At 71.0% G+C, this 47,175-nt stretch carries 46 protein-coding genes (1 of these 46 cut by a window edge); 27 read left to right on the top strand and 19 right to left on the bottom strand.

The annotated features are described in order from the left end of the window. Nucleotides 1-402: the beginning of an aminotransferase-like domain-containing protein gene (locus KXC43_RS18055; protein ID WP_221377235.1), read on the bottom strand. 675 nt of this gene lie to the left of the window's left edge; the window shows 402 of its 1,077 coding nt (coding positions 1-402); it begins with the start codon at nt 400-402; the stop codon falls past the left edge of the window. 24 nt (nt 403-426) lie between these two features. On the opposite strand from KXC43_RS18055, the gene KXC43_RS18060 reads away from it, so the two are divergent. Both KXC43_RS18060 and KXC43_RS18065 read left to right on the top strand, forming a co-directional pair. Then, complete coding sequence (locus KXC43_RS18060; RefSeq protein ID WP_221377236.1) at nt 427-1,368, top strand: phosphoglycerate dehydrogenase; 942 nt, start codon at nt 427-429, stop codon at nt 1,366-1,368. A 9-nt stretch (nt 1,369-1,377) separates the two neighbouring features. Then, nucleotides 1,378-1,992, top strand: coding sequence for an MSMEG_1061 family FMN-dependent PPOX-type flavoprotein (locus tag KXC43_RS18065; protein WP_221377237.1), 615 nt, complete (start codon nt 1,378-1,380; stop codon nt 1,990-1,992). Between the two features lie 130 nt (nt 1,993-2,122). Here the strand turns inward: KXC43_RS18065 and KXC43_RS18070 are convergent, their stop codons facing one another. Further along, the gene (locus tag KXC43_RS18070; protein WP_221377238.1) at nt 2,123-5,506 is read right to left on the bottom strand and encodes a bifunctional proline dehydrogenase/L-glutamate gamma-semialdehyde dehydrogenase; all 3,384 of its coding nucleotides are present in this window, start codon (nt 5,504-5,506) and stop codon (nt 2,123-2,125) included. Between the two features lie 92 nt (nt 5,507-5,598). On the opposite strand from KXC43_RS18070, the gene KXC43_RS18075 reads away from it, so the two are divergent. Further along, entirely contained in the window at nt 5,599-6,489 is an 891-nt protein-coding gene (locus tag KXC43_RS18075) for a LysR family transcriptional regulator (protein WP_221377239.1), read from the top strand. On the opposite strand, the gene KXC43_RS18080 is transcribed toward KXC43_RS18075, so the two are convergent. The 3 genes from KXC43_RS18080 to KXC43_RS18090 all read right to left on the bottom strand — a co-directional run bounded on the left by KXC43_RS18080 (nt 6,486) and on the right by KXC43_RS18090 (nt 8,196). Beyond that, complete coding sequence (locus KXC43_RS18080; protein WP_221377240.1) at nt 6,486-6,908, bottom strand: RDD family protein; 423 nt, start codon at nt 6,906-6,908, stop codon at nt 6,486-6,488. The genes KXC43_RS18075 and KXC43_RS18080 overlap by 4 nt on opposite strands. Beyond that, a complete protein-coding gene (locus KXC43_RS18085) occupies nt 6,905-7,486 on the bottom strand; it encodes a hypothetical protein (protein WP_221377241.1) in 582 nt (193 codons plus the stop codon). The genes KXC43_RS18080 and KXC43_RS18085 overlap by 4 nt, the downstream gene beginning before the upstream one ends. Before the next feature lie 332 nt (nt 7,487-7,818). Then, the gene (locus KXC43_RS18090; RefSeq protein WP_221377242.1) at nt 7,819-8,196 is read right to left on the bottom strand and encodes a hypothetical protein; all 378 of its coding nucleotides are present in this window, start codon (nt 8,194-8,196) and stop codon (nt 7,819-7,821) included. A 137-nt stretch (nt 8,197-8,333) separates the two neighbouring features. Here KXC43_RS18090 and KXC43_RS18095 point away from each other — a divergent pair, with 137 nt between their 5' ends. The 4 genes from KXC43_RS18095 to KXC43_RS18110 all read left to right on the top strand — a co-directional run bounded on the left by KXC43_RS18095 (nt 8,334) and on the right by KXC43_RS18110 (nt 11,598). Then, nucleotides 8,334-9,281 (top strand): aliphatic sulfonate ABC transporter substrate-binding protein, encoded by a 948-nt coding sequence (locus KXC43_RS18095; RefSeq protein WP_221377243.1) that lies wholly within the window; start codon nt 8,334-8,336, stop codon nt 9,279-9,281. Beyond that, a complete protein-coding gene (locus KXC43_RS18100; protein ID WP_221377244.1) occupies nt 9,278-10,099 on the top strand; it encodes an ABC transporter permease in 822 nt (273 codons plus the stop codon). Before KXC43_RS18095 ends, KXC43_RS18100 begins: the two co-directional genes overlap by 4 nt. Then, nucleotides 10,072-10,779 carry an ABC transporter ATP-binding protein gene (locus KXC43_RS18105; RefSeq protein ID WP_221377245.1) on the top strand — a complete coding sequence of 236 codons (708 nt, stop codon included), beginning with the start codon at nt 10,072-10,074 and terminating at the stop codon, nt 10,777-10,779. Before KXC43_RS18100 ends, KXC43_RS18105 begins: the two co-directional genes overlap by 28 nt. 69 nt (nt 10,780-10,848) lie before the next feature. Then, the gene (locus KXC43_RS18110; protein WP_221377246.1) at nt 10,849-11,598 is read left to right on the top strand and encodes a hypothetical protein; all 750 of its coding nucleotides are present in this window, start codon (nt 10,849-10,851) and stop codon (nt 11,596-11,598) included. A 6-nt stretch (nt 11,599-11,604) separates the two neighbouring features. Here KXC43_RS18110 and KXC43_RS18115 read toward each other — a convergent pair whose 3' ends face one another. After that, nucleotides 11,605-12,252 (bottom strand): potassium channel family protein, encoded by a 648-nt coding sequence (locus KXC43_RS18115; protein WP_221377247.1) that lies wholly within the window; start codon nt 12,250-12,252, stop codon nt 11,605-11,607. A 116-nt stretch (nt 12,253-12,368) separates the two neighbouring features. Next, on the bottom strand, nt 12,369-13,745 hold the full coding sequence (locus tag KXC43_RS18120) for an FAD-binding oxidoreductase (RefSeq protein WP_221377248.1): 1,377 nt from the start codon (nt 13,743-13,745) through the stop codon (nt 12,369-12,371). A gap of 182 nt (nt 13,746-13,927) precedes the next feature. On the opposite strand from KXC43_RS18120, the gene KXC43_RS18125 reads away from it, so the two are divergent. From KXC43_RS18125 to KXC43_RS18135, 3 genes are all read left to right on the top strand, one after another. Next, on the top strand, nt 13,928-14,266 hold the full coding sequence (locus KXC43_RS18125) for a YciI family protein (protein WP_221377249.1): 339 nt from the start codon (nt 13,928-13,930) through the stop codon (nt 14,264-14,266). After that, nucleotides 14,263-15,429, top strand: a complete 1,167-nt coding sequence (locus KXC43_RS18130; protein WP_221377250.1) for an RNA polymerase sigma factor — start codon at nt 14,263-14,265, stop codon at nt 15,427-15,429. The genes KXC43_RS18125 and KXC43_RS18130 overlap by 4 nt, the downstream gene beginning before the upstream one ends. Nucleotides 15,430-15,630: 201 nt before the next feature. Further along, nucleotides 15,631-17,523 carry a pectate lyase-like domain-containing protein gene (locus KXC43_RS18135; protein ID WP_221377251.1) on the top strand — a complete coding sequence of 631 codons (1,893 nt, stop codon included), beginning with the start codon at nt 15,631-15,633 and terminating at the stop codon, nt 17,521-17,523. A gap of 160 nt (nt 17,524-17,683) precedes the next feature. On the opposite strand, the gene KXC43_RS18140 is transcribed toward KXC43_RS18135, so the two are convergent. Beyond that, nucleotides 17,684-18,439, bottom strand: a complete 756-nt coding sequence (locus KXC43_RS18140) for a serine hydrolase (RefSeq protein ID WP_255644281.1) — start codon at nt 18,437-18,439, stop codon at nt 17,684-17,686. 12 nt (nt 18,440-18,451) lie between these two features. Between KXC43_RS18140 and KXC43_RS52365 the strand changes: the two genes are divergently transcribed. Then, complete coding sequence (locus KXC43_RS52365) at nt 18,452-19,135, top strand: nucleotidyltransferase domain-containing protein (RefSeq protein WP_308129135.1); 684 nt, start codon at nt 18,452-18,454, stop codon at nt 19,133-19,135. Here the strand turns inward: KXC43_RS52365 and KXC43_RS18150 are convergent. Then, complete coding sequence (locus KXC43_RS18150) at nt 19,113-19,346, bottom strand: hypothetical protein (protein WP_221377253.1); 234 nt, start codon at nt 19,344-19,346, stop codon at nt 19,113-19,115. The two genes, KXC43_RS52365 and KXC43_RS18150, sit on opposite strands and share 23 nt — an antisense overlap. 119 nt (nt 19,347-19,465) lie before the next feature. Between KXC43_RS18150 and KXC43_RS18155 the strand changes: the two genes are divergently transcribed. Together KXC43_RS18155 and KXC43_RS18160 are read left to right on the top strand one after the other, a co-directional pair. Continuing rightward, nucleotides 19,466-19,996: an RNA polymerase sigma factor gene (locus KXC43_RS18155; protein WP_221377254.1), complete on the top strand. Its 531-nt coding sequence runs from the start codon at nt 19,466-19,468 to the stop codon at nt 19,994-19,996. Next, nucleotides 19,993-20,754: a hypothetical protein gene (locus KXC43_RS18160; protein WP_221377255.1), complete on the top strand. Its 762-nt coding sequence runs from the start codon at nt 19,993-19,995 to the stop codon at nt 20,752-20,754. The genes KXC43_RS18155 and KXC43_RS18160 overlap by 4 nt, the downstream gene beginning before the upstream one ends. Nucleotides 20,755-20,757: 3 nt before the next feature. Here the strand turns inward: KXC43_RS18160 and rho are convergent, their stop codons facing one another. Next, entirely contained in the window at nt 20,758-21,873 is a 1,116-nt protein-coding gene (gene rho, locus KXC43_RS18165; RefSeq protein ID WP_221377256.1) for a transcription termination factor Rho, read from the bottom strand. 224 nt (nt 21,874-22,097) lie between these two features. Between rho and KXC43_RS18170 the strand changes: the two genes are divergently transcribed. The 3 genes from KXC43_RS18170 to mraY all read left to right on the top strand — a co-directional run bounded on the left by KXC43_RS18170 (nt 22,098) and on the right by mraY (nt 25,604). After that, complete coding sequence (locus KXC43_RS18170) at nt 22,098-22,961, top strand: hypothetical protein (protein ID WP_221377257.1); 864 nt, start codon at nt 22,098-22,100, stop codon at nt 22,959-22,961. After that, the gene (locus tag KXC43_RS18175) at nt 22,958-24,403 is read left to right on the top strand and encodes a class I SAM-dependent methyltransferase (protein ID WP_221377258.1); all 1,446 of its coding nucleotides are present in this window, start codon (nt 22,958-22,960) and stop codon (nt 24,401-24,403) included. Before KXC43_RS18170 ends, KXC43_RS18175 begins: the two co-directional genes overlap by 4 nt. 97 nt (nt 24,404-24,500) lie before the next feature. Continuing rightward, entirely contained in the window at nt 24,501-25,604 is a 1,104-nt protein-coding gene (gene mraY, locus KXC43_RS18180; RefSeq protein WP_221377259.1) for a phospho-N-acetylmuramoyl-pentapeptide-transferase, read from the top strand. 5 nt (nt 25,605-25,609) lie between these two features. Here mraY and KXC43_RS18185 read toward each other — a convergent pair whose 3' ends face one another. The 3 genes from KXC43_RS18185 to KXC43_RS18195 all read right to left on the bottom strand — a co-directional run bounded on the left by KXC43_RS18185 (nt 25,610) and on the right by KXC43_RS18195 (nt 28,155). Beyond that, nucleotides 25,610-26,056: a hypothetical protein gene (locus KXC43_RS18185; protein ID WP_221377260.1), complete on the bottom strand. Its 447-nt coding sequence runs from the start codon at nt 26,054-26,056 to the stop codon at nt 25,610-25,612. 76 nt (nt 26,057-26,132) lie between these two features. After that, nucleotides 26,133-27,230: a glycosyltransferase gene (locus KXC43_RS18190; RefSeq protein WP_221377261.1), complete on the bottom strand. Its 1,098-nt coding sequence runs from the start codon at nt 27,228-27,230 to the stop codon at nt 26,133-26,135. After that, nucleotides 27,223-28,155, bottom strand: coding sequence for a glycosyltransferase family 2 protein (locus KXC43_RS18195; RefSeq protein ID WP_221377262.1), 933 nt, complete (start codon nt 28,153-28,155; stop codon nt 27,223-27,225). Before KXC43_RS18195 ends, KXC43_RS18190 begins: the two co-directional genes overlap by 8 nt. 299 nt (nt 28,156-28,454) lie before the next feature. Here KXC43_RS18195 and KXC43_RS18200 point away from each other — a divergent pair, with 299 nt between their 5' ends. Further along, on the top strand, nt 28,455-29,330 hold the full coding sequence (locus tag KXC43_RS18200) for an MEDS domain-containing protein (protein WP_221377263.1): 876 nt from the start codon (nt 28,455-28,457) through the stop codon (nt 29,328-29,330). Here the strand turns inward: KXC43_RS18200 and KXC43_RS18205 are convergent. Both KXC43_RS18205 and ybiA read right to left on the bottom strand, forming a co-directional pair. Next, nucleotides 29,303-29,644 carry a cupin domain-containing protein gene (locus tag KXC43_RS18205; RefSeq protein ID WP_221377264.1) on the bottom strand — a complete coding sequence of 114 codons (342 nt, stop codon included), beginning with the start codon at nt 29,642-29,644 and terminating at the stop codon, nt 29,303-29,305. The genes KXC43_RS18200 and KXC43_RS18205 overlap by 28 nt on opposite strands. Continuing rightward, complete coding sequence (gene ybiA / locus KXC43_RS18210) at nt 29,637-30,200, bottom strand: riboflavin biosynthesis intermediates N-glycosidase (RefSeq protein WP_221377265.1); 564 nt, start codon at nt 30,198-30,200, stop codon at nt 29,637-29,639. The genes KXC43_RS18205 and ybiA overlap by 8 nt, the downstream gene beginning before the upstream one ends. Before the next feature lie 433 nt (nt 30,201-30,633). On the opposite strand from ybiA, the gene KXC43_RS18215 reads away from it, so the two are divergent. Beyond that, complete coding sequence (locus KXC43_RS18215; protein WP_221377287.1) at nt 30,634-31,086, top strand: hypothetical protein; 453 nt, start codon at nt 30,634-30,636, stop codon at nt 31,084-31,086. Nucleotides 31,087-31,188: 102 nt separating this feature from the next. On the opposite strand, the gene KXC43_RS18220 is transcribed toward KXC43_RS18215, so the two are convergent. Next, complete coding sequence (locus tag KXC43_RS18220) at nt 31,189-32,061, bottom strand: hypothetical protein (protein WP_221377266.1); 873 nt, start codon at nt 32,059-32,061, stop codon at nt 31,189-31,191. Between the two features lie 314 nt (nt 32,062-32,375). On the opposite strand from KXC43_RS18220, the gene KXC43_RS52760 reads away from it, so the two are divergent. Together KXC43_RS52760 and KXC43_RS18230 are read left to right on the top strand one after the other, a co-directional pair. Then, complete coding sequence (locus KXC43_RS52760) at nt 32,376-34,148, top strand: sensor histidine kinase (protein ID WP_221377267.1); 1,773 nt, start codon at nt 32,376-32,378, stop codon at nt 34,146-34,148. Then, nucleotides 34,145-34,816, top strand: coding sequence for a response regulator transcription factor (locus KXC43_RS18230; protein WP_221377268.1), 672 nt, complete (start codon nt 34,145-34,147; stop codon nt 34,814-34,816). Before KXC43_RS52760 ends, KXC43_RS18230 begins: the two co-directional genes overlap by 4 nt. 485 nt (nt 34,817-35,301) lie before the next feature. Here the strand turns inward: KXC43_RS18230 and KXC43_RS18235 are convergent, their stop codons facing one another. Next, nucleotides 35,302-35,703, bottom strand: coding sequence for a GNAT family N-acetyltransferase (locus KXC43_RS18235; RefSeq protein ID WP_221377269.1), 402 nt, complete (start codon nt 35,701-35,703; stop codon nt 35,302-35,304). A 309-nt stretch (nt 35,704-36,012) separates the two neighbouring features. Between KXC43_RS18235 and chvE the strand changes: the two genes are divergently transcribed. The 3 genes from chvE to mmsB are packed head-to-tail and all read left to right on the top strand — an operon-like array spanning nt 36,013 to nt 39,916. Beyond that, a complete protein-coding gene (gene chvE / locus KXC43_RS18240) occupies nt 36,013-37,140 on the top strand; it encodes a multiple monosaccharide ABC transporter substrate-binding protein (protein WP_221377270.1) in 1,128 nt (375 codons plus the stop codon). Continuing rightward, nucleotides 37,140-38,672: a multiple monosaccharide ABC transporter ATP-binding protein gene (gene mmsA / locus KXC43_RS18245; RefSeq protein WP_221377271.1), complete on the top strand. Its 1,533-nt coding sequence runs from the start codon at nt 37,140-37,142 to the stop codon at nt 38,670-38,672. The genes chvE and mmsA overlap by 1 nt, the downstream gene beginning before the upstream one ends. Further along, the gene (mmsB, locus tag KXC43_RS18250) at nt 38,669-39,916 is read left to right on the top strand and encodes a multiple monosaccharide ABC transporter permease (protein WP_221377272.1); all 1,248 of its coding nucleotides are present in this window, start codon (nt 38,669-38,671) and stop codon (nt 39,914-39,916) included. The genes mmsA and mmsB overlap by 4 nt, the downstream gene beginning before the upstream one ends. On the opposite strand, the gene KXC43_RS18255 is transcribed toward mmsB, so the two are convergent. Further along, nucleotides 39,843-40,580, bottom strand: a complete 738-nt coding sequence (locus KXC43_RS18255; protein WP_255644283.1) for an alpha/beta fold hydrolase — start codon at nt 40,578-40,580, stop codon at nt 39,843-39,845. The genes mmsB and KXC43_RS18255 overlap by 74 nt on opposite strands. 234 nt (nt 40,581-40,814) lie before the next feature. Here KXC43_RS18255 and KXC43_RS18260 point away from each other — a divergent pair, with 234 nt between their 5' ends. Both KXC43_RS18260 and KXC43_RS18265 read left to right on the top strand, forming a co-directional pair. Then, complete coding sequence (locus KXC43_RS18260) at nt 40,815-41,429, top strand: DinB family protein (protein WP_221377273.1); 615 nt, start codon at nt 40,815-40,817, stop codon at nt 41,427-41,429. Nucleotides 41,430-41,533: 104 nt separating this feature from the next. Continuing rightward, nucleotides 41,534-42,031 (top strand): HIT family protein, encoded by a 498-nt coding sequence (locus tag KXC43_RS18265; protein WP_221377274.1) that lies wholly within the window; start codon nt 41,534-41,536, stop codon nt 42,029-42,031. 388 nt (nt 42,032-42,419) lie between these two features. Here the strand turns inward: KXC43_RS18265 and KXC43_RS18270 are convergent, their stop codons facing one another. Beyond that, the gene (locus KXC43_RS18270; RefSeq protein WP_221377275.1) at nt 42,420-43,142 is read right to left on the bottom strand and encodes a TetR/AcrR family transcriptional regulator; all 723 of its coding nucleotides are present in this window, start codon (nt 43,140-43,142) and stop codon (nt 42,420-42,422) included. Between the two features lie 83 nt (nt 43,143-43,225). On the opposite strand from KXC43_RS18270, the gene KXC43_RS18275 reads away from it, so the two are divergent. Then, a complete protein-coding gene (locus tag KXC43_RS18275; protein ID WP_221377276.1) occupies nt 43,226-44,080 on the top strand; it encodes an NmrA family NAD(P)-binding protein in 855 nt (284 codons plus the stop codon). A 301-nt stretch (nt 44,081-44,381) separates the two neighbouring features. Continuing rightward, nucleotides 44,382-46,052, top strand: coding sequence for an alpha-amylase family glycosyl hydrolase (locus tag KXC43_RS18280; protein ID WP_221377277.1), 1,671 nt, complete (start codon nt 44,382-44,384; stop codon nt 46,050-46,052). Nucleotides 46,053-47,175 lie beyond the last annotated feature (1,123 nt).

The following is a 47,175-nucleotide window of genomic DNA, read 5'->3' on the forward strand; positions in this document are numbered from 1 at the left end:
GGCCGTCTCGGCGGGCAGCAGGCCGTGCTCGTCCGCTGGCGCCGGCACGAGCCGCACGCCGTGGTCGGTGAAGATCTTGAACGCCAGGTGGTAGGTGGGCGAGTCGACCAGCACGGTGTCGCCCGGCTCGGCCAGCAGCTGGGTGAGCAGGGCGAGCCCGTGCGAGGCGCCGGCCGTCACGAACGTCTGGTCGGCGGTGGCGTCGCCGACGTGTGCGCAGAGCCAGTCGATCAGGGGCGCCGGGCCGGGCGCGTGGCCGTAGGTGAGGGCCTGCCAGCCGTACGCCGCAATGCTCTGTGCCCCGGCCTGTGACCACTCGGCGAGGGGCAGCAGAGCCGGGCGCGGGTGCCCCCAGCCGAGGTCGAGGATCCCGGGCCGGTGCTCGAACTGGACGATCGTCACCGTCCCGAATCTAGTCTGGGCACCATGAAGATTCTGTTGCCGGACAGCGCGCACCTCGACCCGCAGTTGCCGGAGGGGGTCACCGCCGTCCGTTATGCGCATGCCCGGCCGATTCCCGAGGAGCACGCCGACGCCGAGGTGCTCGTCGTCTGGAACAACCCGGGCGACCAGCTGCGGGACGCGGCCGGGCGGCTCAAGCAGCTGCGCTGGGTGCAGACCCTGGCCGCCGGGCCCGACGCGGTGCTCGCGGCCGGCTTCGGGCCCGACGTCGTGGTCACCTCGGGGCGCGGCCTGCACGACGAGACGGTCGCCGAGCACACCCTGGCGCTGACGCTGGCCGCCGTACGCCATCTGCACGTGCTCCTGCGGGCCCAGGCTGCCCACCACTGGGCCGACGAGATGCGCGAGCTTCAGGCCGCCCCGGCCACTCAGGGCTTCTACACGCTGCGCGACGCCACCGTGGTGATCTGGGGGTTCGGCAGCATCGCGGCCGTCCTGGCGCCGCACCTGAAGGCACTGGGCGCCAAGGTGACCGGCGTGGCCCGCACCGCCGGCACGCGCGCGGGCTTCGACGTCGTCACCGAGGCCGACCTCCCGCGGCTGCTGCCCGCCACGGACGTGCTGATCGGCATCCTGCCCGCCTCGGAGTCGACCACCCACGCCCTCGGCGCGGAGGTGTTCGATCTGCTGCCCGAGCACGCCTGGGTGGTCAACGTGGGCCGGGGCGTCACCCTCGACGAGGACGCGCTGCTCGACGCGCTCGGGGACGGGCGCATCGGTGGGGCGGCGCTCGACGTGTTCGAGACCGAGCCGCTGCCCGAGTCGTCCGGCCTGTGGAACGAGCCCAACGTGATCGTCACGCCGCACGTCGCCGGCGGCCGGCCCATCGGGGCCGACGCGTTGGTCAGCGAGAACTTGGTCGCATTCCAGGAGGGACGCTCGCTCCGCAACGTCGTGCAAAGTTAGCCTCGCCTGATGACGAGGGTGATCGAGACCGAGGCCGAGCTTCGCGAATACGTGGCCCCGCCGCCGCGTTTCATCGCGGAGAAGGGCATCGACCACATCGACCCCGAGTCGCGCCGGTTCATCGAGATGAGCCCGTTCTTCCTGCTGGCCACCACGGCCGAGGACGGCACCTGCGACGTATCGCCGCGGGGTGACCCGGCGGGCAGTGTGCTGGTGCTCGACGACCGGACGCTGGCGTTCGCCGACCGCAAGGGCAACGGGCGCCTGGACAGCCTGGTGAACGTGCTGCAGCGGCCCCGGGTGGGGATGGTCTTCATGGTGCCGGGCTCGGGCGACACCGTACGGGTCAACGGCCGCGCCCGGATCGTCGCCGAGGCGCCCTACCTCGACCGGATGGCGATGAAGGGCGTGACGCCCGACCTGGCCGTCGAGGTCGTCGTCGAGGAGTTGTTCCTGCACTGTGCGCGGGCCTTCACGCGCTCGCGCCTGTGGGACACGTCCACCTGGCCGGTGAAGGGCGACGTCCCCAGCGCGGGCCAGATCGCCAAGAGCATCTCGGGCACCGAGGTCGAGGCCAAGGTCATCGACGACGCCCTCGACCTGGCCGCGGCCGACCCCTACTAGCCCCGCCTGAAAGTGCACGGCGCAAAGTGGGCAATCCGAGTTGTCCACAGGGTTGCCGGTCGTGATTTGCCGAACAGCTGGAGACGGCCGCGCGGTGGTACGGCCGCGCGGCCGTTGGTCAACCAGGCGCCTACAGGACTGACTGGGCCAGCTTGTCGGGGTTGCCGAAGCGGTGGGCCGTGATGCTGACCGCCTGCTCGTGCAGGAACGGCAGCATCTCGACGCGGCCCGCCTCGGTCACGGGGTGCGACCAGACCGCCAGGTCGGGGCGTCCGCCGGTGGCCCGGGCCAATGCTTCGGCGGAACCGCCGACCAGCCGTACGCGGTTGACGCCCCGCAGACCGGCCGCGAACGTCTCGTCATCCTCGATCCGTACGTCGACCGGCAGGTCAACCGGCAAGGAGGAGGCGGTCGAGACCCGGAACGGCGCGCCCGCGCGCAGACCCGCGGCGACGACCCGCAGCAGCTCGGCGATCGAACCGCCGGGAGCCAGCCGCACCTCGACCGGCACCGGCAGGTAGCGCAGCACGTTGCGCTCGGCCCAAAGCCCCGACACGTCCGCTGTCGTACCGAAAGATGACGCCCACGCCGCGGCGTCGCTGCGGGCCGCGCGCTCGAGCATCGGGTCGTTGCCGGCCGCCGTGAGCAGCGCCCGCACCGCACCGTTGTCGATCTTGGCAGAGGAGGACGACGAGGCCGACTGCCAGCCGGTCAGGCCGACCAGGTAGTTCGGGCCACCCGCCTTGGTGCCGGGGCCGACGGCCGAGCGCTTCCAGCCACCGAACGGCTGGCGGCGCACGATGGCGCCGGTGATGCCGCGGTTCACGTACAGGTTGCCCGCCTGCACCCGGTCGAGCCAGAGCGCCAGCTCGTCCGGGTCGAGGGAGTGCAGACCCGAGGTGAGGCCGAAGTCGACGTCGTTGACCAGGTCGATCGCCTCGTCGAGGGTCTCGGCGGTCATGACGCCGAGGATGGGCCCGAAGTACTCGGTGCGGTGGTAGTCCGACCCGCGGGTCACGCCGTCGCGGATGCCCGGGCTCCACAGCCGGCCGGTGTCGTCCAGCGACTTCGGCTCGAGCAGCCACGACTCGCCCGGGCCGAGCTTGGTCAGGCCGTCCAGCAGCTTGCCCGCGGCCGGCTCGATCACCGGGCCGACCTGGCTGCGCGGGTCCGACGGCCGGCCCACGGTCAGCGACCGGGCGGCGTCGAGCAGCTGGTGACGGAACCGCTCGGAGCGGGCCACCGAGCCGACCAGGATGACCAGCGAGGCGGCCGAGCACTTCTGCCCGGCATGCCCGAAGGCGGAGCTGATCACGTCCTTGACGGCAAGGTCGAGGTCGGCGCTGGGGGTCACGATGATGGCGTTCTTGCCGCTGGTCTCGGCCAGCAGCGGCAGGTCGGTGCGGAACGAGCGGAACAGCTCGGCCGTCTCGTAGGCCCCGGTCAGGATGACCCGGTCGACCAGGGCGTGGCTGATCAGCTGCTTGCCCAGGGCCCGCTCCTCGACCTGGACCAGGGTGAGCAGGTCGGCGTCGGGCAGCACCGGCTTGATGATCTCGGCCAGTACGGCGCCGCAGCGCTCGGCGGGGCCGGCCGGCTTGAGCGCCACCCCGGAACCGGCGGCCAGCGCGGCCAGCACCGAGCCGGCCGGGATGGCCACCGGGAAGTTCCACGGCGGCGTGACCAGAGTGAGCTTCTCGGGGACGGCCACCGCGCCGTCGACCGAGTCGAGTTCGGCGGCCAGGTCGCCGTAGTAGTGCGCGAAGTCGATGGCTTCGGAGATCTCGGGGTCGGCCTGGTCGGCCGTCTTGCCCGCCTCGGACGCCATGACCTCGAGCAGGTCGAGGCGGTGGGTCTCCAGGGCCTCGCCGATCCGGTGCAGCACGGCACCGCGTGATGTGCCCGTCATCGCGCCCCAGGCGGTGGCGGCAGCGGCGGCCGCGCCGAGGCGGTCGTCGAGGCGGCGCTCGTCGGTCACCCGGGCGGCGTTGATTGCTTCCACCCCGATCGTCGAGGTGGGCACGCGCTTCAAGATCTCGCGGACCTGGGACCGGTTGGCGGCGACGGCAGGATCGGTGTCGGGGGTGTTGGCGAACCGCCCGGGCTCGATCGGCGGCCGCACGGCGATGCGGCGCGGAGCCGGCACCTCGTCGTCCAGCTGCTCCAGCGAGGCCAGGAAGCGGTCGCGCTCGCGGGCGAAGAGGGCCGAGTCGCTGTCCAGCTCGAACACCGCCGACATGAAGTTGTCGCTGCTCGCGCCCTCTTCGAGGCGGCGGATGAGGTAGGCGATGGCGACGTCGAACTGCTCCGGCCGTACGACCGGGGTGTAGAGCAGCAGCCCGCCGACCTCACGCCGGACCACCTCGGCCTGGCCCTCGGCCATGCCGAGCAGCATCTCGAACTCGATGCCCGCGCGCACCCCGCGCCGACCGGCCAGCAGCCACGCGTACGCGATGTCGAAGAGATTGTGACCGGCCACGCCCAGCCGCACGTTGCCGATGCGGTCCGGGTGCAGCGCGTAGTCGAGCACCCGCTTGTAGTTGGTGTCGGTCCCCTGCTTGCTGCCCCAGGTGGCCAGCGGCCAGCCGTGCACGGTCGCCTCGACCTGCTCCATCGGCAGGTTGGCCCCCTTGACCAGGCGCACCTTGATGCCCGCGCCCCCGTCGGCCCGGCGCTTGGCCGACCACTCCTGCAGGCGGATCATCGCGGCGAGCGCGTCCGGCAGGTAGGCCTGCAGCACGATGCCGGCCTCGAGGTCGCGCAGCTCGGGCTGGTCGAGCAGGCGGGTGAAGACCGCGATCGTGAGGTCGAGGTCCTTGTACTCCTCCATGTCGAGGTTGACGAACTTGCGCGTACGGGCGGTGGCAGCCAGCGTGAACAGCGGGGTGAGCTGCTCGACGATCTCGGTGACGGCCTCGTCGAACGCCCACGGGTTGTGCGGGGCGACGGTCGACGACACCTTGATCGACACGTAGTCGACGTCGTCGCGGCCGAGCAGCCGCTCGGTCTCGCGCAGCCGCCGGGTCGCCTCGCCCCGGCCGAGCACGGCCTCGCCCAGCAGGTTGACGTTCAGGCGTACGTCGCGGCGCTTGATCTTCGCGATGGCCCGGCCCAGCTTGGCGTCGGTGGCGTCGACGACGAGGTGGCCGACCATGCGGCGCAGCACGCGGCGGGCGATCGGCACGACCACGCCCGGCATGACCGGGGCGAGCACGCCGCCGAGCCGCACCGCGCCGCGCAGGGGAGCGGGCAGGAAGCGGGGAACGTCGGGCGCCAGCGCGTGCAGGGCGCGGGCGCTGACCCGCACGTCCTCGGGGCGCACGACGCCGTCGACGAAGCCGACCGCGAAGGCGAGGCCCTTCGGGTCGCGCAGCAGGCCGGCCAGCTGCGCCGCCGAGGCGGTGGGCTTGATGGTGGAAGCCTCGTGCAGCCAGCGCCGGACCAGGGCGATGGCCTCATCAGCGAGTTCGGCGTGCTCGACCTTCTCGGCCGGCGACTGGGCGACATCAGACATGCCGAAAGTGTCCTTCCGGGTTTCGTTCAGGAAAAGCGACGGTTTTCGACGAGTACTCTTCAGTTCTGCTTAATGTTTCCGCGGAGGTCGACGTGCTGGAGATCCGCCGCCTGGTGCTGCTGCGCGAACTGGCCGTCCGGGGCACGATCGCGGCCGTCGCCGAGGCCCTCAACTTCTCGCCGTCGGCGGTGTCGCAACAGCTCAGCCAGCTCGAGAAGGAAGCCGGCATGCCGCTGCTGCGCAAGTCCGGCCGGGGTGTGCAGCTGACGCCGCAGGCCGAGGTGCTGGTCGACTCGGTGGGGGAGGTGCTCGACACGCTGGAGCGGGCCGAGGCCCGGCTGCAGGCCTCGACCGCGACGGTCAGCGGCCGGGTGCGCGTGGCCGTCTTCCAGTCGGCCGCGCTGGCCCTCATGCCGGCGACTCTGCTGGCCATGGCCACCCGCTTTCCCGACGTACGGGTCGAGATGGTGCAACGCGAGCCCGAACAGGCCCTGCGCGAGACCTGGGCCCGCGACTTCGACATGGTTATCGCCGAGCAATACCCGGCCCACGCCGCGCCACACCACCCCGGCCTCGACCGCCGCCCGCTGACCACCGACGCGATCCGCCTCGCCCTGCCCGCCCCGGGTGCGGCGCTGCACCCGGTGGCGTCGCTCGACGAGACCCGCCAGATGCCCTGGGTGATGGAGCCGCGCGGCACCGCGTCCCGCCACTTCGCCGAGCAGCTGTGCCGCTCCACCGGCTTCGAACCGGACGTACGCTACGAGACCGCCGACCTGCAGGCCCACATCCGCCTCGTCGAGTCCGGCAACGCCGTGGCCCTCATCCCCGACCTGGTCTGGGCCGGCCGCGACACGTCCTGCCGCCTGCTCACCCTCCCCGACCTGCCGCGCCGCACCATCTTCACCGCGCAGCGCCTCTCCGGCGCCGCCTCCCCGGCCGCGCGGGCCCTGCGCGAAACGCTGGAACGGGTGGCGGGTTAGCCGCCGTCCGCCGGGCGCGTCACCGCGGTGCGAGCGAGCTTGTCGTGCAGGGCCTGGCGCCGCCGGTCCACCAGCAGCCAGGCCGCGCCGATCGGGAAATAGGCCAGCACGACGGCCCGCAGGAGCGCGGCCGGCCAGCGCAGCGGGCGGCCGTCGACGGTGACCACCCGCAACCCGAGCAGGGCCATGCCCGGGGTGCGCCCGGCCAGCGCCCAGAACAGGGTGCAGCCGGCCGCGAACACCGTGGGCAGGCCGAGGGTGTACGTCGCTGTGAGCAGCCGGTCGAGCCCCTCCAACGGAGCGCCGCCGACCTGGGCCACCAGCGCCACCGTGGCGATGGCGCCGGTGGCGGCGGCCACGAGCAGCAGGGCGTCGATCAGATAGGCGAGCAGCCGGCTGACCGCGCCGGCATAGGTCACCGCCGGTCGCCGGGCGGCGCGGACGGAACCCCGCCGTTGGCCGGCGTCGGCGCGACGGCCGGATCGTTCACCGGCGATGGCGCGACCGGCGCCTCACCGATCCGCGCCGGGCGGGCCTTGCCCCACCGCATCCGCGAGGTCATCCGGTCGACGGCGTCGTCACCGGCGGCCGCTCCGGTCCGGATCCGGCCGACCAGCTCGTCCACCATCGAGTCGCGCTGCCCGCGCACGAGCGGCTGGATGCGTTCCGGCTCCTGCTCGAGCAGCGTCAGCACATCGTCGAGCACGGTGCGCACCAGTGGCCGCAAGATCCGGGAGACCTGAGCGTCCACCACCCGGTCGACCAGCGGCGAAGTGGCCACAGCGTCGACCGCGGCCTCGACGGCGGACGCCATCCGGCTCCGCCGGCTCGCCACGGTGGCCGCCGCACGGCTCCGCTGTTCGGCCATGGTCTCGGCGGCTCGGCCGCGCTCGGCGGCTCCCTGCTCCGCCAGCTCGCCGGCCCAGCGCCGCAACCCAGCCGCGCTGCCGTCCACCCGTACGCGAACCGCCGTTCCCGCCCCTGCCGCGCCTAGCACCAGCCGGGCTCCTGCGCCGATCGCGACGTCTCTCCATCCGCCCGGGCCGGCTGTTGGCCCCTGAGGCGCCGACTCGTGGGGGGCCGGCTCGTGGGCTGCCGGCCCCTGAGGCGCCGGCTCGTGGGCTGCCGGCTCCGGGCCGGAGAAACCAAGCATTGCGGACCTCCAGCTGCCAGGCCGGTGCTCCCCGGCCACCGCGGCCATGGTCCCTCCGGCGTCTCGCCCGCACCTCATCTGTCAGGGATGAGTACCGGGAGCCGGGCCCACGGCGTGTCAGGCGCGAACCCCGCCCGGTCGGCGATTGGTGCGGATGCTGCTGCCCGGGATCGAGGTCAGGAGACCGTGACGAACGCGCGGTGACAGACGTCCTTCCAGTAATTGCCGGCGATCACGTTGTAGTGGGTGCCGAGTGAACGGCCGCTCACCAGGTGCCAGTACTCGACCGTGGCGACCCCGCCGGGGAAGATCCGGAACCGGTCGACGGGGTCGTTCGCGTTCTCGTTGGTGGTCTGGCCCGCGACGATGGTGGCGGTGTAGCCGTACTTGCGCTGGTATCCCACGATCTGGACGCTGTTCGGGGAGCTCGTGAGCCGGCCGGTGCAGGCGGCAGCGCTGGCCGCGGTGGCTCCGGTGACCACGACGGGCACGGAGCAGAGCGAGGCGAGAAGGGTCAGCAGGACCCCTCGGCGTACGTTCCGGTGGCGAATCATCCGGTGTTCCTCCGTTTCTGTTTCGACGATGCAGCCACCGTAGGGCCAAAGTGGACCGGCCTCGAAGATGTGGCCAGAAGTAGACACACATCGATGACACTTTCCCTATCTCCTATCGGCTATATAGACTCCGGGGCATGCGTCGATCGTTAGCGGTGCTCGCGACCGTGGTTCTTGCTGTGGCCCTCGGTGGCTGCGGGGACGACTCCTCGTCCGATTCCGCCACTGGTGGGGATTCGGGGCTGCGGATCGGCTATCAGCGGTTCGGAGGGCTCAGCCTGGTCAAGGCGCGGGGGGACGCGCCCGGAGTGACCTGGTCGCTCTTCGAGAGCGGGCCCGCGTTGACCGAAGCCCTGAAGGCGGGGGCGATCGACCTCGGACAGACGGGGGAGGCGCCGCCGATCTTCGCCGCGGCCGCGAAGACGCCGTTCGTGGTGGCCGGCGTGGGGGCGCCGTCGCCCAAGAGCGAAGCCGTGCTGGTGAAGGAGTCCAAGGGGTACAAGAGCTTCGCCGACCTCAAGGGGAAGACGGTGGCGCTCAACAAGGGCTCCAACGTGCACTGGCTGCTCCTGAAGCTGCTCGAGGCCAACCAGATGACCCTGCAGGACATCAACGTCAAATACCTGAAGCCCGCCGAGGGCCGGCCCGCCTTCGACAACGACCAGGTCGACGCCTGGGTGATCTGGGATCCGTACTTCGCGCTGGCCGAGCAGCCCGCCGTCCAGGTGCTCGCCGACGCCTCGGGGGTCGCCAACAACCGTGAATACATCCTGGTGAGCAAGGACGCCGCCGATCGGAAGACCGAGCAGATCAAGAGCTTCCTGCATGCGTACGAGAAGACGACCGCCTGGGGCATCGCCCACGCCGACGAGCGGGCCAAGGTCCTGGCGCCCGAACTGAAGATCGACGAGCCGACCACGAAGCGGGCCCTGGCCCGTGCGGCCCAGCCGGTCGGCCAGTTGGACGCGACCATCGGCGCCGAACTGCAGACCATCGCCGACGGCTTCACGTCGCTGGAGCTCATTCCCGGGAAGGTGGACATGAAGTCGCTGGTGGACCCGCGGTTCGCCGAGGCCGCGCCGTGACGATCGTGGCGGCGCCCGACACGTCGGTCGCCTCCCGGGCAACGCCTCCGCCGGCCAAGCGCCGCCTCCGGTGGCAACGCGCCCTGAGCCCCGTACTCATCCTGGTGGTGTGGGAAGTGGCGTCGCGGGCCGGTCTGATCGCCGAGGACAAGCTGCCGGCGCCGAGCACGGTGCTGCGGACCGGATGGCGCCTCGCGCGTGACGGCACCCTCGGCGACCACCTGCTGGACTCGCTCACCCGCGCCGCGATCGGGCTGCTCATCGGGGGAGTGCTGGCCCTGGTGCTCGGTTCGGTGGCCGGGCTGTTGCGGGCCGGCGACGACGCGATCGACCCGCCCGTGCAGATGGCTCGCATGCTCCCGCATCTGGCGCTCGTCCCGCTGCTCATCATCTGGGTCGGCATCGGCGAGTCCATGAAGATCACGCTGGTGGCGCTCGGCGTCTTCTTCCCGCTCTACTTCAACACGTACGCCGGAATCCGCGACATCGACGAGCGCCTGGTCGAAGCCGCGCGGACGTGCGGTCTGGGCACCTGGCAACGCATCCGCCACGTCATCCTGCCGGGCGCGCTGCCCTCGCTCTTCCTGGGCCTGCGGCTGGCGATCGGCGCCGCGTGGCTGAGCCTGGTGGTCGGCGAGCAGACCAACACCCAGAACGGCATCGGCTTCCTCATGATGGAGGCCCGCGAGTTCAGCCAGACCGACGTCGTGGTGCTGGGCCTGTTCGTCTACGCCGGTCTGGGGCTGCTCTCGGACCTGTTGCTCCGCATCCTCGAGAGGAGGGCCCTGGCGTGGCGCCGAGGCCTGCAGGCGACCTAGTCGTACGGGCCCGGAACGTGCGCCGGGCCTTCGGTCCCACCACCGTCCTCGACGGCGTCGACCTGGACGTCGCCCCCGGTGAAGTGGTCGCCCTGCTGGGCGGCAGCGGCTCCGGCAAGAGCACGCTGCTCCGCATCCTGGCCGGCCTCGACCCGGCCGCCTCGGGCGACTTCACGGTGCCCAGCCGGAATGCGGTCGTCTTCCAGGAGCATCGTCTGCTCCCGTGGAAGCGGGTGCTCGACAACGTCGGCCTGGGCGTGAGCGACCGTTCCCGCTGCACCGACGCACTGGCCGAGGTGGGCCTGGCCGACCGGGCCCGGGCCTGGCCGATCGAACTCTCCGGCGGCCAGGCGCAGCGGGTGGCCTTCGCGCGGGCCCTGGCCCGGCAACCGTCGGTGCTGCTCCTCGACGAGCCCTTCGGCGCTCTGGACGCGCTGACCCGCCTGCGCATGCAGGAGCTGTTCGGCCGCTTGCGGGCCCGCCACGGCTTCGCCGCGCTGTTGGTGACCCACGACGTGGACGAGGCCTTGCTGCTGGCCGACCGCGCTCTGGTGCTCGACCGCGGCGTCATCGCGGCCGATCTGCCGGTGGAGCTCGCCCACCCGCGGGCTCCGGACGCCCCGGGCTTCGGCAACCTGCGCCGCCGACTCCTCGAACTGCTGGGCGTGCCTGTGCCCTAAGGCCATGCTCCAGAGGAGCTCGGCCGCCGCTGACCGGCGGCAGCGCCGGCCGGGTGGGATCATCGGAGGATGGTCTACCCGTTCGGTCCCGGTCCTGAGGTCGGTGGACCGGTGGGCGACTCCTACGCCGTCGCTCTGGTGCGCGACGGTGACGCCGCGGGCGTGCTGGGGGTTCTGCGGCGCATCCGCTTCACCGGGTGGGTCGGCGCGGCCGAGAGCGGGTGGCTGCCGGTCCTCGCCGTGCCGGGGAACGGCGCCGTAGCGTCTCAGCGGCGGGGGATCGCCGGGGCCGGCGAGGTGCTGGCCGGGGAGCTCGGGGCCACGGTGCTGGTGGTGCGGGTGCTCGCCGATCGTCAGCTCGCTCTGGTGGCTCGGGTGGGTGACGACGAGGTCGGTCGCTATGTGAGCGACCCGTCGCGCGAGCCGGGGGCCGCGGACGACGTCCTGGACGATCCGCTGGGTGTCTCGGCGGCCGGCGGGATCGCCGCGGCCGCCGGGCATCCCGAGCGGGGCAGAGAGCTCGCCGAGGTGCTGGACGAGCGGCTCGACCCGGAGAGCGTCATCGAGTCGGAGCGGCTCGCGCGCATGCTGCGGCTGCTGGGACTGCCCACCTGGCTGGTCGCCGTCGCGGCCCTGCCGCGCGACATTCCGACCGGGCCGACCGCGCGCGATCTGACGCGGCTCGGCTTCGGGCTGCCGGGGCCGGGTGGGGTGGTGCTCGCGCGGCTGGCCCGGGTGGTCCGGCGCCGCCGCCGGCCGCCGCCGATCTTCGCCGACCCGCCGCGGGGCGGCTCCGGGATGGACCCCTGGCTCATGTGAGCCCGGTCAGGGCCGCCGCCGGCGTGGGCGCCAGGCTTCGACGACCTTGGCCACGGCTGTGACCAGGAAGAGCTGGCCGGTCAGGGCTTCGAGGACGGCCAGACTGCGGCCGGGGTTGCCCGCGGGCACCAGATCGCCGTAGCCGGTGGTGGTGAGCGTGACGAAGCTGAAGAAGAGGGTGTCGGGCAAAGCGGCGTCGCCGGCGTCGGCGAAGAACGGGCCGGGCTGCAGAAAGGCCACGCCGCGGTAGGCGAAGCCGAACGCCATGCCCAGCATCAGGTAGGCCGCAAGAGCGCCCAGCATCAGCTCACGGTCGACGGCGCGGCGGACGAGGTCGGCCACGATGGCCACGGGCGCGATCGCGTACAGCACGCAGCCCGCCAGGAAGGTCGATCCCATCAGCCAGCCGGCCGGCAGGACGAGCGCCCACGCGGCGGTCACGAGAGCCAGGGCGAAGACCGCGGTGGCGGCCTGGCGCAGGCGCGAGCGGATCGAGGCCAGCCGCAGCACCTGCCATACCGTGCCGATCTGAACGACCAGCACGAGCGTGACGCCGACGCGCTCGGTGACCGAGGTGGCCAGCACATAGGTGAGAACGATGAGGCCTATCACGGGGGCGTAGCCCCGTTTGCCGGTTGCGATCCCGTCCGTCATCGCCCGACGCTAGAACCGCGCTGTTCTCGCGCGAATCGCGCGCTGCGGAGGAGAACCGGTCCGTGGCGCGCGACCCCGCCCGGTCACGCGCCACGGAAGATGACAGCGACGCCAGGTCAGGCGGCGGAGCGGAGCGGGACCTGGCCGGCACGTAGCACGTTCGCCGGGTCGTAGCGCTCGGCCAGCGACGTCAGCCGGGCCAGGGTCGCCGGGTCGTACGAGCGGGCGATCCGCTCCTGGCCGGCCGCAGCGCCGTGGTTGGGCAGCGCCCCGCCCGTGGCCCACGGGGCGAGCGCCGAGCGCAGCGCGGCGGCGTGCGGGCCGATCGCGTCGGCGACGGGCGGCGCCGGGACGCCGATGACGGTCAGGACGAACGCCGCGTCGCGGTGGCAGAGGGCGCTCGGGTGCGCCGGCTCGGCGGCCAGCGCGCCGCCCAGCTGGCGCAGCTCGACGATCACCTGCGGCGAGCGGGCGTCCGGGCCGGCCACGGCCAGCAGGGCGTCCACGGCCTCGGCGGGCAGCGACGACAGCAGGTCGGTCTCCTCGAGCACGGGCATCGGGCCGGGCGGGTCGGCGTGCACCATGCCGATGGCCGCGTACGGGATGGTCTGAACGGCGTCGATGAGAGGCGCCGCGGCCGCCCGCAAGGGAGCGAGCACGGCTTCCCCGGACTCCGGGGCGCCCGTCCAGGCGAATCGCACCGCGACCGTGAACGTGCCGGCCAGAGGCTCGGGCACGCCCGGCATCGGGGGCAGCTGCAGCAGCGCGAGCGACGTGGTCGCCTCGGGCGGCAGGGCGGACGACCACTCCCGCCATCGGTGCACGACCACCGAGGCGTCGGCGCCGGCGAAGTAGAGCGCCCCGGCGTACAACGACGGCAGCGGCACCAGGTCGAACTCGAGCGCCGTGACGACGCCCAGCGCCCCCTTGCCGCCGCGCACTCCCCAGAACAGCTCGGGCTCGTCGACCGCTGTCACCCGGCGGGCCACACCGTCACCGGTGACGATCTCGATGGCGCGTACGCGATCGGAGGCCCAGCCGAAGGTGCGGGCGACCGGGCCCAGCCCGCCGCCGGTGGTGTAGCCGACGACGCCCACCCCGGGGGCGGAGCCGCACAGCGGGGCCAGACCGTGCGGGGCGGCCGCGTCGAGCACCTGCTGCCAGCGCACCCCGGCGCCGACCCGCGCCCATCCGTCGGGGTGCACGACGCACTCGTCGAGGCGCCGGGTGTGTACGAGAATTGCGCCGTCGAGCGGGCCGGCCAGGCCGTGCCCGGTGGCCTGCACGGCGACCGCCCGTCCGGTCGCGGCGGCGAAGCGCACGGTCTCGGCGACATCCCGCGCGTCGCGGGCTTCGACGACGGCCGCGGGTGTCGCGGCGATCGCGACGTTGAATCCGGTCGCCAGCTCGGCGTGGAGCGGCTCTCCGGGTACGGCGAGCGCCCCGGTGAGCCGGCGACGGAGCGCCTCGAAGGTTTCGACGGCGGTGGTCATGGTGGTCCCTTCCGGTCTGCTGTGTGGCGACACCGGGGACTCTGACCGAGCCCACTTGCGATCGGCTTAAAACTCACCTGAGGAATTCTTGCGGGCGCCGGCTCTGATCGCGCCGCATTGTCGATTTCGCGGGACGTCGTACGACGACCGGATGACATCCATGATGAGTCCGGGAGGTACGGATGAAGTACGCGCTGCTGATCTACCAGACCGAGAAGAACTGGGCCGAGGCCGACGAGGAGCAGAGGCGCCAGGCGTACGAGGCACATGGCCGGTTCGCCGCCCTGCTGAAGGACCGGGGCGCCGACCGGGGCGGCGAGGAGCTCGCGCTCTCCGGCACTGCCACGACCATCCGCTCCGGCGGCCTGCTCACCGATGGCCCGTACGCCGAGACAGCCGAGCAGTTGGGCGGCTTCTACCTGGTCGAGGCGCGGGACCTCGACGAGGCGCTCGAGTTCGGACGCGCCCTCGCCGAGTTGGGTGACATCGTCGAGGTGCGGCCGGTGGTCGCGTACGAATGAGCGCCGTCGAGGCCGCCTTCCGCGAGCACCGGGGACCGCTGCTGGCCACCCTGGTCGCCGAGCTGCGCAGCTTCGACCTGGCCGAGGACGCGTTGCAGGACGCCTTCGCCGCCGCCACCAGCCAGTGGCCGGGCGGGGGCGTCCCGCAGCGCCCGGCGGCCTGGCTGCTGTCGGTGGCCCGCCGCCGGGCTGTCGACCGCCGCCGCCGCGACGAGACCCTGCTCCGCTACCTCCCGCGGCTGATCACCCCGGAGGCGCGAGCGGCGGACAACGACCCGGAAGCGGACGATTCCCTGCAGCTGCTCTTCGCCTGTTGCCATCCCGCGCTCGGCCTCGAGGCCCGCGTCGCCCTCACCCTGCGCTTCGTGGCCGGGCTGACGGCTCCCGAGATCGCCCGGCTCTTCCTGGTGGGTGAGCCGACCATGGCCGCCCGGATCACCCGGGCCAAGCAGAAGATCCGTGCCGCCGGGATCCCGCTCGGTGTGCCGTCGCCGCACGACCTGCCGGCCCGGGCCGAGGGCGTTCTCGCCGTGCTCTACCTGCTTTTCACCGAGGGGTACCGGTCGCACCGGCACGAACTCGCGGCCGAGGCGATCCGGATCTGCCGCCTGATGCCGCCCGCCCCCGAGACGACCGCGCTGCTGGCCCTGATGCTGCTGCAGCACTCGCGCCGGCACGCCCGATTGTCCGACGGAAATATCGTCCTACTGCCGGACCAGGACCGTAGCCGATGGGACAGCCGCGCCATCGCCGAGGCGCTCACGCTGCTCGACACGCCTGCGCCCGTCGGCCCGTACCGCCTGCAGGCTCGGATCGCCGCCCACCACGCCATCGCCCGGCAGGCCGCCGACACCGACTGGCCCGCGATCGCGGCGCTCTACGCGCGCCTCGAGGACCTGACCGGCTCGCCCGTCGTGCGGCTCAACCGGGCCGTCGCCGTCGCCGAGGCCGAGGGCCCGGCCGCCGCGCTCGATCTGCTCGATGTCGACCTGCCCGGCAACCATCACCTGCCGGCCGCCCGGGCCGAGATGCTCCTGCGGCTCGGCCGGACCGCTGCGGCAGTGGAACAGTTCGACATCGCCCTGGCGCTGGCCCCGACCGACACGGAGCGTGACCATCTCCGGCGGCGTCGGGAAAGCGCTCCCGGTACCGGTACCGGGTGATCGCCGGTACCGGTTCCGGCGTCCGAACATCCGTTCCCTGGGGCCATTCGGGCAAGGTGCGTTCCGGAACCGCGGCGAGATGTCCGATGCCTGTGCGAATGCCGTACCCGGCGGTCGCTCCGGTTCTTGACATGTCGATGGGTCTATTGCTTGCTGTGATCCAGTTTGTTGCTCCCCCGTTAACGGAAGGGACCTTCCCGCATGACGACAAACGCCGGGCGGCCGTCCGGTCGCCGGCAACTGCGACGGATTTTCGCCGTTGGGCTCGCCACGGTCACCGTGGGTGCGCTCACCAGCGTGCCCGCCGCCGCAGCCCCCACCGCAATTCCGGCCGCCAACACGGCCACCCCTAATTTCGGCGCCAACGTCACCATTTTCGACCCGAGCATGCCGGTCGCCGACATTCAGGCGAAGCTCGATGCCGCGTACGCGCAGCAGGTCAACGCCGAAATGGGAACCAACCGGTACGCCTTCCTGTTCAAGCCGGGCACGTACGGCACCGACGCCCAGCCGCTGCAGATCAAGGTCGGTTACTACACCGAGGTCTCCGGCCTCGGCGCTTCCCCGAACGACGTGGTGATCAACGGCAAGGTGGAGGTCTACAACCGCTGCCTCACCGAGAACGGCACCGCGAACTGCCTCGCGCTGGTCAACTTCTGGCGCACGCTGTCGAACCTCTCCATCAAGGTCAACGGAGCGGGCCAGGACGGGTGCCGGGCCGGCGCCAACTTCTGGGCTGTCTCGCAGGCCGTGTCGCTGCGCCGGCTCAACGTCGACGGCGGCTTCACGCTGATGGACTACTGCACTGCCGGTCCGCAGTACGCCAGTGGTGGTTTCATCGCCGACTCGCAGTTCGGCGCGGTCACCAACGGTTCGCAGCAGCAGTGGCTGACCCGCAACAGCAAGGTCGGCAACTGGTCCAACGCGGTGTGGAACCAGGTGTTCGCCGGCGTCGAGGGCGCGCCGGACGACGCGACGTTCCCGAACCCGCCGTACACGACCCTGGAGAAGACGCCGCTGAGCCGGGAGAAGCCCTTCCTGTTCGTCGACGCCAAGGGCAAGTACGCCGTCCGCGTGCCGAGTGCCCACCGCAACACCAGCGGTGTCAGCTGGGCCGAGGACCTCACGAGTGGCCGGACGATCCCGCTGAGCGACTTCTTCGTCGCGAAGCCGTCCGACCCCGAGTGGCTTATCAACGCGAACCTCCTGCTCGGCAAGAACCTGCTGTTCACGCCGGGCGTCTACAACATCGATCAGACCATCCACGTGCTGCGGCCGAACCAGGTCGTGCTCGGGATCGGCCACGCCACGCTGACCGCGGTCAACGGGGCCACGCCGATCAAGGTGGCCGACGTCCCCGGTGTGATCATCGCGGGTGTCACGATCGACGCGGGTCTCAAGGAGTCGAAGAACCTGCTGCAGGTCGGCAACAAGAACGGGCTGGGCATCAGCTCGGCCGCGAACCCGACCACGCTGTCGGACGTCTACTTCCGGGTGGGCGGCCCGCACATCGGCAAGGTCGACACCGCGCTCGAGGTGAACAGCGACAACGTGCTGATCGACCACACCTGGGTGTGGCGCGGTGACCACGGCGTCGAGGGCTTCACCGAGGGCGTGAACGGCGACACCCAGCGGTGGCGCACCAACACCGGTCGCTACGGCGCCGTCATCAACGGCGACAACGTGACCGCGACGGGCCTGTTCGTCGAGCACTTCCAGAAGTACAACACCGTCTGGAACGGCGAGAAGGGCGTCACGGTGCTCTACCAGAACGAGTTGCCGTACGACCCGCCGACGCAGGCGGACTGGATGAACGGCAACGTCAAGGGCTACGCCGGGTACAAGGTCGGAGACAAGGTCAGGAACCACACGCTGTACGGCGCGGGGGTCTACGTCTTCAACCAGAACAACCCGGCCATCGAGACCGAGAACGGTTTCGAGGTGCCGAAGCGCCCCGGTGTGAAGCTGCACCACATCATGACCGTCAACCTCAGCGCCGGCGTGATCAACCACGTCGTCAACGGGGAGGGCGCGGCCGCCGACATGACCAAGGTCGGACAGCCGGTCTTCGTGACGGACTATCCGGCGCCGTGACGATCGGATGAGGAAAGGCCGGAACCCTCTCGGGGAGTTCCGGCCTTTTCCACGTTCAGGGGAAGGATGCCTCCTGGCGGGGTAGGCACCCGTCCCGTCCGCCATTCTGCCCCCGCCCAGCCGTTTCGGCATTGTCCGAACAGCTCAGGATGCTGCGGCTTTACGACAGTGCGGTTCCTATTTCGCGCATGGCGTGCAAGACCACGGCGGTGTCGCCGGGCGCGAAGTTGGCCAGAACGGCGTACGCCTGATCGCCCCGATAACCGACATCGGCGCGGATGCCGTCGTCCGTGCCCGTTTTGTTGCGAACGCTGCCGGTGTGCGCCAGCGGATCGTCGTGGAAGCCGGACGCGACCATCGACAGGTCGGCGCTGGTGGCGAGCCAGGCGTCGATCCGCTCGGACACCGCCGGCGTCAGCAGTTCCCGGCGGGCGATCCGTTGCATCAGGACGGCCAGTTCGCCGGCGGCGCCGGTCGAGAGCGTCGGCGGGTGGTGGGTTTCGCGCTTGTTGCGTACGCGGTCAAGCAGTTGACTGTCGTGCAGCCCCAGCTCCGTGGCCGTTCGCCGCACGGCGGGCAGCCCGACCCGCGCGAGCAGCGCATTCGTGGCGTAGTTGTCGCTCACGGCCGCGATCAGCACCGCCAGATCGGCGATCGGCAGCGCCTCGACGGCCAGATGCTGCCACAGCCCCGAGTCGGCGACGGCAAGGGCCGGATCCTTGGCGAGCAGCTCGTACGGGTCGAGCTCGCCGGCCTCGATGCCGCGCGCGACTTCGGTCAGCAACAGCAGCTTGCCGATGCTGGCGGTCCGCAGCCGCCGCCGCGGCGCGTACGCGGCCCGCCCCGGCACGGCGATCGACCACCTCACGCCCGGTGTGCCCGCGACAACCCGGTCGACAACGTCCTGAAGATCCATAGGATCATTCTCGTGCCCCTCCTCGATGATCTCCTGACCCGCGCGACGGCCGACCCCGGGGTGATCGGCGTGATCCTCACCGGGTCGCATGCCCGCGGCCTGGCCACCGACCACTCCGACGTCGACGTGATCGTGGTCCTCACCGCCCCCTCGGACGCCTGGCAGCGTGATCGCTCGCCGGAGCTGGATCTCGGCGCGCTCACCGCGGAGCAGCTGTCCGACACGTCGATGCGGTGGCCACGGTACGGCTTCCGCGGCGCCCAGGTGCTGCTCGACCGGGGCGGGGTGGCGGCCCTGGTCGAACGACAGGCCGTCCCGACCGCGGAGGAGGCCCGCTCGTGGGCGCGGGAGTCCCTGGACGGGTACGTGAACCAGCTCTACCGAGCCGTCAAGAGTCGCCGCGACGGACTCCCGGAGGCCGCCTTGATGGACGAGCGTGAGAGCGTCCCGTGGCTGCTGGAAACGGTGTTCGCCCTGCACGGCCGGATCCGCCCGTACAACAAGTACCTGGAGTGGGAGCTGGCCACCCACCCGCTGCCGGACCCGTGGAACCAAGCCCTGGCGCCGGCCCACGTGGCCGACCACCCGGTCGAGCTGTTCCCCGCCGTGGCCGAGCTGGCCCTCGCCCACGGCCACGGCGACGTCCTCGACGAGTGGGGCGCCGACATCGACCTCATCCTGTCCCGAGCGCTCTGACCAGGAACCGGCACGGGTCGGCCACCTCGTGGCGGGCGCCCGCGTCGTCGACGTAGTGGTAGCGGTCGAGATACCGGCAGCCCGTCTCTCCGTAGCAGAGCCGCCGGTAGAGGGCCGCCGCCCGCCCGTTCGAGTCGTCCACACCCATCCCGAGCCGCTCGACACCGCGCGCGACAACGACGGCCTCGGCCCGGCACTCCCTGATCTTCACCAGCCCAGAATGGGCAGCCTCGACAGCCAGGGCGAACAATTTTCGAGGGCGGCGGAGCGCGTCGAGTTTCACGCGCGTCGCCCGTGTAACAACAGCCGGGCGACCGGACAGGTAGGGGTGTGACGACACTGCAACCCGATCGGGAGGGGCGCTTCCGGGCGCTCTATGCCGACGCGTACGCCGACGTCCTGGCCTTCGCTCAGCGCCGCGGGCAGCCGGACCAGGCCGAGGACGTGGTCGCCGAGGCTTTCCTGGTGGTGTGGCGCCGGTTCGAGGACGCGCCGCGACGGCGGGACGACGCCCGCGCCTGGGTGTTCGGCATCGTCCGGCACTGCTTGCTCAACGCCCGCCGTGGGCAGGGCCGCCAGGATGCCCTCGAGGTCCGCGTCGCGTCCGCCTCGAGAAACGAGCCGGGCGAGCCGTCGGCCGAGCTGATCGACCTGGCGACCGCGTGGCGCCGGCTGCGCCCGGCCGAGCAGGAAGTCCTGGCCCTGGCCGTGTTCGAGGATCTGACCTCGGCGCAGGCGGCCCGCGTGCTCGGCATCAGCGCCGCGACCTACCGGATCCGGCTCATGCGCGCCCGCCGGGCCCTGCGCGGCCATCTCGCCCCGGGCGCCTTTCTCACCGAGCTCATGGAGGCCCAGTCGTGAAGTCGCTGCGAGCCCTGGACGTCGCCACCGCACCCACCTTCGAGCAGTACGAGCGGGCCGCCACCACCCTGGACCGCATCGTCGCCACTCCACCCGATCCGCCCCGCCGCTTCGCCGGGCGAAGGGGCTGGATGCTGATTCCGGCCGTGGCTGCCGCGGTTGCCGTCGTGCTGGCGGTAGCGCCGTGGGGCGGCGACGGCCGCGCGTACGCCACGTGGACCCCGGTCCCCGTGCCGCTGACGTCGGCCGAGACCGGGCTGGTCGGCGCGGCCTGCCGGGATGACATGCGCATCTACAAAGACCTGGACCTCGACCGGGCCGAACTGGTGCTGGCCGAACGCCGGGGCGAATACGTGGCGATGGTCTACCGCTACGACAACCCGGGATCGGAGGCGTCCTGCCTGGTCCACAATCTGCCCGGCACCGACGACGTCGACGAGGTGAAGACGACCGCCTCCGGCAGTTCCGGCCCGTTCGAGAAGGCCCCGGCGGGCCGGTTCATGGAAGGGGCCCTCTCGGTCTTCCCCGAAGGCGTTTCGATCACCGAGGGGGCGGCCGGGCCCGGAGTGGCGGGTCTGACCATCCACACCGAGGGTCTGTCCGTGCAGGCGACGGTCCACAACGGCCGCTGGGTCGCGTGGTGGCCGGGCCGGGCGCTGGTCGAGGACGGCAACGGCAAGTGGCGTGACGTGCCGCGCACTTACGACGTGCTGCTGAACGACGGCCGGACCATCGAGGACGCGCAGCCGTCGAGATGACGGCTACGCGGCCAGGGAGTGGGCGACCCGGCGCAGGAACTCGTTGTTGGAGGACGTGCCGCGCAGCTGGTCGAGCAACTGGCGCATCGCGTCGGGGGTGCCCAGCACGCGCCGCACCTGGGTGACGATCGCGAGTTCGGCGGGGGAGAGGAGGGTCTCGTCGTGGCGGGTGCCGGTCGAGGAGAGGTCGATCGCCGGGAAGACGCGGGCCTCGGCCAGCGAGCGGTCGAGCTTGAGCTCGGCGTTGCCGGTGCTCTTGAACTCCTCGAAGATCACCGTGTCCATGGCCGACCCGTTCTCGACCAGCGCCGTGGCGATGATGGTGAGCGAGCCGCCGCCGTCGATGTTGCGGGCCGCGCCCAGGAACCGCTTGGGCGGATACAGGGCCGACGCGTCGAGGCCGCCGGAGAGCGTACGCCCCCGGCCCGGCGCGATCAGGTTGTAGGCGCGGCCCAGCCGGGTGATCGAGTCGAGCAGCAGGACCACGTCCCGGCCCTGCTCGACCAGGCGCTTGGCCCGCTCGACGGCGAGCTCGGCCAGCGCCGTGTGCTCGTGCGGGGGACGGTCGAACGTGGCCGCCACGACCTCGCCCTTCACCGTACGGCTGAAGTCCGTGACCTCCTCGGGCCGCTCGTCCACGAGCACGACCATCAGATGGGCCTCGGGGTTGTTGCGGGCGACGGCGTGGGCGATCTGCTTGAGGATCGTCGTCTTGCCGGCCTTGGGCGGCGCCACGATCAGCGCCCGCTGCCCCTTGCCGATCGGCATGGCGAGGTCGATGACGCGGGTGGTGAGCAGCTGCGGGTCGGTCTCGAGGCGCAGCCGCTCCTGCGGATAGAGCGCAGTCAGTTCGTAGAAGTCGGGCCGGCGGCCCATCGGCTGGTCGAGCTGCAGGGTGGCCGGTTTGCGTCCGGTCGTACGGGCGGTGCCGCTGATCCGGTCGCCGCGGCGTAGCCCGAGCCGCCGCACTTCGGACATGTTCACCGGGATGTCGTTCCTACCGGGCAAGTAGCCGTCGACGCGTAGCCACGCGCGGTCGTCGACCACGTCGAGCAGGGCGTCGAAGGCGACGTCTTGGAAGGCCTGCGCGGTGCGGCCTCGGGTGGGTGTGACTGTCATGGGGGTACTCCTCAAGAGCCTGCGACACGCAGGGTGAGAGAAAACGCCGGGAAAGGCGCTGTGGGAAAGGCCGGAATGGTCTCGGCCGGATGTTCGCCCCGGGGGCTACCAGAGACTGGTGCCACGCCCGGAGGCTGGGTTGAAGATAGCACGGGGTCGCGAGATGACATCCCGCCGACACGCCGTGTTTGCCCGGCGTACGCCTGCGCGGTATGGAATGCCTCGTGCACCATGCGAACCACTACTACGGCCACAGCCACGTCCTGGCCCGCTACTGCGGCCTCGACGACACCGATCCGCCCCGCCTGCACGGCTATCTGCAGCACGGCTGGAACATCGGCGACGGGATGGCCCCCGACCACGAGTATGTCCCGGGCGTCCCGAAGTTCGTCTGGTCGGAGCGGGTAAGGCGGCGGGCCTGGTCGCTCGGCCGGCGTGAGGTCTACGTGGTGGGCTCGCCGTGGGCGTACCTGCTCGCGATGGAACCGGAACCGGCCGACGCGCCGCCGCGGCGGGGGACGCTGTTCTACCCCTTCCACGGCTGGGAGGGTCAGCACATCATCGGCAACCACGAGGGCCTGATCGAGGAGATCCGGGCCACCGAGGAAGGCCCGGTGACGGTGTGTCTCTACTGGCAGGAATACCGCGACAAGCGGGTGCGGGCCACGTACGAGCGGGCGGGCTTCCGGGTCATCTGCCACGGCTACCGGGGTGGCTGGTGGAAGGACCTCGACCCCGGATTCCTCTACCGTCAACTGGCTGAGCAGCGCCGGCATTCCCGGGTCGCGTCGAACCGGCTGTGCAGCGCGATCATGTACGGCACTCTGGCCGGCTGCGAGCCCGCGGTCTACGGCGACCCCATGCAGCTGGAGCGCGAGAAGTCGGCCTTCGGCGGGCAGGCGAGGATCGTACGGGAGTGGTCGGACCTGCACGGAGCTGCGCTGGACGTCTCCGTGGCGCGCCGGATCGCGACGGCCGAGCTGGGCGCCGACCGTCTGCTGCCCCCGGCCGAGCTGCGCCGCGTGCTCGGCTGGCCGTCCCTGCGTCATGATCCCGATTTCGAGCTGACCGGAGTGCTGACCCGATGACCACGCTGATCGGCGGCGAGATGCTCCTCTGGTCCGACCTCGACGGCAGCCGCGGCCGCGGCCCCGTCTCGGGCGACGCGCTGGGGTTCCTGCTGTCGCAACCCTTCGGCCGTACGCTGGTGGCCGGTCCGCACGCTCCCGAGCTGCTCGAGGCTCTGCCGCCCGCGCAGGTGACGGTGCTGGCGCGCGGCGCCGCGGACGCGGAGTTGCTGGCCACCCGCGGGTTGACGGTCGTGTGCGGCAGCCTGGAGAAGATGGCCGCAGTCCCCGCGTACGACACCGTGATCGCCCTGGACGGCCTCGACCGCCTGCATTCGGCCGAGGCCGAGCCGCACTCCTGGACCGAGACGCTCGACCTGCTGCTGGCCGTCCTGAAACCCGGCGGCCGCCTGCTGCTGGGCGTGGAGAACCTGTTCGGCATCCACCGGCTGACGGCCCTGCCCGCCACGCCCACCGACGCCGAGTGGACGGTTCCCGACGACCACGATCCGCAACGCCCGGCCGGACACGCCCGGCTCCTCAGCCACCTGGCCCGCCGTGGTCTGCACGTCCAGCGGGACTACGCCGCGTACCCGGGCTTGTCCTCACCGACCGTGCTGCTGAGCCGGGAGATCCAGGCCGACGCCGCGCTCGCCGGCGCCCTGGAAGCAGCGGTGGCCACCGCCGTCCAGCCCACCACCGACGTGCTGATCGACCCCGTCCGCCTGGCCACCGCCGCCGTCCGCAACGGCCTGGCCACCGCGCTGGCCCCGGCCTGGGTAGTCGTTGCCCACCGCGACCCCGGCACGACCGCGGATGCCGCCTTGCCGGACGCGGTGATCAACGGCCGGGAGTTCCGGCTTCCCGCCGCCGGCCTGCCCCGGGGCCGCACTCTGGAGGACCATCTCCTGGCCGCCGCCCAGCGCCGCGACCTGCCCACCATGCGGGACCTGCTCACCACCTGGCAGTCGTCACCCTCGGCAGGCGTGCCGGCAGCCCAGATCGTCCTCGGCGACAACGCGGAACTCACCGCCCTGGCCCCGGCCGCGGATCCGCTCACCGCCCTGCGCGCCTTCGCCGCCTCAGCGATCGCCGGCGGCTTCGCCCCGTTGTGGCCGATCCGAGCCGACGAGGCCGAACTGACCGCCGTCCTGGCCGGCATGACCGGTCGCGAACTCGAACCGTCCGAGGTCCCGCCCGCGGACAAGCCCGGGGCGCACGCCGTCGGCGACCTGCTGGCCGACCGCGACCGCCTGACCCGCGAGTTGTCCGAGGCGAAGGCCAAGCACGAGTGGTACGAGCAGATGTTGCTCCGCCGCGAGGCCGAGCTGAAGCGCGTACGCCAGATGAACGCGCTCCTCTCCGCAACAGTGCCCGGCAAGGCCGCCACCACGCTGGTCGGCGGCCTGCGGGCCGGAAAGCGCGCCATGCGTTCGGTGGTCCGCCGCACCCGCGGCAGCTGACGCGCGGACGTCGGGTCTGCTCCGCCCGGGGCCGGATGGCAAGATCCTGTCCCGTGATCGACGACGTGAGAAATCCGGGTCCCGTGGCGGCGCGCTCGTGAGGGCGGTCATCGTCGCGGCCGCGGTCGCCTTCATCATCTCGCTGTTCGGCACCCCGGTCGCGATCCGCGTCTTCACGGCGCTCAAGGCCGGCCAGCCGATCCGCTCCCTCGGGCTGGCGAGCAGCGAGGGTAAGCACGGCACGCCCGCGATGGGTGGCGTCGCGTTCATCGTCGCGACGGTGTTCGCCTACGCTGCCGGGCACATCGCGCTGACCACCCTGCCCGAACGGCAGATCGCGCAGGAGCAGCCGACCATGACGGCCCTGGTCCTGCTCGGCCTGTTCGTCTTCTGCGGCGTCGTCGGCTTCCTCGACGACTTCCTCAAGGTGCGGCGGCGCAACTCCGACGGGCTGTCCGCCAAGGGCAAGCTGCTCGGCCAGGCGATCGTCGGCACCGGGTTCGGCATCGCCGCGCTCTCCGTGGCCAGCACCAACGGCCAGACCGTGGCCAGCGAGAACATCTCGTTCATCCGCGACATCAGCTGGCTGGACGTCGGCAAGGTCGGCTCGGTGATCGTGTTCGTTCTCGTCATCACGGCGATGTCCAACGGCGTGAACCTCACCGACGGCCTCGACGGGCTGGCCACCGGCGCGTCGATCCTGGTGCTGGGCGCGTACGCGTTGATCGGCTTCTGGCAGTACCGGCACTGGTGCGCCGACGAGGCGTACACCCGGGCGAACGACTACTGCTACCAGGTGCGGGATCCGCTGGAGGTCGCCATGATCGCGGCCGCGGCGGCCGCCGCCTGCCTGGGCTTCCTGTGGTGGAACACGTCGCCGGCGCGGATCTTCATGGGTGACGTGGGCTCGCTCGGGCTCGGCGGCCTGATCGGCGGGCTCGCGGTGGCGACCCGCACCACGCTGCTCTCGATCGTGATCGGCGGGCTCTTCGTCCTCATCATCACGACCTGGATCATCCAGATCGTCTCGTACCGGACCACCGGCCGGCGGGTCTTCCGGATGGTTCCGCTTCACCACCACTTCGAGCTGGCCGGGTGGAGCGAGGTCAACATCGTCGTGCGGTTCTGGATCGTGGCCGGCATGTGCGTGGCGGCCGGCCTGGGCCTGTTCTACTCGGACTTCCTGGCGGCCGTCGGTTGAGGTGGTCAGCGCTGGGCGTACCTCGTGAGCCTCGCGGTCGGCGTGAGGTTGTACTTCATGTGGTAGCCGGTGGCGATCACCATCGCCTCCATGATCCGGAGAGCGTGGTCGTGACCGCTGACCGCGATGTTGGCGGCCAGATCGACGGGTTGCCCGGTGATGAGGCTTTCCGCGAGGGCGAGCAACCGCCGGTCGTCCTCGGACTGCCGCGCCACCGCCGGTAGGGCGAACACGGCCGCCCAATCCCGGATCACGGCCACCTGGATGTCCTGCCCGTCGTCGTACTCGGGGATCTGCACGATCTCGACCAGTTCCGCGAAGCCGGGCTGGTCCGGCAGCTTGGTGAAGGTCAGCAGGTGCACCGCGGCCTTTTTGGTGTCCGGGCGGTCGATCCAGGCGCCGGCACGGATCAGTGTCCGCAGCGCGTCAGGGCTGAACTCTGAGTCGGACACGCACCAGGCTCCTCGTCGGTGGATGCTCATCAGCCATCGTCCACTTCGGATGGTAACCCGCCGGCCACACTTCGCGTCAGTGGCGAGCCCCGATCGCCTCGTCATAGATGTCCTCGAGGCGACGGCTCTGCCGGGCGACGTCGAAGCCGGCCTCGGCCCGGGAACGGGCGGCCGCGCCCATGGAAGCCTGCAGCGCCGGGTCGTCGAGCAGTTTGCGCAGGTTCGCGGCCAGGGCCTCGCGATCGGACTCGGGGCTCAGCAGGCCGGTCACGCCGTCGGTCACGGCTTCGGGGATGCCGCTGTGGTGCGTGGCCACCACGGGCAGGCCCAGCGCCATCGCCTCGACGACGGTGGTGGGCAGTCCCTCGCTGTCGCCGTCGGCCGCGGTGCGCGACGGGGCGGCCAGCACCCGGGATTCGGCCAGCAGGCGGTAGACCTCGGCGGCGGGCTTGGCGCCGGCGAACGTGGCGTCCACCCCCAGGCTCCGGGCATAGCCCTGCATCTCGGCGAAGCGCGGGCCGTCGCCGATGAACAAGGCCCTGGCCGGCAGCGTGCTGAGGGCGGCGATCAGGTCGTCGGCGCCCTTCTTCTCGACGAAACGGCCCACGAACGCCACGTCCCACCGCTTCGGAACGCTGGGAACCGTGGCCGGGACGGGCACGCCGGTGTGGTGCACGCGGACCTTGGCCGGGTCGGCGCCCCGCTCGATGGCCTTGCGGCGGATCACCTCGGAGACGGCGATCAGCACCCGGGCCCGCCCGAAGACCGTGCGCAGGTTGCGGCGGTAGCGGACACCCTTGGGGCCGGTGCTCGACGGCTGGCGGGTCACGTCGTGGCCGTGCAGGGTCACCACCAGGGGCACCCTGGCCCCGGCGGCGGCGCCGCTGACCAGCCAGCCGTCGCCGCCGAAGTGGGCGTGCACCAGGTCCGGTCGTACGGTCGCCATCAGCTTGTGCAGGTGCGGCGACGAACCGGTGAGCCGCAGGCGCAGGAAAGCGCGCCGGTCGGCCTCGGTGGGGAAGGCGATCAGGTCGTCGTCGCGGGCCAGCACCGAGTCGACCTTCGCCGCGCCCGCGTAGACCGGCTGCCAGCGGGTCAGCGCGTCGGCCTGGTTGCGGATGAACGTCTCGGAGCCGAGGAGCATGGCGCTGCGCCAGACGAGAACCTTACGCATCGGCGTTCCTGCGGCCGACAACCAGATCGCGTACGCGGTGACGGACGTTCGGCGGCAACGCCCAGATCTGCAGGAAGGTCACGTAGTCGAGCGCGCCGGGCCGGCCGTGGGCGCGCGCCTCGGACAGCAGTTCCCGGAAGACCTTCGGGTCACGGGTGGGCGCGGCCATCGAGCTGAGCACACTCATCGTCACCGCAGCGTACGCACGGGGAGTGAACAGGTCACGGCTGGCGCGCAGCCAGGCGAGCTGCTCCTCCCACGGGTTGTGCAGGCTGATCCGGTCGCGGTTCTCGTCCTGGTGCCACAGCACGAGCGCCTCGGGGGCGTAGAGCAGCTCGACGTCCTCGTGCTGGAGCGCGCGCAGCGTCCAGTCCAGCTCCTGCTGGCGGCGCAGGCCCACGGTGAACGGAACGCGCCGCAGCAACTCCGTCGGCGCCATGATCGTCGAGGTCTGGATGAAGCCGTCGCCGTAGAACAGGCCGCGGCGCACCGTCAGATACTCGCTGAGCGGCTCGCCCGGCCCGGGCAGCCGGCGCGGCATCACACTGTCGGCCCGCGGCGTCCGGTTGATCATGCGGGTGGCGACGATGGGGGAGGCCTTGGTGGCCCGCGCGGCCAGCGCCAGCTGCGTCTCGATCTTGGTGGGCATCCACTCGTCGTCGTCGTCGAGCAGCGCCACGTACCGGCCCTCGGCCGCCTGCACGCCCTGGTTGCGAGCGTTGGGGGCCTTGCCGCGCTCGGGCAGCACGAGCACCCGCAGCCGCTCGTCGCCGATCTCCTTCAGCGCGAGGACCGTGTCGTCGTCCGGCCCGTCGATCACGACGATGACCTCGAGGTCGCGGTGGGTCTGGCTCAGGGCGCTGTGGACGGCGCGCGTGGCCAGTTCCGGGCGGTTGCACGTCGGGATGACGACGCTGACGTCCATGTCGTGGATACCTGCTTCAGGCTGCCGGGGGCGGTTCTGCCGGACACTGGGGTCTGCTTCGTAGCTGGGGTGGGAGCTAGGCGCGGTCCAGACGCTAGGCGGGCCCGGCAGCCGTGCGGTTAATGGCAGGAGGCGTTGATGCGAAGGCCATGTGTCCCGGTCGCATGCTCTTGGGCGGTTTCACCGGGCTGTGGGGTGGTTTCACAGGGCGAAGTCACTCGACCGAGGTAACGCGGCGGAAGCGTTTCGAAGCGTACGGTGAACCGCACGTTGGGCCGGGCGGACGAAGGAGAATGGCCGTGGCGGGGCTGCTCGATCGCCTCGAACTCGGCGACCACGTGTGCTGGACAGTCGACGACGACGAGATCCGGCGGGACGCGATCGCCGGCGTTCTGCTCGGCGGGCTTCGTGCCGGCCACAAAGTCATCTATTCCGGCGACGAGCCCGGCGAGGTGCTGTCGGCGCTGGCCCGCCGGGGTGTCGCCACCCACACCGCGATCGGGTCGGGGCAGCTGGTGGCGGTGACGCCCGAGGACAGTTATCTGTCCGGCGGCTCGTTCGACGCCGAGGGCACGCTCGCGCTCTGGAGCGCCGAGAAGGCCCGCACGCGCGCCCAGGGCTATCGGGGCATGCGCGTGGTCGGCGAGATGAGCTGGGCCGTCCGGCGGTTCCCCGGCACGGAACGTCTCGAATGGTACGAGGCCCGGTGCAACACGGTGTTCGCCGACGGCTTCGTGATGGGTGTCTGCGCGTACGACCAGAGGTTGTTCGGCCCCATGACGCTGAGGCGCCTGACCCTCGCGCACCCCGGCGCGGCCGGACCGCTGCTGCCCTTCGACCCCGACACGTCGCTGCGCATCCGCAAGACCGATGAGCCGTACGGGCTGTGGCTGTCGGGCGAGGCCGACATGTCCAACCGCGACGCGCTGGCGGCCATGGTCAGGGAGATCTTCGCCGTCCGCGAGCCCGGCACGCTCGTGACCATCGACGCGACCGCCCTGGGGTTCGCCGACACCGCCGCCGCCCGCGTCCTGCTCGACGCGGCCCACCAGGGCCCCGCGCACATCGTCGGGTGTTCGGCCGTGATGCTCCGCCTGCTGAACTTCCACGGCGCGGGGTCGATGCCCGGCCTGGTCGTCTCGTCCGGCTACCCGGCAACGACCGACGAGCGGTAGCGAGACCAGACAGCGGCGCGTCCCTCGTCCGTTCCGGCGCCGTGCAGAGCGCTGACCAGCTCGTCGATCTCGGGCGTCATCACCGCCAGCACCTCGGCCCCGGCCTCGTCGACGGTTGCGAACGTGTGCGCCGTGCCGGCCGGCACGGTCACGAAGTCGCCGGCCGCCAGGATGCGCCGCTCGTCGCCGATCAGCACCTCGAGGCGCCCGCGCAGCACGCAGAACGCCTCGTCGCCGCCGTGATGGACGTGCGCCGGCGCCTGGTCGCCCGGGAAGTGCGCCAGATCCCAGCGGCGTATCACGAAGTCAGCCATGGCTGCGCAGCCGGTCGCGAACCTCCATGAGCGCGAAGCCGAGCAGGTTGGCCCCCCGCCAGCGGCGTGGGTCGGCAGCGGCCGGGTCGTTGCGGTCGAGGCCGATGCCCCAGATGCGGTCGAGCGGGCTGGCCTCGACCAGAACACGGTCGCCGGTGGTCAGCAGGTAGTCGCGCAGCTCGTCGTGGCAGGCGAACTTGGCCAGGTTCCCGGACACGACGATCTCGAAGCGGTGCTGGTTCCACGTGGCCTGCTCGAACCCGGCGACCCGCCCGCCCAGCGTCTTCGCCACCTTCGGGTGCGGCGCGCGCAGGATCCGCGTGGCCATGGCGTCGTCCCCGAAGAGCACGGCCTTGCGCCACATCATGTAGTGCTCAGCGCTGGCGAATTCGTGACCGTCCGCCTCGAACGCCTGCGGCCACCACTGACTGAGACAACCGGCGCCCGTGCTGCCGTCCCGTTCCGGCTGGTGCCCCCAGAAGAACAGATACTTGACGCGGTGCTCCTGAGCCACGTACGAGGTGAGCTCGCCGACGCTGCGGACCATGACAGACATGCCCGCGAGTCTGCCCCACACCGAGCCACCTTGCAGACCCCATTTTTGTCATACCCCAGCCCTACGTTCGTCCCATGAACCCCGATGCGAAGCCCGCCACCCGCCCCGTCTCATCGCCCTCGCGGCCGCCGGTGGCGCCGGCCGCTCTCCGCGCGCGCCGAGCCCGCCGGGCCAGGCTCCGAGCGGCCGCGACCGCCGCGATCCGCCGGGCCGCCCAGTGAGGGTTCGCGCCGGGCCCGCTCGGCGTCTCGTTCGTCGGCCGGGCTTGTTCGAGCGCGCCGCCTACGCTTTCGCTTGGCGGAGTGGCGACTGCCGCGCCGTTCTCCTCGACTTGACCCTCGAGTTGGTCGAGGGAGCAGGATCGCGGGGTCCTGATGTGGCGTCCTGTGGGGAGCGAACTGTGCCGGAGGCGGCAGACAACAAGGGTGACGAGATGATGGCCGCGATCACCGCGGCCATGGGGCTGGGCCACGCCGGTGACCGGGCCGCCGCGCGCGCCGAGCTGGAACGGCTGTGGGACGAGACCGGCGACGCCCTGCACCGGTGCACCATCGCGCACTTCGTGGCCGATCTGCAGGACTCGGTGGCCGACGAGCTGATGTGGGACGAGCGGGCACTCGCGGTGGCCGCCGATCTCACCGACGAACGCGCCCAGCAGCAGGACGCGTCGTTCCAGGTGCGGGCGTTCCTGCCGTCCCTGCACCTCAACCTGTCCGACGCCCATCGTCGCCTGGGCAACGTCCCGGCCGCCCGGCGTCATCTGGCCGCCGCCGAAACCGACATCGACACCCTCCCGGACGACGACTACGGCAGGCTGATCCGCACCGGCATGGAGAAGATCAAGCGGGCTCTCGACGACGGGTCGACCGCCCCACTGACCCCGTGACGCCGTCCGAGCGGCAGCGGCCGGGTTGACGCGACCCGGACGGTGACCGATCAGCGCCGGCAGCCCGGGGAACATTTCCCTCGGGCTGCCGGACGGCGGTGGTCAGAAGGACTTGCCGCCGAACGCCCGCCACGACGTCGGGTTGGGGCCGATGCGGTACTTGAAGCTCTGCATGCCGACCCAGTCGCGGCTCGTACTGAGCTGGATGAACACCGGGTTGTGGCCGTCGTAGCCCGTCTCGTACACGGTGTACGCGATGTAGGCGATGGCCTTGGCCATCTCGAGCGTCGCCTTGCACGGGTCGTTGCCGAGCCAGCCGTTGAGCACTCGCGCGCCCTCGCCGGCGATGCCGACCAGCGCCCGCCCCCGCTTGGCGTTGTCCTTGAAGGCGGTGAGCTTCTCGATCGCCTTCTGCGAGCCGCAGACCTTGGCCATCCTGATGGTGTCGTCCAGCAGCCGCCCGCCCGCGTAGTCCATGGCGCTCTGCCAGTCGAACACCGAGGCGGACAGGGTGGTGCCGGCGGCGCAGACCTGGACGAGGCGACGGCGGTACTCGACCGAGCCCATCATCTGGCGGGTGGACCAGCTCAGGCCGTAGGTGCCGATCGCTCGCGTGTAGGCCTGCAGGCCGCCGTCGTCGGGCGCGCGATCCAGCAGGGCCGCGTAGAGCATGCCGGCCAGGTCCTGGCTGCGGTGGCCCCAGCGCCGCTGGGCCTCAACCGAGGTCGCCATCCGGAAGGTGGCGTCGACGACGCCCCATTGGCAGCCGAGGTTCTTCACCCCGACCTCGTAGTAGGGCACGTTGTGCCGGTCGGGCTGCGGGCCGTCGGCGTTGCGGCCCATGGTGTGGTGCAACACCGCCCGGATCTCACCCTGAGCATTGGTGGCGCGGCCGTCGGCGGCCATGGCCGGTGCCGAGATCGAGCCGAGCCCGACCGCCAGGGTCGTCAGCAGCACAAAGCATCGACGAAACATCCTTGCCTCCGTTTCCAGTGCGCAATTCCTCGACGGTTGACCGCGATGTGAAATGAGCTCGCGCGGGCCTATTCCGGGTAATCCGATTCGGCGGGTATCCGCCGTCCGGCCACCATTGTGTTGCGAACGGCGGGTCGATAACCATGCGGGTAATCCAGGGAATATCGATGGTGGATCCGCCGGTCGGCCTTTCGTTGGTTTCCGCGGGTGCGGCCGGTTGGCACGGTGAACGCACGTGGTTTTCCACGTGGCCGCTTCCGGGACGCCCGGTTCCCGTCGCCGCCGATCCCGACGACGATGCGGAGGTGTCTCGGGTGTACCGCCTTCAGCGACCGCGGGCCGCCGTGCCGTACGGCCTGCGCCGGTGGCACCTGGCGGCCTTGCCGGTCCTGATCGCCGTCGCCGTCGGCATCGTGCCGCTCCCGGCCGGCTGGCCGTATTGGGTGGATCATCCGGGCTCGGCGATCCTCGCGGTCATCATGCCGGCCTCTCTCGCCGGCGCCGGTCTGCTGCTGGCGCAGGGCACCGGAAGCCGCAAGACGGGCTTGCTCTTCGTAACGGCCGCGGTTCTCTACGCGGTCGGCTGGGTCCTCGCCCGCGACACGGGTCTGTATCCGCTGATCTCCGAGTACACGCAGTCAGTGTTCTTCCTGACCCTGGGCGTGGGCATCCTGCTGCACGGCCGGTCGCGCTTCGACCGCTGGTACGAGTGGGCGTGGGTGGCCGAAGCGCTCGTGATCCTCCTCGGCGCGCAGGTCGCGGTGACCCTGACGGTCGCGCCCGAGCAGGTGGGATACGCGCCGGACGTGGTGTGGTTCGACGTCGGCGTCGCGCCGGAGGTCGGCGCGCTGGTGAGCGAGGGCGCCGCGGTCGCATACGTGGTCCTCGCCGTGACCTTCGTGCTGGTGCTCGTGCTGCAGCAGCGGCGGCCTTCCACCCGGGGCCCGCGCAACGGGGTGGCGGTGCTGATGGTCAGCGGCGTGTTCGCGGTGGCCGCCTCGGTGATCCAGTATCCGATCATGTCAGCCGGCACCACGCTCTCCGCGATCATCGCGGCGCGCAGCGCACAGGGCACGGCCGCCATCCTGCTGCCGTTGACCCTGTTCGCGGCGGCGCTGCGAACGGCCTGGGTGGAGAACACGGTCGCCGCGCAGCTGATCACCCGGATCGGGCACGCAACCCCGGATTCGGTGCAGCGGGCGCTGGGGGCGGTGCTGCGGGATCCGGGGCTCGAGGTCTGGTACTGGATTCCGGGCGCGACCGCGTTCGTCGACAAGGACGGCCGGATCCGGCGCCCGGAGGCCTTCGCGCCGACCGACCTGGAGATCCGCACGCTGGACGGGGAACCGCTGGCCGTGTGCGTCCCGGGTGCCCTTCCGGCGAGCGGCGACGCCGTCCTCGCGGTCGCGTTCGAGGCCTGCGCCTCGGCCCTGCAGGCGGTGCAGCTGCAGCTGGTGCACGCCGAGGAGATGCGCGACGTCCAGGATCGGCTGATGGCCGCCGAGGACGACGGTCGCAAGGAGCTCGCGCGCGACCTGCACGACGGAGTGCAACAGGATCTCGCCGCGCTGCGCCTCCAGTTGACCGGGCTGATCGGGCAGGCGGAGCCCGGCGCGACCCGGGACCGGCTGCGCGAGTGCGGCGAACGGGTGGTGGCGGTCATCGAGCAGGTGCGGGCAATCAGCCGGGGGCTGCATCCCACCTCGCTGGCGCACGACGGGCTCGCAGGCGCGCTGGAGGAGGCCGCCGAGAGCTTCGGCCGGCGCATCCGCCTCGACGTGCCCGCCGAGCGCTTCGCGCCGCGCCTGGAGCTGGCGATGTATTACATCCTCAGCGAGGCGCTGACCAACGTCATCAAGCACGCCGAGGCGGAGTCGGTCTACGTTCGCGTCGAGCTGGCCAGGCACGCCGTCGTCGGCGAGGTGGTCGACGACGGGTGCGGCGGGGCCGTAATAACCCTCGGCGGCGGCCTGCACGGTGTCGAGGATCGCGTGCGTGCCCTGCGCGGCCGTTTCGAGCTGGCCAGCCGGGCCGGCCAGGGCACCCGGCTCACCGTCACGTTCCCGTTGATCGGAGCAACTTCATGAAGGTCGCGATCGCCGACGACCACGCCATCTTCCGCACCGCGGTCGCCCAGTGCCTGCGGGAGTGCGGATTCGAGGTTCCGGTGAACGCGGCCACCGGAACGGAACTGGTTGCGGGGATCCGCCGCCACCCGGTGGACGTCGCGATCATCGACGTCCGGCTCTCCGACACCAGCGACGACGAGGGCATCGAGGTTGCTCGGGAAGTCAAGAAGGAGGCGCCGACGACGGCGGTGCTCATGCTCTCCGCGCAGACCGCGAGCACCCAGGCGATCCGGCTGCTCAGCGACTTCGAGACGGGCATCGGCTACCTGCGCAAGGACGAGGTCGACATCGCCACCCTGGGCCCGCAACTGTCCCGCCTGGTCGCGGGCGAGCCCGTGCTGGGCCGCTCGATCGCCAGCCGGCTGCTGCGGCCGGCCCGGCACGACAGCGCGCTCGACTCGCTGACCCGCCAGGAGAGCGAGGTCCTGCGCCTGATGGCCGAGGGGAACTCCAATGTCGGCATCGCCCGCCGGATGTCGCTGACCGAGCGCACGGTCGAGGATCACGCCGGCCGGATCTTCGACAAGCTGGGCATCACGATCCAGTCCGGCGAGGGCCGGGCAACCACGAACCGACGTGTCCTGGCCGTGCTCACCTGGCTTCGCGTCACCTCGGGCGGTTCGTGACCCGGCGGCCCGGCGCCCGCGGCACGGAACCCAGCGCAGCGGACACCGCCTTCGATCGAGCTCGCGTCGACGTCAGCCTCGATTGCCAATGACGGCACTCCGGTAACGGGCCCGATGAAGTCGCTACCGATTCGATGAGCTCCGGCGCGCGTCCAGTCCACCTCGAATTGTCAGCGGGTAGGACCCCACGGACGCAGGGTGGACCGACCTTTCAACAGAACCATGCGGGCGATGACAAAGCGTGACCGATGTCTGTGCCCAGAAAGAATCTGGACAGTGGGTGAATCGAGCAGGAAACCGGAGGCCGGCCGTCGCTGTGGCGGAGTTCCATCGATCTCGGTGACCGCGACACCTACGCAATGAAGGCGATGAGGGGGAGCCGGCTATGCCGGTTGTCGGCCGTTTCGCCCGGGCCAGCGCGGTCGTCGGCCCAGCCCGTCGTCGCATGGCCGGCAGTCGGACGCGCAGGCTCCACGGGCGAGGACTCAGTTCAGGCGGATCAGGCCGGCGTCGGTAGGGCGGAAGCCGCAGCGGTCGACGTAGAAGTGGCGTAGGTGGGGCTCGAAGTCGACGTGCAACCAGGTGCAGCCCGCGTTGCGCGCCTCGCGGGTGGCGGCGGCCACCAGAGCGGCGCCCAGGCCGGAATGCCGGCTCGCCGGGTCCACGGCGGTGTCCAGCAGGAAGGCGTGGGCGCCGCCGTCCCAGCTGACCTGGATGAAACCGATCAGGCGGTCGTCATCGTAGCCGCCGATCCAGGTGAGCGCGTGGCGGGCCAGGCGCTCAGCCCAGGGGTGAATCGGGGTCGGGTCGGCGTCGAAGGCGCGGGCGTGCAGGGCGGTCAGTTCCGCGTCGTCCACGGGGAACTTGACGACCAGGGACACAGTCACCGGGGCAGGCTAACCGCGGGCCGGCAGGCGGGGACACCGGAATTCCGCGGGCTGACCGGCGGCGTCGGGATCGCCGTTCGGGTTCAGCGAGGTGCTCGCCGGGGTGCCTCCATCCAGCCACGGCAACCGCCGTGTCCAGCCTGGTTACCACGCATCGACCATCGTGGCGGCGTTCGAGACCGTCCTGTTATCGATAACAAAGTTTCGCTCAAATGTCGGCAACGTTGCTAAGCGCGGTTGACACGTCTTCGTGTGACCGTTCACACTCGTGGCCATTCAACTCCGATGGACCCGATGAAGGAGTACCGCATGAGACTGTCCAGGATGGGTGCGGTGGTGTCCGCCGCCGTGCTTGCGACCTCCCTGGCCGCATGTGGTTCGAGCGAGAAAACCGTCGACAAGGAAGCCGGCGCCGGTGACAGCAAGGGCGCTCTGATCGGTGTCACCATGCCGACCCGCTCGTCCGAGCGCTGGATCAGCGACGGTGACAACCTCAAGAAGCAGCTCGAGGCGCTCGGCTACCAGGTCGACCTCCAATACGCCGAAGACAAGATCCCGACCCAGACCCAGCAGCTCGACAACCAGATCACCAAGGGCGCCAAGCTGCTGATCATCGCGTCGATCGACGGCACCGCGATCACCACGCAGCTCGAGAACGCGAAGGCCAACAAGATCCCGGTCATCGCCTACGACCGGCTCATCCGCAACAGCCCGAACGTCGACTACTACGCGACGTTCGACAACTTCAAGGTCGGCGTGCAGCAGGCGACCTCGCTGCTCACCGGGCTCAAGGTGCTCAAGGCGGACGGTTCGGCGGGCGACGCCAAGGGCCCGTTCAACATCGAGCTCTTCGCCGGATCGCCCGACGACAACAACGCCACGTTCTTCTTCAACGGCGCCATGAGCGTGCTCAAGCCGAAGATCGACGACGGCACCCTGGTCGTGAAGAGCAAGCAGACCGACTTCAAGACGGTCGCGATCCTGCGCTGGCAGGCCAAGACCGCGCAGGACCGGATGGAGAACCTGCTCACCTCCACCTACCGTGACGGCGCCAAGGTCGACGGCGTGCTCTCGCCGTACGACGGGCTCTCGATCGGCATCCTCTCGGCCCTCAAGAGCAACGGGTACGGGACCTCGGCCAAGCCCTACCCGACCGTCACCGGTCAGGACGCCGAGCAGGCCTCGGTCAAGTCGATCCTGCGCAACGAGCAGTACTCGACGATCTACAAGGACACGCGCGAGCTGGCCAAGACGACCGTCGAGATGGCCGACGCGGTGCTGAAGGGGCAGACCCCGAAGACCAACAACACGACCGACTACGACAACGGCGAGAAGATCGTGCCCTCGATGCTGCTCGAGTCGGTCATCGTCGACAAGACCAACTACAAGAAGGAACTGGTCGAGTCGGGCTACTACACCGAGGCTCAGCTCCAGTAATGAGCGACTCCATCCTCCGCATGCGGGGCATCTCCAAGACGTTCCCGGGCGTTCGCGCGCTCGACGACGTCAACCTGGAGGTGCTCCGCGGCGAGATCCACGCGATCTGCGGGGAGAACGGCGCCGGCAAGAGCACCCTGATGAAGGTGCTCTCCGGCGTCCACCCGCACGGCGACTACACCGGCGAGATCGTCTTCGACGGGCAGGAGTGCCGCTTCGGCGGCATCCGGGACAGCGAGCACCGCGGCATCGTGATCATCCATCAGGAGCTGGCGCTGGCGTCGAACCTGTCGATCGCGGAGAACATCTTCCTCGGCAACGAGCAGGCCCGGCGCGGCCTGATCGACTGGAACCGCACCAACGCGGCCGCCGCCGAGCTGATGAGCCGGGTCGGACTGCACGAGAACCCGGTGACCCAGGTGCTCGACCTCGGCGTCGGCAAGCAGCAGCTGGTCGAGATCGCCAAGGCGTTGTCCAAGCAGGTGCGGCTGCTGATCCTCGACGAGCCCACCGCGGCGCTGAACGACGAGGACTCGGCCCACCTGCTCGACCTGCTGCGCGGCCTGCGGGACGAGGGCATCACCTGCGTGATCATCTCGCACAAGCTGAACGAGGTCCTCGAGATCGCGGACCGCGTGACCATCCTGCGCGACGGCAAGACGATCACGACGCTGGAGGCCCAGGGCCTCACCGAAGACAAGATCATCAGTGGCATGGTCGGCCGCGACCTCGACAACCGTTTCCCGCCGCGCGAGCCCAAGATCGGCGACGAGGTCTTCCGGGTCGAGAACTGGACGGTGCACAGCCCGACCCAGCACGGCCGGCTGCTCGTCTCGGGCGCGAACCTCAACCTCCGCCGCGGCGAGATCGTCGGTTTGGCCGGGCTGATGGGCGCCGGGCGTACGGAACTGGCCATGAGCATTTTCGGCCGGGCCTACGGCACCGGGATCAGCGGGCGGATCATCAAGGACGGGCGGGAGATCAAGCTGCGCTCCGTCGGCGAGGCGATCAAGCACGGCATCGCGTACGCCACCGAGGACCGCAAGCGGTACGGGCTCAACCTCATCGAGGACATCAAGCGCAACGTCTCGTCGGCCGCGCTGGGCAAGCTGGCCCGCCGGGGCTGGGTCGACGACAACGAGGAGTACAAGGTCGCCGAGTCGTACCGGCAGAGCATGAACATCAAGGCGCCCAGCGTCTCGAGCATCACCGGCAAGCTCTCCGGCGGCAATCAGCAGAAGGTCGTGCTGTCCAAGTGGATCTTCACCGACCCCGACGTGCTGATCCTCGACGAGCCCACGCGGGGCATCGACGTCGGCGCCAAGTACGAGATCTACACGATCATCAACCAGCTCGCCGAGGCCGGTAAGGCGATCCTGCTGATCTCGAGCGAGCTGCCCGAGCTGCTCGGGCTGTGCGACCGCATCTACACCCTCTCGGCCGGGCGGATCACCGGTGAGGTGCCGCGCGCCGAGGCCACCCAGGAAGGGCTCATGACCCTCATGACCGCCGGACAGGAGGCACGCTCGTGAGCGTCGCGCCGACTTTCGCTCCCGGCAAGCAGCCGGCCGTTCCGGACGACCGCCGGCCCGGCGGCCCCCGCCGGTTCCGCATCAACCTGCGGCAGAGCGGCATCTACATCGCGTTCGCGGCCATCGTGCTGCTGTTCACGATCCTCACCGGCGGCGACATGCTCGCCCCGCAGAACATCAGCAACGTCATCGTCCAGAACTCGTACATCCTGGTCCTGGCCATCGGCATGATCCTGGTGATCATCGCCGGGCACATCGACCTGTCGGTCGGGTCGATCGTGGCGGCCACCGGCGCGGTCGCGGCCGTCCTCATGGTCAACCACGATGTGCCGTGGCCGCTGGCCCTGCTGATCACTCTGATCGTCGGCGGGCTGATCGGCGCCTGGCAGGGCTACTGGGTGGCGTACTTCGGCATCCCGGCGTTCATCGTCACGCTCGCCGGCATGCTGCTGTTCCGGGCAGTCACCTACAACATCCTCGGCAACCGGGGCATCGGCCCGTTCCCGGACGAGGTGCGGACCCTGGCCAACGGCTTCACCGAGGGCTATCTGGGCAACATCGGGCTCGGCGCGCTCGGGGGCGCCGACCTGTTCACCATCCTGATCGGGGTCGTGGCGGTCGGCGGCATCGTCGTCTCACAGTGGCGCTCGCGGGCCGGGCGGGCGCGCTTCGGACAGGTCGTCGAGCCGTTCGCGCTGTTCGCGGCGAAGATCGTGGCGGCCTCGGTGGTCGTCATGTTCGTCATCGTGCAGCTCGCCCGGTTCCGCAACCTGCCGTGGGTGCTCGTGCTGCTGGCCGGGCTCGTGCTCGGCTACTCGTTGCTGACCAACCGGGCGGTCTTCGGACGGCAGATCTACGCCGTCGGCGGCAACCTGCAGGCGGCGACGCTCTCGGGCGTCAAGACCAAGGCCGTCGTGTTCTGGATCTTCGTGAACATGGGCGTGCTGGCCGCGCTGGCCGGCATCATCTTCGCGGGCCGGCTCAACCAGGCCAACCCGACCGGCGGTGACCAGCTCGAGCTGGACGCGATCGCCGCCGCCTTCATCGGCGGCGCGGCCGTGCAGGGAGGCGTCGGCAAGGTCGTCGGCGCGATCACCGGCGGTCTGATCATGGGCGTCATCAACAACGGCATGAGCCTGATCGGCGCCCCGAGCGAGCAGGTCATGCTGGTCAAGGGCGCGGTGCTGCTGGCCGCGGTCGCGTTCGACGTGTGGACGAAGCGGCGGGCCGGCGCGAGCCGCTGAGGAACCCGGTCAGCGCCGCGGCGACCGCGGCCGGATTCTCCTCGGCCATGTGGTGCCCGGACTCGATCGGCACGCCGCGGATGTCGGCGGCCCACTCGCGCCAGATGGCGAGTGGGTCGCCGTACAGCTGTTCCATGTCGTCCTCCGTGGACCAGAGGAACAGCGTCGGGCAGGTGATCTGTCTCGGACCGGCGAGCTCGTGCTCGAGGTCGACGGTCAGTCCCGCGCGGTAGTCCTCGAGCATGGCCCGGACGGTCGCCGGATCCCGGGTGGCGGCGCGGAACTCCTCGTAGTTGTCCCGGCCCATCCGCTCGGGCGAGCCCGCGTACCAGGCGTCGGGGTCGGCCAGGATCGCCCGCTCCGGCTTGCCCGGCTGGGCGAAGAAGAACCAGTGCCACCAGGCTGCGGCGAAGCGCGCGTCGCACCGGGCGAGCGCCTCGCTGATCGGCACACCGTCCATGACAACCAGCTGGCGTACGGCGTGAGGGTGGTCGAGGGCGAGCCGGAGCGCCACATAGCAGCCGCGGTCGTGTCCCGCCACGGCGAACTGCTCATGGCCGAGCCGGTGCATGAGCCGCACGAGATCCCGCGCGACTCCACGTTTCGACTGCTGGGAATGATCGTCCTTGATCGCGGCCTTGCTCGACCGGCCGTATCCGCGCATGTCCGGGCAGAAACGCTCAGCCCCGCCTCGACCAGCCGCGGCGCGACCCGGTGCCAGGTCGATCCCGTACGCGGGTGGCCGTGAATCAGCAGCACGGCCGGCCCGTCCCCGGCGTGCCGCACCCGCAGCGCCACCTCGCCCACGTCGACCATCTCGTCGGTGAACCCCTCGAACATCCTCCGTGGATACCCGAAATCGCTTGCGCCGATCTTCCCGGCGGGCCGTAATCTCCTGATGATCAGCCACGATGTGACCCGCGCGTGCGACCTCACCCGCGAAACCCTGACCGGAGCGCTCGACCTGGACTGGCAGAAACCGGCAGCCGGACTCGAATGGACCTGTTGGGAGACGGTCGAGCACATGGCCGACTGCCTCTTCGCCTACACGGCCCAGCTCGCCCCGGCGACCCCGTCCACGACCACCTACGTTCCGATCGGCTGGCAGCACCTCCGCGAAGGCGGTCCCGGGCTGACGATCTTCGCCGAGCGTCCCGCGGGCCAGTCCGGCCTGATCCAGGCCCTCGAGGTCTGCGGCGCGATGCTGGCGGTGATGGCCGACGCCGTACCGGCCGATCGTGTGTCGTTCCACCCCTACGGCCCGTCCGACTCCTCCGGCTTCGCCGCCATGGGCGTGGTCGAAGTGCTGGTCCACATGCACGACGTGACCGGCGGCCTGGGCCTCCCGTGGTCCCCGCCCGCCGATCTGTGCGCGGCCGCCCTGGCCCGCCTTTTCCCGACCGCGCCGACTACAACCGACCCGTGGGCGACGCTGCTCTGGGCAACCGGCCGCGGAACACTGCCCGGCCTGCCCGCCCGTACAACCTGGAAGTGGGACGGCACCCCACGCTGACCATCGCTGTTTCGCTGATCGCCCTGAGCGGCAGATGCGCGCCGGCGACGAGTTCCGCCTCAAGGCCGATCGCACCAAGGTCGCTGCGGGTCTACCGTGCCGATGTGGACGACGATCAACCCGCCCGGGTGGACTTCGATTTCGACCAGTACGGTCGTCGAGTGCGGGAGGGGCCGTGCTTCGTCTGTGCGTACCTTGCCGGCCATCCGGATTACCGGCACCACGCGTTGTACGAGGACGACGACACCATCGCCTTCCTGACCCGCCACCCTGTGCAGCTGGGGTACTGCCTGGTGGCCCCGAAGCGACATGTCGAAAGCTGGATCGACGACATGGAGGAGCCGGAGTTCCTCCGCTTCCAGGGCGTGGTGCGCCGAGTGGCCCGGGCCGTGGCAGCCGCCGTACCGACCGAGCGGATGTGCTCGCTGAGTTTGGGCAGCCGGCAAGGCAACGCGCACGTGCACTGGCATCTCGCCGCGCTGCCGCCGGGCGTGCCGTATCACCAGCAGCAGTTTCATGCCCTCATGGCCGAGAACGGGGTCCTGCCGGTCGATGACGCGGCCCAGGCGGCACTCGCCCAACGGATCCGACAACATCTGTGATCGAAAGTTGCCCACGGTCGGACTGATCAGCCCCGTCGGCCTCGGTGGTCAGGTACGCCGGAGCTGTTCACGGCGACATTCGGCGTCAAGCCGGCCATACAGCTGCCGTTCGGTCGTTCTGGTGCGATTGACCGTGACCCGACCCCTCGGGCCGGCGGTTGCGACGGCGCGGGACAAAGGTGGCCGACCGGGTCGAGCGAGCGTGGGCCCGTCAGTCGTCCACCCTTCCAGCCTGGTCGCGAAGCGGCTTGTGCGGCGCGGCCTGCCCGGTTGAGGTCATCCGTTCTTCATGCCGGCGGACGAGCATGTCGGCGAGGGTTGTCCTGCAATCGGCGAGCGAATGAGGAAGAAGAAGCGGGCCGGCTCCGCGGGGGAACGGAGTAGCTGGTCAGCGGGCGGGGCGGAGATGGGTCAGGGAGCGGTCGAGCCACTCCGCCATGAGCGTCCGCTCGGCGTCCGTGAGGGCGGGGAGGTCGGGCAGCACCGTGCCGAACGTGACGGCCACGGACGCTGGGCCGGTGTCGGGGGTGGCGGGGGCCGTCGTGAGGATCGCGGCGGCCACGGCGTCGAACATCGCGTCGGACAGGGTGAGGTCGCGGTCGTCGGGGGGCGCGGCCAGCAGCGCCTGGACGGTGCCGGAGCCGGCTGCGTGAATCATGTTGACGGCCCGGGGTTCGTCCACGCGCAGGCGGCCGGCGGCGGCCAGGCGGCGTACGCGGGCCTGAAGGACCTTGATGCCGTTGGCTGTCGCGGGGGAGTGGTGGGCGCGCTCGGGGTTCGACAACAGCGCGTACAGGCCGGGGTTGGCCAGGCCGAACTCGATGTGGGCCAGCCAGGCGGCGCGCAGGTCGGCCACGGGGTCGTCGCTCTCGGCGGCGGCGGTCCGCGCCTTGGCGGCCACGTAGGTGGCCATCACGTGTTCGGCCACGGCATCGATCAGGCCGTCCTTGTCGCCGAACTGGCGGTAGATGGTCGGTGCCTGCACTCCGGCGGCCTGGGAGACGGCGCGGGTCGTCACGGCGCGGATTCCCTGCTCGCGAAGCAGTTGGGCGGCCGCTTCGACGATTTTGGCTCGGCTGCCGCTGTCGGCCGTCGTGTCCGAGTGGGTCATGTAGCAATGCTAACAGGGTCTTGTTATCGGGGGGTGTATCGGTGCTAACGTCAGACGCTTAACGACGGAAACAAGGAGTCAGCATGATCATCATCACCGGCGCCACCGGGCAGCTCGGATCCCGCATCGTCGAGCGTCTGCTCGAACGGGTGCCCGCGAACGAGGTCGGCGTCAGCGTCCGCGATGCCGCGAAGGCGTCGTCGCTGGCCGAGCGGGGCGTACACGTTCGTACGGGCGACTTCACCGAACCGGCGGGCCTCGAGCACGCCTTCGAAGGCGCGGATCGCGTCCTGATCATCTCCGCCGCCATCCGCGGGGACGCCGCCGTCGCCGCCAACAAGGCGGCCATCGACGCTGCCCGCGCCGCCGGAGCCCGGCGCATCCTCTACACGAGCCACCAGGCCGCCGCCAAGGATTCGCTCTTCGCGCCGCAGCTCACCCACGCCGACACCGAGGAATACCTCGCCGGCCTCGACATCCCGTTCACCGCTCTGCGCAACGGCTTCTACGCGAGCACGCTCGGCTACTACGTGGGCGCGGCGCTCCGGACCGGCGAGCTGGTCCTGCCCGAAGACGGCCCGTTCTCGTGGACGGCGCACGACGACCTGGCCGAGGCGGCCGCGATCGCCCTCGCCGACGACGGAGTCCTCGACGGCGTGACACCGCCGCTGACCGCACCCGAGCTGCTCGACTTCGAGGCAGTGGCGGCCATCCTGAGCGAACTCACCGGTCACCGCATCAAGCGCGTGACAGCCGGCGACGACGAATGGAAGGCCGCCGCGGTGGCCAACGGTGTCCCCGAGCCCGCGGCAGAGTTCACACTCGGCATGTTCCGCGCCGCCCGCCGCGGCGAGTTCGCCGTCGCCGACCCGACGCTCGAGAAGCTCCTGGGCCGTCCCGCGATCCCGGCCCGCGCCGTCCTGCAGGGGGTGGTCTGAGCCCGGCAGCCCGCCCGAGACCTCAATTCGCGTCGTCCCGCGCGGGTTGATCTGGGCGGGGCCACCGTTCCGTCCGGAGGGCTTGGGGGGTCTGTGTTCGCCTCGGCCCGGCAGCCGTGACGGTGACCGGGTTCGGGGCGGGTAGTTGCCGGCCTTGGGAAGCACAGGCGCTGCCGCTACGAGAGTGTCGGACCCAGCTCGACGCGGGCGAAACCGTCGGGCGGCGTTCGGGTCGCAGGCGGGCCGGACGCCGCCGGGGGAAGCGCGGCGGTTTCGGGACGGGCGTGGTTAGCTGGCGGACATGGGGCGCGAATGGCTGGCCGACGCTGTCATGTACGAGATCTATCCACAGTCGTTCGCTGACTCCGACGGTGACGGCGTCGGGGACCTGCGCGGGGTCATCGACAAGCTCGACCACATCGCGTCGCTCGGCATCGACGTCATCTGGTTCAACCCCTGCTTCGCGTCGCCGTTCGTCGATGCCGGCTACGACGTGTCCGACTATCTGACGATCGCGCCTCGCTACGGCACCAACGACGACATGGCCGAGTTGGTCGCCAAGGCCGGGGAGCGCGGCATCCGCGTCGTGCTCGACCTGGTCGCCGGGCACACGTCGATCGAGCACCCCTGGTTCCAGAAGGAGCTCAACGCCGACGGGCCCGACCCCGAAGGCGACCGCTACATCTGGAGCGAGCAGCTGCCGGAGCGCACCTGGACCCGTCAGCAGCCGGGCACCCCGGCCTGGGTGCGCTCGCCCGGTCCGCGGCCCGGCTACTACCTCAAGAACTTCTACGACGAGCAGCCCGCGCTCAACTTCGGCTGGGTCTCCCGGGGCGCCGCAGCGCGGGAAAACCCCGACGGGCTTCAGGGCGAGACCGATCAGCCGGAGGACGTACAGGTCGCGCGCCCGCGGGACGACTCGTGGCGGGACGCGATCGACGCGCCCGGCCCGCGGCGCAACCGGCAGGCGCTCAAGGACATCATCGGCCACTGGCTCGGCCTGGGCGTGGCCGGCTTCCGCGTCGACATGGCCTTCTCGCTGGTCAAGGACGAGGAACTGACCCACGGGTACGCCGAGACGGTCGCGCTCTGGCGTGAGATCCGCCAGTGGCTGGAAGGCGCCTACCCCGACGCGGTGCTGATACCGGAGGGCGCCGAACCGCGCGTCGGCGGCCCGCTCGCCTTCGACGCCGACTTCTTCCTGGTCATCCACGACGCACACGCGAGCCTGTTCAACAACCAGTACGCGGGCCGCCTGCCCTTCCAGGCGCCGCGCGAGCCGTTCTTCGACGCCGAGGGCCGGGGCAGCACCCGGCCGTTCCTCGACACGTGGGCGGCCGCCCGCGAGGAACACCCGGACCGCCCGATCATCCTCGCCACGGCCGACCACGACTTCGACCGGCTGCGCTGCGGCCCGCGCGGCCCCGAGCAGCTCGGCGCCGCGTTGACGTTCCTGTTCACGTGGGGCAGCGTCCCGTGCCTGTACTACGGCGACGAGATCGGCATGCGCTACCAGCCCGGCCTGCCCGACGTCGAGGGTTCGATCTGCGACCCCGGCTACAACCGCGCCGGCTGCCGCACCCCGATGCAGTGGGACGACAGCCCGAACGCAGGCTTCTCGACCGCCGAGGCGTCGAAGCTGTATCTGCCGATCGACCCCGACCCGGACCGGCCGACCGTAGCCGCACAGCAGAACGATCCGGCGTCGACGCTCAACCTGGTGCGCGAGCTGATCGCTCTGCGGCGGGCCACGCCCGCCCTGGGCACACGGGCTTCGACCCGGATCGTCTCCGAGGGCTACCCCTTGGCGTACGTTCGCGGCGACTCCCATCTGGTCGTCGTGAACCCGCGCCGCGAGCCGGCCACCTTGGCCTTCGACGGCGCGACCCCACTGTGGGCCTCCGGCGTGGAGGTGCGGCCGGGCGAGCTCCGAGTGGCGGGCTTCGGCTACGGCGTGTTCACCGTGTCGTAGGCACGAGGAAGCGCGAAGCGGCTCGCCGTGACCCGCCCCGGAAGCGCACAGAAGGCGGCAGAGACCCGGTAGCGCGGCCCCGGCGCCCCGTGCCGGCCGGCGGCGTTTCGGTCAGGCGCCGCGGGGCGTCCATCGTGTCTGCGTCTGACGGCGGCGTTCGGTGAGCAGCGCGGGCGCGCGTTGGCCCGCTGCGAACGGCTGCGTCTCTCAGGCGCTGCGGGCGCCCGTGCCTGCGTCGCGTCGGTGCCGATGGCAGTGTGTTGGTCGGGCGATGCGGGCGCGGTTCGCCCTCGCGCTGATGGCGGTGCTGTGGTCCTGCGACGCGGGCGCCCTCCGCCCCTGCGCCGGACGGCGGCATTTGGTCAGGTGGTCCGGGCGCGCGTTGTCCGAGCGCCGAACGGCGGCGTTTTTGACCAGGCAACGCGTGTGCCCCAATGCGTCCGCGCCCGCCCATCGTGTCCGCGCCGACGGCAGCGTTTTGCCAGGCGACGTGGGCGCTCATCGCGTCCGCGCCGGCGGCAGGGTCGTGGTCGTGCGACGCGGGCGCACTTCGCCCGGGCCGACGATAGTGCTTCGGTTAGGCAATGGTGGCGTCCATTCCGCCCGCGCCGACGCCAGCGTCATGGTCGTGCGACGCTGGCGCTTCGGCCTTGCGCCTCACGGCAGCGTTCGGTCAGGCAATCCAGGCGCGCGTTGTCCTAGCGCCGAACGGCGGCGTTTTTGACCAGGCAACGCGTGTGCCCCAACGCGTCCGCGCCCGCCCATCGCGTCCGCGCCGACGGCAGCGTTTTGCCAGGCGACGTAGGCGCCCATCGCGTCCGCGCCGGCGGCAGGGTCGTGGTCATGCGACGCGGGCGCATTTCGCCTGCGGGCCGACGACAGAGCTTTGGTTAGGCAGTGGGGGCCTGGCCTCCCTTCCGCCCGTGCCCGCGCCGACGGCAGCGTCATGGTCGTGCGACGCCAGCGCCTTCGCCCTTGCGTCGCACGGCAGCGTTTGGTCTGGTGGCGCAGGCACGCGTTGCCCTACTGCCGGACGGCAGTGCTTTGGTCAGGCAGTGCAGCCGTCCGTCGCGCTCGTGCCCGTCGGCGCCGACGGCGGCGTTTTGTTCGTGCGGCGTGGCGC

Source organism: Paractinoplanes polyasparticus, assembly GCF_019710575.1.
GTDB classification, from domain to species: domain Bacteria; phylum Actinomycetota; class Actinomycetes; order Mycobacteriales; family Micromonosporaceae; genus Actinoplanes; species Actinoplanes polyasparticus.

Bases quoted from the DNA above. Each gene is read 5' to 3' on its own strand.
- KXC43_RS18130 (WP_221377250.1), top strand. From the start codon at position 14,263: ATGAGCGCCGTCGAGGCCGCCTTCCGCGAGCACCGGGGACCGCTGCTG.
- KXC43_RS18275 (WP_221377276.1), top strand. From the start codon at position 43,226: ATGATCATCATCACCGGCGCCACCGGGCAGCTCGGATCCCGCATCGTC.
- KXC43_RS18110 (WP_221377246.1), top strand. From the start codon at position 10,849: ATGGTCTACCCGTTCGGTCCCGGTCCTGAGGTCGGTGGACCGGTGGGC.
- KXC43_RS18140 (WP_255644281.1), bottom strand. From the start codon at position 18,439: ATGGATCTTCAGGACGTTGTCGACCGGGTTGTCGCGGGCACACCGGGC.
- rho (WP_221377256.1), bottom strand. From the start codon at position 21,873: ATGACAGTCACACCCACCCGAGGCCGCACCGCGCAGGCCTTCCAAGAC.
- KXC43_RS18270 (WP_221377275.1), bottom strand. From the start codon at position 43,142: ATGACCCACTCGGACACGACGGCCGACAGCGGCAGCCGAGCCAAAATC.
- KXC43_RS18090 (WP_221377242.1), bottom strand. From the start codon at position 8,196: ATGATTCGCCACCGGAACGTACGCCGAGGGGTCCTGCTGACCCTTCTC.
- mmsA (WP_221377271.1), top strand. From the start codon at position 37,140: ATGAGCGACTCCATCCTCCGCATGCGGGGCATCTCCAAGACGTTCCCG.
- ybiA (WP_221377265.1), bottom strand. From the start codon at position 30,200: ATGTCTGTCATGGTCCGCAGCGTCGGCGAGCTCACCTCGTACGTGGCT.
- KXC43_RS18205 (WP_221377264.1), bottom strand. From the start codon at position 29,644: ATGGCTGACTTCGTGATACGCCGCTGGGATCTGGCGCACTTCCCGGGC.
- KXC43_RS18120 (WP_221377248.1), bottom strand. From the start codon at position 13,745: ATGACCACCGCCGTCGAAACCTTCGAGGCGCTCCGTCGCCGGCTCACC.
- KXC43_RS18095 (WP_221377243.1), top strand. From the start codon at position 8,334: ATGCGTCGATCGTTAGCGGTGCTCGCGACCGTGGTTCTTGCTGTGGCC.
- KXC43_RS18215 (WP_221377287.1), top strand. From the start codon at position 30,634: ATGATGGCCGCGATCACCGCGGCCATGGGGCTGGGCCACGCCGGTGAC.
- KXC43_RS18195 (WP_221377262.1), bottom strand. From the start codon at position 28,155: ATGGACGTCAGCGTCGTCATCCCGACGTGCAACCGCCCGGAACTGGCC.
- KXC43_RS18070 (WP_221377238.1), bottom strand. From the start codon at position 5,506: ATGTCTGATGTCGCCCAGTCGCCGGCCGAGAAGGTCGAGCACGCCGAA.
- KXC43_RS18280 (WP_221377277.1), top strand. From the start codon at position 44,382: ATGGGGCGCGAATGGCTGGCCGACGCTGTCATGTACGAGATCTATCCA.
- KXC43_RS18060 (WP_221377236.1), top strand. From the start codon at position 427: ATGAAGATTCTGTTGCCGGACAGCGCGCACCTCGACCCGCAGTTGCCG.
- KXC43_RS18260 (WP_221377273.1), top strand. From the start codon at position 40,815: ATGATCAGCCACGATGTGACCCGCGCGTGCGACCTCACCCGCGAAACC.
- KXC43_RS18230 (WP_221377268.1), top strand. From the start codon at position 34,145: ATGAAGGTCGCGATCGCCGACGACCACGCCATCTTCCGCACCGCGGTC.
- KXC43_RS18255 (WP_255644283.1), bottom strand. From the start codon at position 40,580: ATGCGCGGATACGGCCGGTCGAGCAAGGCCGCGATCAAGGACGATCAT.
- KXC43_RS18125 (WP_221377249.1), top strand. From the start codon at position 13,928: ATGAAGTACGCGCTGCTGATCTACCAGACCGAGAAGAACTGGGCCGAG.
- KXC43_RS18220 (WP_221377266.1), bottom strand. From the start codon at position 32,061: ATGTTTCGTCGATGCTTTGTGCTGCTGACGACCCTGGCGGTCGGGCTC.
- KXC43_RS18115 (WP_221377247.1), bottom strand. From the start codon at position 12,252: ATGACGGACGGGATCGCAACCGGCAAACGGGGCTACGCCCCCGTGATA.
- KXC43_RS18175 (WP_221377258.1), top strand. From the start codon at position 22,958: ATGACCACGCTGATCGGCGGCGAGATGCTCCTCTGGTCCGACCTCGAC.
- KXC43_RS18135 (WP_221377251.1), top strand. From the start codon at position 15,631: ATGACGACAAACGCCGGGCGGCCGTCCGGTCGCCGGCAACTGCGACGG.
- KXC43_RS18065 (WP_221377237.1), top strand. From the start codon at position 1,378: ATGACGAGGGTGATCGAGACCGAGGCCGAGCTTCGCGAATACGTGGCC.
- chvE (WP_221377270.1), top strand. From the start codon at position 36,013: ATGAGACTGTCCAGGATGGGTGCGGTGGTGTCCGCCGCCGTGCTTGCG.
- KXC43_RS18190 (WP_221377261.1), bottom strand. From the start codon at position 27,230: ATGCGTAAGGTTCTCGTCTGGCGCAGCGCCATGCTCCTCGGCTCCGAG.